This is a genomic window from Flavobacterium sp. JLP, from assembly GCF_015350755.1.
Taxonomy (GTDB): Bacteria; Bacteroidota; Bacteroidia; order Flavobacteriales; family Flavobacteriaceae; genus Flavobacterium.
Genome location: NZ_JADKPS010000001.1, coordinates 57,672 through 115,342 on the forward strand (window position 1 = coordinate 57,672; position 57,671 = coordinate 115,342).

A 57,671-nucleotide genomic window follows, 5' to 3' on the forward strand; every position below is an offset into this window, starting at 1 on the left:
TGAAAAATACTGTTTAAAGCGATTAATCCGGCGGCATATTCACGGTTTCCATAAGCAAGATCATTCCATACAACCACCATGGCAATACAACGAGCCAAACCAATTAGAATTAAGCCTGTCATGTATTCTGGATATCCCTTTAAAAATAAAAGAGCCAACAAAAACATTAAAATTGGGCCAATAATCCAATTAAGAAATAATGATGCACTTAATACTTTTGCATCTTTGAAAATATCTTTAACTTTATTATAATTAACTTTAGCCAATGGAGGATACATAATTAATATGAGTCCAATTGCAAGTGGAATACTAGTAGTTCCGCTAGAGAAAGAGTTAATATATTTTCCACTTGACGGAAAATAATATCCAATAGAAATGCCAATTATCATAGCTAGGAAAATCCAAAACGTTAGAAAACGATCCAGAAATCCTAATTTTTTTCTTTCCGGTGAAGCAGAAATACAATGATCTTTTGCCATATTATTTTTTTATTTGCGAGAAAACATAAAACATTTCAGTCGCAATTTGAAGACTTCTTTCTTTGTATTTCTGAGATTGATGTGGTGTGTTATCAAATGCTTTTGGATCGTCATAAGTTATCGGAATCCGTTTTTCTGCTCCAGCTATAAAAGGACAACCGTTATCGGCCTGAGAACAGGTCATAATAGCGGCAAACTCTTTTTGTGGATTAAAATAATTATCATACGTTTTAGAAAAACCTATAATTGGAGATTCATTTGGAGAAAATTTTATCGCATAAATTGGATTTTTTTTATCAGAAATTTTTTTTATCAGAAACCCAGATGATTCTAATGTTTCGGCAACTTTAGGAAATAACGCAGTTGTTTCAGTTCCTCCAGAATAACAAAAAACACTTTTTATTCCATAATAATGTGCTGCTGTCTGTGCCCAAACTTGCGACAAATGACTTCTTCTAGAATTGTGTGTGCAAATAAAGTTTAAGCGAATATTTTGTTGAATATCAGTATTATATTGAATGAAATCAATAAGAGGTTTTAATATTTTTTTTCGATCAAGAGTTATTTCGTCAAAATTAAATGCTAAAACGGTTTCTTGTATTTCCTTAAATAAAATTTCTTTATGCATCTCTTACTTAATTAACAACAACCTCCGCCAGGTGTGCAAGAATTTGAACTTTCTCCATTTAACTGTGTCAGCTTCATTTTTGGTTTTTCTGAAGGGATGCCACATTGATCCTTTGCTAAGCAAGCAGTTTGTTTATTCAACAGTTCAAAATCTTTTCCATTAAAACCTAAATCATATTTGCCAATGGTAGTATCTTGATATTCAACTTCAATTTCAAAATCTTCGATCCCTAATATCTTTTCCGAAAGTTCAATAATGTGATTTAATTTTTGAGGTTTTAAACGGTGTTCAAAATCGTTTGCATCCCAAAGCTGAAAGTTGACAACAGTTTCATTACGGACAACCCCGCCACAATCAATAAAGTTTTTTGTAATTAAACCTACTTCAGTTACATGAAAATGTTCTGGAACAAAATTTCCGTTTGGTAATTTAAAATTTACCGTTTCGAGAGTAGTTAGTATTTTTTTTATTTCTGAAAGTTTCATAATAATTTGATTTACTGATTAACAACATTCTTTGTTTCTTTTCTCTATATGATTTGCCACTAGGTTGAAAAAAATTTTAATTTTATCAAAGCCAGCTTCATTAATGCAATAGCAAATTGCATTTCCTTCAATGCTTCCTTTTATTAATCCGGCATTTTTAAGTTCTTTTAAATGCTGGGAAATAGTAGGCTGGGAGAGAGGAAGTTCGTTTACAATATCGCCACAAATACAAGTATTTACTTTTAATAAATATTCGATTATAGCAATACGTGCAGGATGCCCCAATGCCTTAGTTAGGTTACCCAGTTCGTTTTGATTATCTGTAAAGTAATCTGATTTTGTAGCTCCCATAGTAATATATTTATATTGCAATATTACGATATAAATAATTATAAAGAAAATATATTCGATTATTTTTCTTCTTTTTTATTTATATATGGTCTATTTTGGAAGCTTTCCTATTATTGCAAGCACTATGATGACTATGATAATAAAACAAATTAAAAATATTAGGTGACTTAGTATAGTTAAAAAGAATGCCTTGATTTTTGATATTTTATTAAAAAATTGAATATTCGTCCAAAACGTCAAGAAAATTCCAATTATGTAAGTCATAGTTGAAAACTTCTCAACATGATTTTTACTGCTCAAATATAATAATACAGGAAATGTCAAAATTTGCACAAAAAGTCGCTGTGAGGCTTTAAAAGTATTAAGAACAAAAAATTCAAAAAAATTATAGCCTTGTTTTCTAAATACTATAAAGGTTCCAACTGTATATATGGGTATGGTAGCTATGGTTATCCATGAAAAGTGTGTTGCCATCCATTCATTATAGTCAGTTAAATCAAAATCTGGATTGTCTGAATTTGCGAATAAATTGATCTTATAGTAATGGCATAAAAAACCATAAAAAGCCCCAAGAACAGCAACTAATGACAAAGGTTTGAAATGTTTAATTCTTTTTCCTTCAATAAATTCACGAATAGAGTGGCCGGGTCTGGTAAATAATTGTTTTAAAGAATATGGAATTCCTTGGTCAAAATGAAGCAATCCGTGCTGAATATCGTGCCATAAAAAATGACCGTTTATTTTATGAGTTTCAGCGGGCTGTCCGCAATTGTTACAATAATGTCCGGTATAAGCCTGATGGCAGTTTTTACAGATTATTTCCATAAATTATGTCTTTAAAATTTATAAAACTTTATTTTCTTTTTTGAAACCATCAGGATACATAATTGCCAATAAGACCACTATTAGCAAAAAATTATATTCAACACCATTTCTGCCACCGCCCACTACAAACCAACCTTCTTTAAAATGAACCAAAACAATACCCATCAATAAAACAAAAATGGTTACAAATCCAGCAAGCTTAATGTATTTATTTGAAATTAAAAGTATTGCGGCAACAACATGCGATAATTTTATTGACCAAGCCAGGAATACTCCAAAAGGAGCAAAACCAATTTGATTCAGAAATAGATTTCCGAAATCATTAATTCCGTTGTCGAACATTCCAAAAACAGAATGCGTAAGTAATATAATAGCAACAGCAATTCTTAAAAGTAAAGTTCTATTCATGATTAATTTTGGTTTTTGGCTGTGCTAAAAATAATAAAAAAACGCATATTAAAATTAATTAATACGCGTTTAGAATTTATGACAAATTTTCTTTTAAACTTTTCCTAAAGTATATAACTGTGTCATTGTTGGAGTTAAACTTCCACCAGCAGGTTCTAGTGTAATACCAAAAGCTTCTGCTTCGTTTGTACGGTCTACTGCGAATATTTTTTGAGGATTTCCTTCAAAATCGCTTAATAAACCAATACTTGTTGGCGTAAGTACTGGACTTAATTTTAAAGCCCAAACTTGATAAACCATTCCTTTTGGAGGCTTTGGCAAACCAGCGGCATCTATATAAGTCGTTTTTGTGTCTTTGTTCCAATATACTTTTGCAAAAGAGGTCGGCGAAACAGCTTGACCGCCAAGCGTTACACCAGTGTTTTTAATGTCTCTTACAATAGTTAAACTTTTCTCGATTTCTTTATTTTGCTGTCCTAAGTAGGCATAATCTCTCTCAATTTTAGTTTTCTCATTGCCAACTGTAGCAATAGCCTCCTTTGTTTTGGTCAATTCTAAAGTTTGGTACCCAAATCCTAAAAGCAATAATACAGCAGCAGCCCAACCGACATATTGAGACCAGTTTGATGCTGGTTTCATATCGACTACTTTGCCATGTTTCAGTTCTAGACGGGCTTTTATCTTTTCAAAATTAGCTACCGAGTGGAAAGGAGAGAAGCTTGATGATAAAGCCACAATAGCTTTTTCTATCGCAATTATTTCCTGATCAACTTCGGGATTTTTTTTCGCTAATTCTGCTATTTCTAGATTTTCAGTTTCGGTTAATAAACCGTAAACATATAGTTCTAGAATTCCTGATTCTATATACTCTTGTGCTTCCATTATATTTTTAAATAATTACGTAAATCGTTAATACAGTTTCTGTTTTGTGTCTTGATAGTTCCCAGTGGCAATGCCAATTCTTCTGAAGCTTCTTGTTGGGTATATCCTTTGAAAAATAATAAATCAATGATCTCAATACATTTTGGTTTTAATTTTTTTACAAATTCTTGTATTCCAATTGTATCAATTCTATTGATGAGTTTATTACTGTCATCTAACAGATTTACGAAATTATCTGAGGAAAGGTTTTTTTGGCTGTTATTAAAATTTTTAGATCTTAACTTATCAATCGACGTATTTCGAGCAATATTAAGGATCCAGGTGTAAAATCGTCCTTTGCTTTCATTATAAGAATCGATATTTTTCCATATTTTGACAAAAACTTCCTGCAAAACATCTTCTGCTTCTTCGCGATTTTTAACTAGTACATTAATTACGGAAAATAGACTTTTCGCATACATATCATACAAATGGGTAAAAGCTCTTTCGTCTTTTTTGTAAATTAAAACTAACAATTCTTCTTGACTCATAGATTTGGATTTTAAAGTTTAAACTAAAATTATTAAACATTATTTTATTACCTGAGATAAAGTTACTTTATTTTTTTGTAAAAATTTATTTTTTTTTAACAACCAAAAACCTAGTAAAATAAGGGATTCAAAAAAAAAATCACTTTTTTTTCAATTTTTTAAAACCAAAAGCAATCCAGTTACGTAAATGCTATTATAACATGAAATGAATATCTATTAAAATAGCAGAAAAACTTTAAAGGATATCGAGATGCAGTTATTTAAAGAATTGAAATGATAGAATTCTCTTTAAAATTTAACGTTTTTGAAGAACAGAAATGTAAATATAATCTCAGTAAATAAAATTAGCGTGATGGTCAGTATAAATAAATTAAAAATATTGATTGTTGGTTTGACCAGCATTTTAGCACTAACGAATTTTAACGGAAGCGAGTTGCAAAAAGAAATAATTAAAACAGCTTTTTGCAATAAATTTTAAAAAGAAAATAGTTTAATAGTTGGTGTCCTCGGACTTCCAAACCGAAATTTAATTTAAAAACAGGAATTCCCAGATTAAAAGACAGAGAAAATTTTCCATTATAAACGCCATTGAAATTAAAAAATAGGGAATTACGAATTAGGGTTTTAAAATTAATTTTCACCATAACCGAGAGGCACCAGCTATAAATTTAAAAATATAAAGCGATAATACGCATAAGATTAATTCATGGTTTGATTTGTTTGTATGGGGGGAAGCCTAAGGTCTGATTAACCTTAGGCTTCATTTTTTTTAACGTATGTTTAATGAAAAATAAAACATTCAAAACGTTTTCGTAAAATAGATTTTAACTAATTTTATAAAAAATTAAAAAATGAAAAATATAGTATTCTTAGTTTGCAGTGCATTATTTATGATGGCTTCGCAAGTTCAAGCTCAAAAAACAACAAATAAACCTAAAACAGAAGTCATGGCAAAAGAAACCATTTATCAATTTAAGGTTGAAGATTTATCAGGAAATACTTTTGATTTTGCTTCTTTAAAAGGAAAGAAAATTCTAATTGTAAACACAGCATCAAAATGTGGGTTAACACCACAATACAAAGATCTTGAAGCAGTTTACAAAGAATATAAAGACAAAGGTTTCGTAATTGTAGGGTTTCCTGCTAACAACTTTGCATCTCAAGAACCGGGAACAAACGCGGAAATTCAGACATTTTGTCAACAAAATTATGGGGTAACTTTTCCAATGATGGACAAGATTTCTGTCAAAGGTGATGACATGGCTGATGTTTATAAATTCTTAACTCAAAAATCTAAAAACGGTTTGCAAGATTCTGAAGTAGAGTGGAATTTTCAAAAATACTTAATCAACGAAAAAGGGGAATTGGTTAAAGTTATTAAGCCAAAAACGTTAGTTACAGAACCAGAAGTTATCAACTGGATAAAAAGTTAATTAGATTACTGTCTAAAACAAAAAATCCACAAACTTGAATTAATTTTCAAGTTTGTGGATTTTTTTGTAATTTATTAGTTGCAATACATAGGTCATTTCTCGTACCACGAAATGACAAAATGTAGAGAATGATCATTATCATTACGTGCGGTTAAACCAATATTAACTGCATAAAAACCAAATCAAGCCAATGATCGAATTTATAACCAACTTCTCGAATAGTTCCTGTAACAACAAATCCGTATTTTTCATGAAAAGCAATGCTTCCTGCATTATCAGCATCGATAGCACCAATCATACAATGATAACCTTGTTCTTTTGCTAAGCGAATTAATTCAGTCAATAATTTCGATCCTATTCCTTTTCCTATTACGTGATCGACCACATAAACAGAATGCTCCACAGTATATTGATAACCAATCTTTTCACGAAATTGCCCATAACTTCCAAATCCAACAACTTCGCCATCTAAATCCGCTACCACAATCGGAAGATTTTTAGCTGTTTTATCTTCAAACCATTTTTTTTGCACTTCAAGCGTTTGAATATCATAGTTGTAATTTGCAGTGGTATGCAAAATAGAATAATTTACAATATCAAGAATTTTTTGCAAATCATTTACAGTTGCGGGTCTAAGGTTTAGGTTCATGGTAATTATGTAAGTGTTATTTTGTATTTAATTCTGCCAGTAAAGTATCAACTTCTTTCGAATTCCAATTCATTTCGTTAGAAATAGTTTTAGCGTCTTTTGCATATTGCAAAGCCATTTTTTTATCTTTTATTTTATCGTAAAGTCGTGCGAGGAGCAAGTTTCCATCATAAGAATCATTTAATTCTAACGAATGTTTTACCCAAGAAATCGATTTTTTTAAACTTTCAGTATCTTTAATATGTTTTAAATACGTTTGACCTATATCTTTCAGGAAACTGGCGTCATTCCAAACTAGCTTTTGAGCGTTTTCTAGGGTTACTTTCTTATAAAACTGCCATTTTTCAGTTCTTTCTGCTAAAGTCAAATCAAACTTAAAAACTAGGGAATCTGTCTTTTGCAATCGAATCGATTTTGCAACTTCTCTTTGTTTATAATAGTTTACAGTATCTAAATTATCGACATACGGGCGAAGCAATTCGTTTACAATACTTTCTATTTTGCGGTCTACACGATTTTGAGAAGCTACAGCAGCAAACTCGTTTTGATGTTTTAAAACATATTGAAACTCCCTCGAATTTATATCCGTTACTCCATTTGCAATAATTCTCCAATTGGTTTCGCTTACTAATTGAACATCAGACTGTGTATTCAGGTAAATGTGAGTTGGCGGTGATAAATCGGTTCTGTCTTTTCCTTTTTTTAAAGTATTCAAATAAGAAAAGAATTTACTCGAATTGCTCGGATCTGCAAGAAACTCTTTTTCTAAATAGGGCAATTGCATTTTCAGATTTAAGGCATTATTGGCTTCAGTCATAAATTCAGGCGTTTTCATTTCGCCTTTTAAGCCATACAAAAGCGTTTCATTATTCGGATCAATAAATAAAAACGTAGGCAATGATTTAGTATTAAATTTATTCTTAAGCGCAATTCCTTCTTCTTTTTCAATGTTTTTCCAAGCGCAAATAAAGTTTTTTTTCAAAAAGGACATGACATTCGGATCGCTAAAAACCTCTTTTTTCATTTGGTTGCAGTGCGGACACCAATCAGCGTAAAGCATTACAAAAAGCGGTTTTCCTTGTAATTTAGCCGTTTCTAAAGCAGTTTTGTAGGGAGTGTCTTCTGGAACAAACTGATTTTGAGATTTTACGGTTTGGAATGAAATGAAAAGAAAGAATATATATAAGAAACGCATATTGAGTTTTTTTATCAAAATTTCGCTTATACAAATATATTCCCTTTTTCTAAAACCACTCTTAATATCTTCCTAATATATAAGTAAAATCAAGTGCGAAGTTTGTAACTTTGTAGTAACAAAAGAAATCTTTAATCTTAGATTTTCTTTCCAAAAGAAATACGCCATACGAATGATTTACCCCAAAATACCGCTTGCACAAAGCATTATCGAAATTTGTTCAGCAAAAGGAATCACCAATATTATAATCTCTCCAGGTTCAAGAAACGCACCTTTAACTATAGGATTTGCCCAAAATTCAAACTTTAAATGTTACAGTATTGCAGATGAGCGATGTGCTGCATTTTTTGCTTTGGGAATCGCGCAGCAAACTAAAAAACCAACGGCAATTGTTTGTACTTCAGGATCTGCGTTGTTGAATTATTATCCGGCTGTTGCCGAAGCTTTTTACAGTCAGATTCCGTTAATCGTGATTTCTGCAGATCGTCCTCAAAGCAAAATTGACATTGGTGACGGACAAACGATTCGTCAGGAAAATGTTTTTCAGAATCATGCTGTTTTCAACGCAAATTTAACGGAAGAGGCTTCTGCTGAAAATGATTTAAAAATCAATAAAGCCATAGAAACTGCGATTCTTTTAAAAGGTCCAGTTCATATAAATGCACCTTTTGAAGAGCCATTGTACGAAACAGTTGAAGCGCTTTCAGTAGAACCAAAGATTACACATTCTGACGAAATTCTCGGAACAAAAATTATTGAAAACGAAGAAGATTTTGTTGCAATCTGGAATGCAGCAAAGCGAAAACTGATTTTAGTTGGTGTGAACGAAGCAAATTCTATCGATGAAAAAACAGTAGAAAATTTTGCTTCTGATCCTTCAGTAGTAGTACTGACCGAAACAACTTCTAATTTGCATCATCCAAGCTTTATTAATAGCATCGATACTTTAATTACACCTTTTGAAGATGCTGATTTTAAAGATTTTCAGCCCGAAATATTAGTTACTTTTGGTGGAATGATTGTATCAAAAAGAATCAAAGCTTTTTTAAGAAAATACAAACCAAAACACCATTGGCATATTGATACTTTGCGTGCTTACGATACGTTTAGCGCATTGACACAACATTTTGTAATGCAGCCAAATGATTTCTTCAATTCTCTATTAAATAAAACTTCTTTTACACAAAGTGATTATTTTTCGAAAATCAATTCTATTTATGAACTTCGAAAAATAAAAAGAAAGGAATATTTAGAAAAAACTGCATTTTCTGACTTTAAAGTTTTTGAGAAAGTTATAGAATCTTTGCCTAAAAATAGTCAGCTGCAAATCAGCAACAGTTCGGCTATTCGATACGCACAGTTAATACATATAGATCCTTCAATCGAAGTATTCTGCAATAGAGGAACGAGTGGAATTGATGGAAGTACGTCAACAGCTATTGGTGCTGCTGTCGGAAGTCAAAAACCAAACGTTTTTATTACGGGCGATGTTAGTTTTTTATACGATAGCAATGCTCTCTGGAATTCATACATTCCAAAAAATTTCAAAATTATTTTGATTAATAATGGAGGAGGAGGAATTTTTAGAATTTTGCCTGGTCATGAAGAAAAACCTGTTTTTAATACTTATTTCGAAACGTCGCATAAGCTGACTGCGGAGCATTTGGCTAAAATGTACAAGATGAATTATTTAACAGCAACTGATGTAAATTCATTAGGAGAAAATATAACCACATTGTTTACTCACAATGATGCTCCAACTATTCTAGAGATTTTTACTCCTACTTCTGAAAACGATGTTATTTTGAAACAATACTTTAAAGAATTGGTTTAATTTGTAAGTTAAAGTTTGTTAAAATAAATTAAAAAGCAAAATTAAAATTTACTTTTGACTGCATAATTATGTAATCAATTTAAATTTATTATGAGCGCAAGAGAAGAATTAATTAAAAAGTATGCCGAGGATTTAAAAGAAAAATGTGGAGTAACTCCAAACATGGATTTGTTGACTAAAGTTACCATAGGTTGCGGGCCATCAATCTATAATGGAGATTCGTCTACAGTTGCGGGATCCCAGCAATCGGAGTTAGATACTGTAAAAAAGAATTTCTTAATTAAGAAATTAGGATTGAAGGATAGTCCTGATTTAGATACTGCAATTACTGCAGTTTTAGATAAATACGGCAAATCTAACAAGCATAAATACAGAGCAGTAGTTTATTATTTATTGACTTTGCACTTTAAGAAAGAAAGTGTTTACCAATAGAGTTCAAAAATAAAAGCGCCAATTAGGCGCTTTTTCTTTGATATTTAATTATTTAATTGGAACTGGAAAAATTGGTAAACTTGCGTGGCCTAAAGCATCTACGGTCTGCACAACGAAAAAGTAATTGTCTTTAGAATAAGGAATTTCAGCCTTAGTATCTTTTATAAAAAATGTCTTTTCCCAATGTGATGAAGAAGTTTCTCGCATCAAAATTTGATAACCATATTGTGCTTTTCCGTCTGGAGCACTCCATACTAAGGTCGAGGAATTAGATAGGTTTTTAACTTCGATGCCAACATTTGCAGGTGATTTTGGTGACCAGGCCAAGTTGGCCAGTGTAGCCAAATTAGAGCAAGTATTTTTTCTTAAATATTCGAAATCCATAAATTCAGGAAGATCACCATATTTAATATTATTTTCAGTTCTTAAGTCTTGATGCTGGTGATCAAAATTTTCATTCATCTCACAAAAACGAACTGCTGCAAATCCATTTTGACTAAATGGAGTATGATCTCCTCCACGTAAAAAACGATCATTTCTATAAACCAATTTTACTTTTAACTGATCCACATATTGTTCTGTAACTGTTTTTATATAGCGAGCCAGCAATCTTGACGGACTATCATTATCACGACTTATTGCCTTGCGCATTTTAGCTTCTTCTTCAGTTTCTAAATAGGGAGTAGTTTCACTAAAAACACGAATTTGAGTATTGTCTCTTAGGTTTGTACCGCTTGATAAACTATTACCAATCATATCGTTGTTCAACATGGCAATAATATTCCAGTTAGATGATTTTGCCAATTCAGCTAAATGACGAGCGCCAATAAGTCCTTGTTCTTCACCAACTACTGCTACAAAAATAATAGTGGCAGGAAAAGACCTTTTACTCATGACTTTCGCTAATTCTATCACTGCTGCAACGCCAGATCCGTCGTCATTAGCGCCTGGTGCATCAGATTTTACGTTCATAACGTCAGTAACTCTTGAGTCAAGATGTCCGCTTATGATAAGAACACGGTTGTCCGTTGGGTCAGTTCCTTTTAGAGTAGCCATTACATTTCCGAGCTGACTGTCAACAGCAACTCTCTTTCCATCTGCTTTGACAGTAAAGTAATCAATTGTAGACGTTAATCTGCCTCCAGATTCTAAAGCAGCTTTATCAAATTCAGATTTTACCCATTGTTGTGCTGCACCAACACCTTTTGTTTTGCTTTTAGTATCACTTAACGTATGTCTTGTTCCAAAAGAAACTAGTTTAAGGATTGTAGCTTCAAGATTTTCTGTCTTTATTTCGCTTATCATTTTTTTTATCTCTGGATCTTCAGCTACTTGAGAAATTGAAGCTTGAGTAAAAAACAAAAAGGCGAAAACAGAATAAAAAATGGTTTTTTTCATTGATTTGGTATTAATTATAGGTTCTCAAATTTAATTAAAAAAAGCGTAAATCATAAAAAGATATTTTTCATCTTTTTATCTAACATATTTTTCGTCGTACCATTTTCAAACTTCGTACATTTGCGGCTAAGAAACTTAGTTGCTTTTCAGCTTCGAAACTCAAGAATATGATTGAAATAGGAAAATACAATACACTTACCATACTACGTGATACTAAAGTTGGTTTATTTTTAGGAAATCCTGAAAAAGATCCGGAAGGAATTCACGATATTTTATTACCCAATAAATACGTTCCAAATGAATTTGAAATAGGCGAAGAATTAATCGTTTTTGTTTATTTGGATCACGAACAGCGCCCCGTTGCTACTACGCTAGAACCTTATATTTTATTGAATGAATTTTCGCTTTTACGAGTAAATTATATTAATCAGGTTGGTGCTTTTATGGATTGGGGAATGGAAAAAGATATTCTGGTTCCGTTTAAAGAGCAGGCACGCCCGATGGAAAAAGGAAAGCGTTACTTAGTTTACCTTTATATGGATGAAAAAACCAATCGTTTGGTAGCTTCAAGTAAATTAAACCAATTTCTAAGCAATGAAAATCTGACGGTTGAAAAGGGAGAAGAAGTTGATTTGATAGTTTCACATATTACAGAATTAGGAATAAATGTTATTATCAATGAACAGCACAAAGGATTATTGTACAAAGACGAAGTTTATGATGATGCCATTAGAACTGGCGATAGAATGCGCGGTTATATTAAAAATATTCGTCCTGATAATAAAATAGATGTAGCATTGCAAGTTCAAGGCTATCAAAGTATTGAGCCAAATGCAGAGAAAATTTTAGATGAATTAAGAGCCAATCGCGGTTTCTTGCGTTTAAATGATAACTCGCATCCAGAAGATATTAAAACAGTTTTAAAAATGAGTAAAAAGACTTTTAAAAAGGCCATTGGAGCCTTGTATAAAGATAAACTTATTGAAATTAAAGAAGATGGGATTTATTTGATAAAGGAAGAGTAAATTCTTTAAAAGATGAATTAATATAACAAGAAAGGCTGCTCATTACAAGCAGCCTTTCTCTTTTTATTCAGTTTTAAAAAAAATTGTAATTAAAAAAAAACAGAAATAAAATAATTCGAATCCATTAAAAAAATAATAGCTTTAATAATTTTAGAAATTACTTTTTTATATGGGTATGTCTTTAAACAATCAATTCATTTATCTTGATATCAAAAAATCGAGTTCACGGCTAATCCATTTGGTTTAATAAAATAACTTTTAGAAAGTTTTGGTTAGTATTTCCTCTTTTCGTAATCAATTTTATACTAATTACATAACAATTCTAGCGTTTAACCTTAGGTGTTACAGTCTCCTCTTTGAAGTTTTAACAAACGAATAAATCATTTGCTCATTATTTATAGGCTTACTAATTAAAACCGTAAAAAAATGAGCGACAAATTTTTTAAATTTTCTCAAAAAAATCATTTTTTAGGTTAATAAATCAGTGAAAGAAAATCAATCTTAAGTCAATGAAATAAAATGTATCTCATTGATTTCTAGAGTGTAAAATTACTCATTATTTTTTAAAACGAATGTTAAAAAATGTTATTTTTTGTAGGGAAATACTAATTGTTAACATTCGAAGATATTTTAGCACATACTTAAAGTAAATTGAGTAGGTAAAAATGTAAAAATGGTTTATTTTTACACTATAATTTTTAATAAAACAAATAGAAATGGATTGGATCACTGCCAGAGAATTTGAAGATATAACCTATAAAAAATGTAACGGAGTTGCTAGAATCGCTTTTAACAGACCAAATGTTAGAAATGCTTTTCGTCCTAAAACAACTTCAGAATTATACCAAGCTTTTTACGATGCTCAAGAAGATACTTCAATTGGAGTAGTTTTGCTTTCTGCAGAAGGTCCATCAACTAAAGATGGTATCTATTCTTTTTGCAGCGGCGGTGATCAAAATGCTCGCGGACATCAAGGTTATGTTGGAGAAGACGGACAGCACCGCTTAAATATTCTTGAAGTACAGCGATTAATTCGTTTTATGCCTAAAGTTGTTATTGCCGTTGTTCCAGGATGGGCAGTTGGCGGTGGGCACAGTTTGCACGTAGTTTGCGATATGACTTTAGCCAGTAAAGAACACGCTATTTTTAAACAGACAGATGCAGATGTAACAAGTTTTGACGGTGGTTATGGATCTGCGTATTTAGCTAAAATGGTTGGGCAGAAAAAAGCACGTGAAATTTTCTTTTTAGGAAGAAACTATTCTGCCCAAGAAGCGATGGATATGGGAATGGTAAATGCTGTAATTCCGCATGATGAGCTGGAAAATACTGCTTACGAATGGGCACAGGAAATTCTGCAAAAATCCCCAACTTCTATTAAAATGCTGAAATTCGCCATGAATTTAACAGATGACGGAATGGTTGGACAGCAAGTTTTTGCCGGAGAAGCCACTCGTTTAGCTTACATGACAGAAGAAGCAAAAGAAGGAAGAAATGCATTTTTAGAAAAAAGAAAACCAAATTTCGGAGAAAATAAATGGTTGCCATAAAAGTTAAAAATTGTTTCAAGTTTCAGGTTTCAAGTTGCTAAACCCAGAACTTGAAACCTGAAACCTTAAGATAAAAAAACAATACAAAACAAAATAGAAAGAATGAAACATTGGATTGAAGCCGCAAGATTGCGCACATTGCCTTTATCAGTTTCTGGAATTATAGTAGGAAGCATTTACGCTTTATCGAACCCAACAGAAACTATCAACACGCCAACAGAAGTTTTTAGCTGGAAAATTTTTGGTTTTGCACTTTTAACAACGCTTGGCTTACAGGTTTTATCCAATTTTGCAAATGATTATGGAGATGGCGTAAAAGGTACAGATAATGCCGATCGAGTAGGACCGCAACGCTCTATTCAGAGTGGAGCCATTACCCCTCAGGCTATGAAAAAAGCAATAATAATTACCGCTGCATTGACTCTTTTATCAGCAATGACATTAATTTATTTTGCTTTTGGCGAGACTAATTTTGTTTATTCTATCTTTTTTCTGTTACTGGGAATCGCGGCAATTGCTTCTGCAATTCGCTATACAGTTGGTAATTCCGCTTACGGCTATAAAGGCTTGGGAGATGTTTTTGTTTTCATTTTCTTTGGGTTGGTAAGTACTTTAGGTGTTAACTTTTTATACTCAAAAGAAGTTGATCCGCTTTTAATTTTGCCGGCGATTTCAATTGGTTTGTTAAGCGTTGGGGTTTTGAATCTGAACAATATGCGCGATGAAGAATCAGATAGAAAATCGGGTAAAAATACAATCGTAGTTCAAATGGGCGGAGCAAAAGCTAAGATTTATCATTTTTCATTGATTCTTACAGCAATGATTATGGTAGTTGTTTTTGCTATTCTAAGCGATTATCGTTTCGATCAATATTTATTTTTATTAGCTTATATACCTTTAACGAAACATTTAATTACAGTTTATAAAAACCAAAATCCTAAGCTTTTAGATCCAGAATTAAAAAAACTGGCATTGAGCACATTTTTGCTTTCAGTACTATTAACTGTTTGCATGATTTCTTTGATTTCAGACATATTTGTTAATCTATTTTTAGGCGGCAGATAAAACAAAAGTTCAATTTTAAATTTTACAAAATGAAAATTACATTTTACGGGCACGCCTCTTTAGGCATCGAAGTTGGAGGAAAACATATTATTGTTGATCCATTTATTACAGGAAATCCTCAAGCAGCTGGAATCGATATAAATACACTAAAAGCTGATTATATTTTATTGACGCATGCGCACGGCGATCACGTTTTAGATGTTGAAGCTATTGCAAACAGAACGAATGCTGTTATTGTTTCGAATGCAGAAATTACAAGTTATTACGCCAAATTAGGATTGAATGCACACCCGATGAATCACGGAGGAAGCTGGAAATTCGATTTTGGAAAAGTAAAATATGTAAACGCTATTCACTCAAGTTCTTTTCCTGACGGAAGTTATGGCGGAAATCCTGGGGGTTTTGTGATCGAAGGCGAGCATAAAAATATTTACATTGCCGGAGATACAGCACTTACTTATGACATGAAATTAATTCCGCTAAGAACAAAACTTGATTTGGCTATTCTTCCAATTGGAAATAATTTTACAATGGATGTTGAAGACGCTATTATTGCTTCTGATTTTGTTGAATGTGATAAAATATTAGGCTACCATTTTGATACTTTCGGTTATATCGAAATTAATCATGAAGATGCTATTCGTAAATTTTTTGATAAAGGAAAAGATTTAATGCTTTTAGGAATTGGGGAATCGATTGAATTGTAAGGAGTTAATTCTTAAAGTTTAAAAGAATAATTTTTTGGCATAATATATGTCATTTCTCTTATATAGAAATGACAATTTACAATAAACCATCAATTTATATGAATTTAAAAAGATTAGCCTTACTTTTTTTAATTACGATTTCATACAGCTCTTTTGCACAAAAAGATGGCTATTGGGATAAAGAGCGCGCTACTACAAAAGAAATAATAGTTTCAGCACGTGACCGAATTGTTTTGAAAACAGAAGATTTGCCTGTTGGAACTACTGAAATTGTGTACAGAATTACACTTTTAGACGAAAATCAGCAGATGGCAAATAGTTTGGTTTCGGTTTTGAAAGCAATTCCAGATCCAACTGGAATCAGCCAAGGTTCAGCGGGAGCGGTATTTTTGATGTCGAAAATCTCGGGTGACGATACTTGTACTTATGCACTTTTTACTTCTGATGAAAATTCTAAAAAATATATTGAAGACGGAAAAACGGATAAAGCCTGTTATGCTCAAGTAGATGCCGTAAGCAAAGATGCAAAAAGGCTTTCACTTGATAAATCATCTTGTTTAGGACAAAATGTGACTACTCTTTTCTTTGGCTTTCACAGTAAAAATTGGGTTTTAAATCAAAAAATAGTTTTAGAAGTTGTGCCGTGGGTCGATACAAAATTAAATAGAGGCTGGAACCAAGACAACAAAAACGAAATTATCAGTCTTTGTAAAACATCGACAATGGCACAAAAAATGGCCAATTCAGATGATTTTTGTGTTTGTATTTTGGAAAAAATAATGAAACAATATCGCTATACGGAGTTTCAAAAATTACTGCCAATTGAAAAGAACAAAGTGTACAAAGACCTTGGAAATACCTGTTATAAAGATGCTGACATTTCTAAAAATGTTTTTGATGACTTACGAACTCAAGCTTCGGCATTAATAAAACTGCAAAAATACAATGAAGCAATTCCTAAATTGAATACCATAATTAATGAAGGAAAAGCAACAGCATTAGATTACAGCTCAATTGGTTATTGCTATATTCTAACGAAACAATATGCAAAAGCTATAAAGTTTCTAAAAGAAGGCGAAAAACTAGATGATACTGAATTAATGGTAAAGTTAAACTTGGCACACGTTTACTTGATAAGTGATGATTACAGCGAAGCAAAAGCAATCTATAAAAAATATCAAACTCAAAATGTAACCGACAGTTTAAGCTGGAAAGAAAAAACCAAACTGGATTTTACTAATTTCCAAAAAGCAGGTTTACCGTCAAAAGACTTCGAAAAAGTTCTTAAGCTTTATAACTAAAGAGATTTCTTCACCATATAAGTGATATGAGTTCATTTAAAATTTAATGTTTCAACAATAAAAACTTAAATTAGCTTATATCACTTATATGTTTTAAATAATTTGCATATTGAAAGCTACTTATCATAAATACATGCTCGAGTTTAAACGCCCTTCTGGTACGTCTAGAGGCGTTATGACAGAAAAAGAAACTTGGTTTATCGTTCTTGAAGAAAACGGTAAAAAGGGAATAGGAGAGTGCGGTATCCTGCGTGGCTTAAGCGCAGACGACCGAAGTGATTATGAAGAAAAACTGAATTGGGCCTGTCAAAATATTCAGCTTGGAGAAAAAGCGCTTTGGGAAGCTTTAATAGAATTTCCTTCTATACAATTCGGAATCGAAATGGCTTTTTTATCCTTAAAAAGCGAAAATCCTTATTTGTTATTTCCGTCTAATTTTACGAATAATTCAAAATCAATAGACATAAATGGTTTGGTTTGGATGGGAGAAGCTTCTTTTATGAAAGAACAAATTGAGGAAAAACTGGCAACTGGATTTAATTGCATTAAACTTAAAATTGGTGCAATTGACTTTCAAAAAGAATTAGAATTACTAGCATTTATCAGAAGTCATTTTTCGGCAAAACAAATCGAAATAAGAGTGGATGCAAATGGGGCTTTTAGTTTAAATGAAGCTTTAGATAAATTAACTCAATTAAATAAATTTCAGCTTCATAGTATCGAACAGCCTATCAAAAAAGGCAATATTCAAGCAATGGCAGATTTATGTGAGACAACTCCTTTTCCTATTGCTTTAGACGAAGAATTAATTGGTGTTTTTTCATTTGAAGAAAAAAAAGAATTACTTCAGAAAATAAAACCTCAATATATCATTTTGAAGCCAAGTTTTATAGGCGGTTTTAGAGGAACCAAAGAATGGATAACTTTAGCAGAACAATATAATATTGGCTGGTGGATTACATCGGCATTAGAAAGTAATATTGGATTGAATGCTATTGCACAATGGACATTTCTTCAAAATTCTAAAATGCCCCAAGGTTTAGGAACCGGCGCTTTATATACCAATAATTTTGATTGTCCTCTAGAAGTTTCGCAAGGGCAATTATGGTATAATACATCAAAAAAATGGGATTCAAGTTTTTTATAAGGTTCAAAGGTTCAGAGTAGCAAAGGTACAGAGTAAAAACCTAAGAGCCTTTGCTGCTCTAAACCTTTGAACCCATTATTACTCTTTTCCTCCAAGCAGTCCTTCCTGCATGTCTTTCAATTCCTGCCACTTTCCCTGATACGCTAAAAGTGCCTGTTTTGCCCATGTACTAGGATTATGAATAGCATAATTTTCTCCGCCGGCATCTAAAATAGATTGTAATTTTTCTGTAGAAGTGTCTGATAATTGATGCCAGGTTATTATTCCGGCTTCGTTAAATAAAGCTTCAATTTTTGGACCGATTCCTTCGACGATTTTTAAATCATTTTCTTTTATTTTTTTTCCAAAAACAGTTGCAGCCAACGCACTGTCAAATAGTATTGTAGGTGTAACAGCCACATATGATTGTGGTGAAGGTGTAATTTTAGCTTTAGCAGCCAATTCAGTTTCTAAAGCAGCAATTTTTGCTGTTAGATTTTTAGTATTGGCTTTGCAGGCATCAAGATCTTCCTGTAAGGATGTCGCAAGCGAATCCTCTTTTTTTGAATTCATTTTTCCTAACAAGTAACCTAAAATTGCACAGATTAATCCCACTAGCACTGGTATTAAGATACAAGGTATATTCATAATAGTATATTTTGATTATTATTTAATTGTAATAACGGTTCTTCTGTTGTTTGCTTTGCCTTCAGCAGTTGTGTTATCTCCAATTGGTTCATCTGGTCCTTTAGATTCTGTTGTGATCAGTGAGGCATTATTTCCGTTTTCAGACAAATATTTTTTAGAAAATTCGGCTCGTTTTTGTCCAAGAATAATATTAGCATCACGATTTCCAACATTGTCTGAATGCCCGACAATTAAAACATTTGCTTCTTTTACATGATCCAAATATTTGACAATAGCTTCGATCTTTTCTTTTTCAACATTGCTCAATTTATCACTCGATCTATTAGTACTAAAATGAAGAATCAACGGATCTTTATTTATTTTTTCTTTAAGAATACTCCATTCGTCAGTAGCGACAGCAGTTGTAGCTGCGTTTTCAAATTTGTATTCAGCTGGTCCCAAAATCGTATCTAGATTGGTTTTCCAAGTATTAATAATTTCTCCTTTGATATCAAACTGAGATGCTGACAAACCTTTAGAAACGAAATAATTTTTCACATCATTAGCTCTTGCTAAACCAAGATTTTCAAATTTAGTTGTATTGATTTCATCAGATGTCGCGTAACCTGTAATAGTCAATTTTTGCGTAGGGTTTGCAGTTAGGAAGCTTTTCAGGTTTTCAATTCCAATTGTTACTGAATCAGCAACTGGCATAATTAAAGCAGAACTGTTTTTCAAGAACTTGAGATTATCATTTGTATGATATTCAATTCCGGAGCCATTAAGAACAAAAGGAACAAAATTGGTATCCTTAGATGTAACTGCTGGTATTTTTTGTATACCAACTGTTTGTGTTTCTATACTGCAATTGCAACAAAATTTGACATACAAAAAAGTACCCAAAATGATTGTGATAGCAATGCCTAAGAGATAAAGTGCTTTTTTAGACATAAGTATGAAGTTTAGATACTATCAAATTTAACAAAAAAATAAATACATAACGTGTTAATAATTAGTTATTTTGTAGTTATGTATCTAGTTTTCAAAACATTACAAAATTGTCTTAAAGCGCTCAAGATTGGATATTCTCAATTTAAGACTCAATTAAAATGAGTAACTTGCATTAAAAATTAATTTATAATCAACATGATTGAAATTGAAAGAAAGTTTCTTGTAAAATCAAGTGATTTTAAAGAGCAGGCTTTTACTCAAAATAAAATTGCCCAGGGATATTTAAGTTCATTGCCTGAAAGAACCGTTCGCGTTAGAATTAAAGGCGAAAGAGGCTTTTTGACCATTAAAGGAATTGGCCATCATGGCGGTATGTCACGTTTTGAATGGGAAAATGAGATTCCGCTAGACGAAGCACAAGAACTGCTTAAATTGTGTGAAAAAGGAAAAATTGAAAAGACGCGTTTCGAAATAAAATGTGGGAATCATGTTTTTGAAGTAGATGAATTTTATGGAGAAAATGAAGGTCTAGTAATGGCAGAAATTGAATTGAAGTCAGAAACAGATACTTTTGAAAAACCAAGTTGGCTAGGAGAAGAAGTAACAAATGATGAAAGATATTACAATGCTTATTTGAGTAAAAATCCTTTTAAAGACTGGGGAAAAGAATAAATTATGACAGAACAATATGATTTGATTATTGTCGGAGGCGGACCAATTGGATTAGCCTGCGCAATAGAAGCTCAAAAGAAAGACCTACGTTATTTAATTATAGAAAAAGGTGCGATTGTAAATAGTATTTTCAATTATCCGTTGTATATGACCTTTTTTTCAACTGCTGAAAGATTAGAAATTGGAGATATCCCGTTTAATTGTCTAGCTCCAAAACCAGGTCGTCAGGAAGCTCTGGAATATTACAGAAACATTCACCGTTATTTTAATTTTAAGATTCATTTGTTTGAAAAAGTGACTCAGATTCACAAATTAGAAAATAAATCATTTAATGTAACCACAGATAAAACTTCTTATCAAGCTAAATATGTAATCGTTGCAACCGGATTTTATGATATTCCGATTGAAATGAACGTAAAAGGCGAGGAGCGGCCTAAAGTTCGTCATTATTATAAAGAAGCTCACGAATATGCTTTTAGAAATATTTTAGTAGTTGGTGCTAATAATTCATCTGTCGATGCAGCTTTAGAATGCTGGAGAAAAGGAGCAAATGTTACGATGGTTATTCGTAAAAACGAAATCAATAACAGAGTGAAATATTGGGTAAAACCCGATATTGAAAACCGAATTGCAGAAGGGAGCATCAAAGCTTATTTTGAATCAAATATTACTGAAATACGAGAAGACGAAGTAGAAATTGAAACTCCAGAAGGAAAAGTAACAATTGAAAATGATTTTGTTTTAGCCTTAACGGGTTACAAACCTGATTTGACTTTTCTAGAAAAAATGGGAATTCAATTGTCTGATGACGAATTGAAAACACCAACATATAATGCAGAAACAATGGAAACCAATGTTGAAGGATTATTTTTGGCCGGCGTAGTTTGCGGTGGCATGCAGACGCACAAATGGTTTATTGAAAACTCTAGAATTCACGCCAATATGATTGTAGATTATATTATATGCAAATAAAATATTTTCCCCACAGATTAGAATTAAATGGATTAACATTAAAATCTTCTAATCTGTGGGGAAAATAAAAATTAAGAACTGCAAGAAAGCATTGAACATCCGACTTTTGATCGTGCCCAATCTGGTCGTTTAGCAAACCACTTTTCTGATTCTATTTGTTCGTCATAGGGTTTTTGCAAAAGAAGATATAATTCATTTATTAAAGAATAATCACCTTGATCTGCAGCATCAATAGCTAGTTGTGACATGTAATTTCGCAATACATATTTAGGATTAATAAGATTCATTTTTTCAACGCGATTTTCATCTGATACTTCCTCAGAATTTAATCTTTGGATATAAGCAGAAAACCATTTTTTCCAAGAATCTAAAACATCTCCTGAAATTTCTTTTGGAAAATAAAAAGCCTCTTGCATTTTTTCAATTGCATTTTCAGCAGAATCTGTTTTCTGGATTCTGTTTAAATTTCTAAAAAAGATGGTCATGTCAGTTTCAGATAATTGTAAAATAGTTTCTAAACCTTCAAGTAGACTATCGTCAGTTTCAGTTGAAGTAAATATTCCTAATTTACTTAAAAACATTGTTTTATAGTCTGAATCAAAATCAATCATAAACGATTCTAAAATTCTCTCTAAAGGTTCGGCCTCATAAATTAAAGGATAAAGCGCATTGGCCAATTGATATAAATTCCACTGTGCAATTTGAGGCTGATTTCCAAAACGATATCTTCTATTCTGACTGTCAGTTGTATTTGGCGTCCAATTTGGATCGTAATTTTCCAGCCATCCATAAGGTCCGTAATCTATAGTAATTCCGTGAATCGACATATTATCCGTATTCATTACGCCGTGTACAAAACCAACTCGTTGCCAATGCAAAATCATTTCACGTGTCTTTTCAGCAACAGTTTTAAAAAATTGCAAATATTGTTCTTTTGGTTCTCCTTGTATTTCAGGAAAATAATGTTTGATATTGTATTCGACAAATTCTTTTAAATTTTTAAGTTCGTTTCTGGCTGTAAGCATTTCAAAACTTCCAAAACGAATGAAAGAAGGAGCGACACGGCAAACAACTGCACCTTTTTCGTAAGCCGGATTTCCATTGTACAAAATGTCACGTAAAACTTCGTCACCAGAAAGCATCAGAGAAAGCGATCGGGTAGTAGGAACTCCTAAATAGTGCATTGCTTCAGCACATAAATATTCCCTAACAGAGGATCGCAAAACGGCTAAACCATCAGCAGTTCTCGAATATGGTGTTTTTCCAGCACCTTTTAATTGAAGTGTAAAAAACTGATTATCATTCTCAACCTCCGTTAAATTGATCGCGCGTCCGTCTCCTAATTGTCCAGCCCAATTCCCAAATTGATGCCCTGCATACGGCATTGCATAGGGGCGAGTATCTGCCAGAATTTCTTTTCCTGAGAAAACATTTAAAAATGATTCAGATTGAATTTCATCTTTGCTGATTCCCACTAATTCGGCTACTTCTTCAGAAGCATGAATTAGCTTTGGATTAGAGGGTTTGGTTGGATTTACATACGAAAAGAGCGTATTTCTTACCTGACGAATTTCATTTGTTTCATCTGGATCTGCTGGTAATTCAGCTGTAAATCGATTATTTATTTTTAAGTTTTTCATTGTTGTATTTTTTATTTTTTGCCCAATTATTAAGATTATTTCTTTGAAAAGAAAATATTAATCCGAGCTATAAAATTACTTATTCAACTAGTTTTTCTGCGTACATTTTTTTTAATTTTTGCACTTTTGGATCAATTACAATTTGACAGTAACGGGCATCTTGATTGTTATTATAATAATTTTGATGATCTTGTTCAGCTTCGTAAAATACTTCAAAGGCGTCTAATTCAGTTACAATATTGTCATCAAAAAAAGGTTGTGTTTCTTCTAAAACTTTTTCTGCAATTTCTTTTTGTTCTGCATTATGATACAAAATTATAGAACGATACTGCGTACCTACATCTGCTCCCTGTCGATTAAGTGTTGTTGGATCGTGACTTGTCATAAATATAAATATCAAGTCATGATATGAAATTATGTCAGGATTAAAACTAACCTGTATGACTTCGGCATGACCAGTTCTGCCAGTACATACTTCACGATAAGGCGGATTTTTAATAAAGCCACCGGAAAAACCTGATTTTAAGCATTCTATACCTTTTAACCGTTGTATCACAGCCTCAATACACCAAAAACACCCACCACCAAAAGTAGCCGTTGCTAAATTTTCCATATATAAATATTGTTCAAGTTTTAATGCCTATTAATCCTATAGAATATTATGATAAATTGTCAAAAAAAGGACTATTTAGTTAAATAAACTAATCGGTCTTCTAATATTTAAAGTTTATAATTGATAAATTCGCAATTTTATAAAAAAGCATTTATATTTGCATCAAACTCAGGCACACTAATGAATAGCAAAAATAGTACCATCACTTTAGAAACGTATTTTCAGGATTTCCGAAAAAATATTGTGGGAATAAATCAGGAATTTACTTCGCCATACGGTAAAAAAAAGATCATTTACACTGATTGGACAGCCAGTGGCCGTTTATACCGCCCAATTGAAGAGAAACTTCTGAATGAATTCGGGCCTTTCGTTGCTAATACACATACAGAAACTACTGTGTCAGGTACTGCCATGACAAAAGCCTATCATCATGCCAGAAACATAATAAAACGTCATACTAATGCTAATACTGATGATGTTTTGATTACAGATGGAACTGGAATGACAGGTGTTGTTAATAAATTTCAGCGTATTTTAGGTTTAAAAATTCCAGAAAACCTGAAAGACTGCACAATAGTTCCAGCTGAAAAAAAACCTGTTGTTTTTATTTCGCATATGGAACATCATTCTAATCAAACCTCTTGGTTAGAAACGATCGCAGATGTTGAAATTATTCCATCATGCGAAAAAGGACTTTTTAGTCTGGAAAATTTAGAAGAACTGCTAGAAAAATATACCGATAGAACGATTAAAATTGCTTCTATTACTTCATGTTCTAATGTTACGGGTTTAAAAACACCTTTTCATGAAGCTGCGAAATTGATGCATAAGCATAACGGAGTTTGTTTTGTAGATTTCGCCTGTTCTGGACCTTATGTAGAAATTGATATGCATCCTGCAGATCCAGAATCTTATCTTGATGCTATTTTCTTTTCTCCACATAAATTTTTAGGAGGACCTGGAACGTCTGGTGTATTAATTTTCAATAAAAAATTATACAATAATATGATTCCTGATTGTCCCGGCGGCGGAACTGTAAGCTGGACAAATCCTTGGGGAGAACACAAATATATTGACAATATTGAGGATCGTGAAGATGGCGGAACCCCTGGTTTTCTTCAGGTTATAAAAACAGCTTTGGCAATTGAGCTTAAGGAAGAAATGGGAATTGAAAACATTCTGCATCGTGAGCATGAAATTGTTGATTTTGTTTTTAATGAATTGGATGAAATTTCAAATATTAAAATTTTAGCGGGACAGCATAAAAATCGTTTGGGTGTAGTTTCATTTTTTATTGAAAATCTTCATTTTAATTTAGGAGTAAAATTATTGAATGATAAATTCGGAATTCAGACTAGAGGAGGATGCAGCTGTGCTGGAACTTACGGGCATTTTTTATTGCATGTAGATCAAGAAACTTCGAATCAATTGGTTAATGAAATTACGATTGGTGATTTGATCAAAAAACCAGGATGGATCAGAATGTCAATTCATCCAACTACAACCGACGAAGAAATTGCTTTTGTTTGTGAAAGCATCAAAGATTTGGCTAAAAATCATGAATCTTGGGCTTTAGATTATTCTTATAATAAAAACACAAATGAGTTTGTTCACAAAAATGCGACTTCATTTGAAGATGAGTTGGTTGAAAGCTGGTTTAAATCTTAAATACAAACAAACCCGACGAATTTAAAAATCTGTCGGGTTTGTTGTTTCTTAAAAATCGCTATACGTTCTTGTCTAGCCCCGATAGTACTGAAAAACCTTTTGTGCCGGTTTTCGGCGCAAAAGTTTGAAAGGGATAGCGGACTGATCGTCTTAAAAAATGAAACCACCTGCTCCTGAAAAAAAGCTACATAATTAAACGTACGCCTCCTAAATCTGAAACTCTATAAGAGAATTTGTTTCCTGGAGAAGCTATAAACATAAAGTTTTTAGGAATTTTCCATTTTTTGGATAAATCGTCTATAATTTCTGGCCCGAAAACACCTTCGATCTCAAGATATTCGATATCCAGACTATCGTAAGCGCGATCTAAAACTTCTAAGTCTTTTTTAAGTTCTTCGTTGTTTGTAATGCCGTTTTTGATGTGAACAATTTTGAGTTTTTTGGTAGTTTCATTACCTTCGACATATTGTAAAACTTTATTCAAAATAGCAATATCATCACCTTTGGTAAAAAAGACAAATTCCTGCGAATTAATTTGTAAACTTAAATTCTGCAAATAGCGATTGCTTACAATTACAAATCTTCTCAACGGCTGATAGAAATATTCTAAGGCTTCTATTAATAATTTGATAAGTACGACACGGTTAAGCATAACTCCGATAAAAATTAAGGAAGGAATCATGTATTTTAGAAATGTATAAAATGAATTAATATTCAATTTCATATTTCCTATAAATGCTGCAATAATAAACGAAACGGCTATTACAACTGCTATACCTCGTGCACGTTCAGGTCTAGGAAGTTTTCTTCGTTTGAATTTCAATAATAAATTTCCAATTCCGAAAAGCGCCATAACAGCCAGAAAAGAAAAAGTATAAACTCCGGCCAAAGATTCTAAATGGCCTTTTGTAGCAAAAAGAACTGATATACAGAGAACTAAAAAACTGATTACGATTCGGTAATGCGAGCCTCTTTTATTTTGTTTTAGGAAATAGTTTGGCAAAATTCGATCTAATGTCATTCGGTTTAATAAACCAGAAACACCTACAAATGAAGTAAGTACAGCACCACATAAAACTAAAACAGCATCAATAGAAATTAGCCATGCCAGCCATGATCCTCCAGTAGTTTGACCTAAATGTGCCAAAAGTGATTCTTTATTTGCTCCAACTTCGGTTAACGGAATTACACTTATTAATAATATGGCGATTACGGGATTAAAAAAGCTTACAATTGCCCACATGTTTCGAAGTGTTTTAGGGAAGATGCCATGTTCTTGTTCTTCGACAAAATTTGCTGAGCTTTCAAAACCTGAAATTCCGAGCATTGCGGCAGAAAATCCTAGGAAAAGTGCTGTTTTTATATTTCCAGTTGCAATGGGTGTTTGCCAATTGATATGAAAAATATTTAAACCGTGATTTAAAATAAAATACAAAGAGGCTAAAACCAATAAGCTAAGTGTCGCAATATGAGTTAGAAAGATAAAGACGGCAACAAATGCAGATTCTCCAATTCCTAAAATGGCAAGGCCAGTAAAAAGTACAAGAACGACAACGGTTGCAATTGTAACATTCAAGCCATCGAAAATTCCGTGCAAATAATGCATTCCTTCTGAGGCTGAAATTACGGCCGTCGCCATATAAGATAAAACTGTTAAAGTAGCGGCTAATGAGGCTAACCGTTTTGTAGAAGTATTTAGTAAAACATTGTAAGCGCCACCGTTTAAAGGAATTGCGCCAACAACTTCACCATAAATTTTTCTGAATAAGTATAAAACAACTGCAACGATCAATAACGAAATCCATGCATATTGGCCAGCATACAAAATGGTAAGTGCCGAAACATACAAACAGGAAGAACTAATATCGTTTCCGCAAATTGCTGTTGCTTGTAACTGATTTAATTTTTTGTGTACAATGTCTTTCATAGTTATTCAAGATTACAACACGATTAACTCAATAAGCAGTAACAAAATAATTAGAATCTTTGCAACGAGGAGATAAATAAAATTAAAAATTAAATTTTATTTTTAATCAATGTGAATTTTAAACTTGAATTTACGAATCTTATCTGGATTCTTGAAACTTTTTAAGAGATAATAAAGCCTGCTCCTGAATTTTTTTATGAAAAAATCCTGTCCATCCTAACAAATACCCTGTCAAGCCAAAAGCTTGTTTCGACCATTTCCAAACGTCAAAATTGTCTGTATGCTTGATAATCAATCCGTCTTGAAATACAAATTCAGCCGAAATTCTATTGATAACATTTCGATTAGTTTTAGTAAATATATAAGTCGCAACCCATTTTGCAGAACCAGTAAATTCATCTGCTTTTATATCTGAAAATTCTAGCTTAAGATTGCCTTTGCTTCTCAAAATCAACATTTCCCACATTTTAGAAACCTGATCTTCTTTTAATAATCCAAAAGCGGGATCAATAAAATGAATTTTCGGATGGTAACATTCGCTCATTGTTTTGGCATCACCATTTGCAAAAGCAGTGTAGAATTTTGCAATTAAATTTTCGTTTGCGTTCATTAAAATAAAATTAAGCTATAAATATAAGATTTATTATACTAAATCATTTCTTTATAAAAGACTTATTTCTTTTGCAGTATCAAAAGTTTTTTTGGATTTATCAAACGCTGTCGAAAAGTATGACATTCTATTAATTGCAGTAAAATAACCAGTTTGATTGCCGAAAGTTTTTGAATTTCCAGTTATAATAAACCTAATGGCTTGTATGTCTGTTTTTTTTAACTTAATCATTTCAGCCGGAGTAAAATAGTAATATGATGTTGTTTTGCCATCAGCAGTTTCATTGGTGTTTTTATCTACACAGGCAATAACATCACCGTTTACCAAATCGACATAAACACCGCCAGAAATTCGAGCTAGATCATTTGCTGTTGCAATAGTTAGTTTTAAAACGCCTCCTTTATCTGTTTTTGCAATCTGAACATTTGTCTCGCCGGTATAAGCATATTTTTCACAAATAAACGTGTAACTCTGCGTTGCCGGAAAAGGTTTAGAGCCCTTTATACTTATGGTTTCCTGAGCGTTTGAAAGATTGGAAATTAACAATAATAAAAGCAGTGGCAATTTTAAACTCATATATTTTAGTTTATTCAGTTATTTTAGAATCGAATTTTTCATCCCAATCCATTGATTTTATAGCAGAAACAAGATTATTTTCGTCTACAAAAACACGCAGTTCTTTATTGGCTACTTTTTTTGAATACAAAGCGTGATAACGGTAAATAACTTCTTGTTTAGTTTTGTAAACACCGTCTAATTTCAAATCAATAAAACTTCCATAATATTGTCTAAATCGCTGACAGGTTTTTGTCAAACGATCCTCAGTTGTATTTTCCATTACCGACTTGGTAACTTCAGTTTCGTTAAAGGGTTTAAATTTAGAAGTATTGCACGTTTCTAAAACTCTTTTTCCTAATTCATAAGCTTTACTTTGCTGATTTGAATTTATTTCAGCACTCGCAACTTTTTTAATTTTTAAATCTTCAGTGTCTCTGCTTACTGTTTTTGATTTACATCCAATTAACAACAGCAAACATATAATCAATCCTGCTTTCTTCATAACTATTTATGTTATTTTTAATAATAAGTTAGGGTCGGGGCAATTTTCGATATAAAAATTAAGGTCGTTTGTATTGCAGACTCCTGGATAATCTCCCCAATAATCTTCAATATTTTGTATAATCTGAAAATGTACATGAGGTGCATAATCACCGTTAACGGCAGCATTTCCTATAGTTGCAATTTGTTCTCCTTTTTTATAAAATTTCCCGACGGTTAAATCTTTTATACTTTCTAACGATAAATGACCGTATAAAGTATAAAATATTTCATTTTCAACTTCGTGTTCTAAAATAATGGTCGGCCCATAATCGCCCAGACCAAGATTATTTTTAAAACTATGTATTTTTCCGTCCAGTGGTGCTAGAACGGAAGTTTCAACTTTTGTCCATAAATCTAGACCAATATGAATGTTGCGTTCTGGAATCGAATCATTTTTAAAAATGGTACTTCTTTTATATAAAGTACGTCCTTCAATATAACCGCCAAATGCAACTTCGGCATTGTTCTTTTTTAAATAATCTGATATAAAAATTTCAAATTCTGTCGCGTTTTCTGGTTTTCTTTTGACCAATTCTTGATTAGTAATTGATAAGTCTAACGGAACATATTTAGAAAAATCAATACTCGAATCGATAACCTTAGTAGGTGGTAAGGTGTTTAAAATAGAGGCAAGGGTTTTCATAAAACTTAAATTTAGGCTACTTTTTCAATAATTATTAATTCATTATGAACTTCAATGCGGGGCAGCATTTTAGTCGTAAACAATTTAGGGTTTATTTCTGAAATATACTTTCTGTTTCTAATATTATGTGCTTCATCTAAAATCATGGTGTTAAAAAGCACAAAACCCTGATTTTTTAAAAGTGAACAAATTCGTTCGCTAAAAAAGCTTTCGAATAAGAAGTTGGGCATTTTGATATCTTCAAAAATATCAATAATAATTAAATCATATTTATGTTTGGTTTTCAATACAAATTCGAAAGCGTCATCAATAATAACTTCAAGCTGTTTGATTTGGTTGAGATTAAAATATTCATTTGCTATTTGTATCATTTCAGCATCAATTTCGACTCCGGTAATTTTGCCTTTGTATTCAATTTCGTCGACTAATGTTTTTATAACACTTCCGCCAGCAACTCCTAATAATAAAATATGATCCATTCTTAAAATATTCTCATAGCCAATATTTCGAAGTCCGTACCTTAATATACGCTGCAGGCTACCATAAGAGTAATTTGTGTTTTCAGAATCTAATACCAACTCACCATTCGCCCAAGTTACCTCAATCATTTTGCTCCTTGCTGATTTTTTCTTGAATATTTTAATTGGAATAAGATAACTGAATAATTTTTGAATCATTTTATAATGCTTTTACTCAAAATTACCATTTTAAATCTTTTATTTTGCAGAAATAATAAACTTTAATGAAGAAACAATTGTACAAATTCATCTTTTTTAAGCTAATGGGCTGGAAAATAGTAGGAATTGAAAATGCAGAAGTAAAAAAATGTGTTATGATGGTAATGCCTCATACAAGTAATCATGATTTTTATTTGGGAATTTTTACCAGAGGAATCTCCGGACTGCAAATGAATTGGGTTGGAAAAAAGGAATTGTTCAAATTTCCTTTCGGATATTATTTTAGAAGCGCAGGAGGAGAACCCTTAGATCGCTCGGGAGGATTAAATAAAGTCGACTCGATAGCGGCTATTTTTGATCGTAAAGAAGTTTTTCGTTTGGCTGTTGCTCCAGAAGGAACACGTAAAAATGTAAAAGAAATAAAGAGCGGATTTTATTATATCGCACTTAAAGCAAATGTGCCAATTGTTCCAGTAGCTTTTGATTGGGGCAAAAAAGAAGTTAATTTAGGCAAGCCATTTTTCCCGACTGGAAATTATGAAGCGGATTTACAAGTTTTGAAAAAACATTATGAAGGAGTTTTAGGTAAAATTCCACAAGACGGATTTCAATTGTAAATTTTCGATATTTTTTCGATTGCGTGAGAATCGCTTAAATAAAAAATATTTTTAAAAATTTTCAAATACACGAAAAATTAAATTACGGGACATACACCTTAAATGTTCCGTTTTTATAAAAAAAGACAATTTTCTCAATTTCCCTTTCACCAGAATCTAAATTGGAATTTTTATTTTCTGAAAAATTTTTACTTTCTGTTTTTTCTTCTTCTTGATAATTGATTTCAGAAAATAAATCTGTCGAACCAAAATTTTCATTTAATGAAATAGGAGAGGTTGATTTTGTGATTTCTGAAGCTGAATCTGTTTTTGAATTTAAACTTTCATCATTACTTTTTGGGAAAGTTCCTTTTCCGTTTAATATCCAATACAAATCTACATCCGGAAAAACGTCTAAGATTTTCATCACAAAATCTAAGCTTGGTTTATTTCTGCCTGACAATAGGTGAGACATGCTAGAACGCTGCACGCCAATTTTATCAGCAAATGAAGAAGCATTTAAAGCGTAATAATCGAGTATAATTTCAAGCCTTTTTACAAAATCATCTATGTTTACCATTGTAATTGTTTTAATTAAAAACACTGTTTACAAATGTAACTAAAAGAATCCAATAAATCAATATTACAGTTGTAAATTATCATTTTAATCTAATAATGAGATAATAATAACTTTAAATAGCAGTACTTAAATCATTGAAATTAAATCATTTAATAAATAGCGCTTAAAGTAATAACAATTGTTAACTCGCATTGATTCTATTAACTATAATTAATTTATAAATCTGTTTACAATTCTAAATTTTAGACTTTTTTGATTGTTTACAATTGTAAAAATAAAGATGTTTACTTTTGTAAACTAATCAAAAGACAATGAATTTAGAAGAATTATTTGAGCAATACAAAGAACAATCTATAAGAGGCCGTTACTTAACTTTAAACCATATTCAGCCTTTATTAGATAAATTAAATACTGATAATCAAGTAGCAATTATTGGAAAGTCAGTTTTAGACCAACCTATATATAGTTATCAAATTGGTAACGGAGAAACTAGAATTTATCTTTGGTCGCAAATGCACGGAAACGAAAGCACAACAACAAAAGCATTGTTTGACTTTATTAATGTATTAAACAGTGGATCTGAGTTTGCATCTAAAATGCTTAAAACATTTACTTTCTACTGCATTCCGATATTAAATCCTGACGGAGCAAAGCTTTATACACGTGAAAATGCCAATAAGATAGACCTGAACCGTGACTCGCAAAACCTGACACAGCCAGAAAGCAATGTGCTAAGAGCTGCATTCGAAAGCTTTAAACCCCATTATTGCTTTAATCTTCACGATCAGCGTACTATTTTTGGTGCTGGAGATACAGGAAAACCTGCAACTGTTTCATTTTTAGCTCCTTCTTACAATGAAGAGAGAGAAGTTAATGATAATAGATTAAAAGCTATTAATTTGATTGCCGGAATTAATGATGAGTTGCAAAAATACATTCCCGGCCAGGTGGGGCGTTTTGATGATTCGTTTAATATCAACTGTATAGGAGATACATTTCAATTTTTAGGGGTGCCGACAATTTTATTTGAAGCAGGGCACTACAACGGCGATTATGACAGAGAAATCACGAGAAAGTTCATATTTTTCTCACTAATTTCAAGCTTTAAACTCATATCCGAAAACGATTTAGTTGATAACAGAATTTCTGATTATTTGAATATTTCACAAAATAAAGTCGTTTTTTATGATTTTATGTATAAAAATATCAAAATAAATTATGATGGTATCGAAATTATTACGAATTTTGTCGCACAATACAAAGAGGAATTGATTGAAAATACAATTCATTTTAACGCTTACATTGTTGAAGTAGGCGAATTGGAAAATTATTTTGGACATTACGAATATGATGCTAAAGGAGCTTTTTATTCTGATGATTACAGTAATTTTCCGAAAACGAATCAAAAAGCAGATTTTTATTTAAATAAAAATGTTAAATTTGTTAACGGATTGATAAAAAGTTAAATTTTTTGTGAATTTGTTGTTTTTTATATATATTTTTATACTTTGTAATAGCAATTAGTAATATTAATTAAAGAATTATGAGTAAATTTCGTTTAGATGAAGTAGATCACCAGATTTTAGATATGTTAATAGACAATACGAGAGTTCCGTTTACTGACATTGCAAAAAAACTATTGATATCTGCTGGAACAGTACATGTTAGAGTAAAAAAAATGGAAGACGCAGGTATAATAATGGGATCTTCATTAGCCTTAGATTACGATAAATTAGGGTATTCATTTATTGCTTATGTAGGTGTATTCCTTAATAATACATCTCAAACTAAATTTGTATTAGAGCGAATCAATCAAATTCCATTCGTAACGGTAGCTTCTGTAACGACAGGAAAATTCAATATCTTTTGCAAAATTAGAGCGAAAGATACTAAGCATGCGAAAGAAGTTATCTTCATGATTGATGATATCGAAGGCGTTTACAGAACAGAAACAATGATTTCACTAGAAGAAAGTATAAACGATAAGAAGCGTTTGATGCATACTATTTTTAAAAATATGTAATATTTTCTTGAATGCTATATTAAAATATAACCTCAAGTTTATTCTTGGGGTTTTTTTATGACCTATTAACCAACCAACTATAACACGATTATGTACACGTTACCAAAAATTGAGCGTTTTAATAAAGACGTTCTCTCTAAATACCACATTTATAATAGTGTTTTTATAACATTGCCATTTGATTCTATAGATAATACAGGGGTTTTACTGCCTTTATTTACAGAAACTTGCGAAACGGGATTTAAAAAACAAGAAACTCCAAAAGAAATTTTTGATTTCTTTTCTCAAAAATACTTAAACAACGCATCAGAGACTGAAAAAATCGACTTAATGTTTCGATTTATTCAGTATATAGAACGTCAGATTGTATTGTTTGATGCTATTGAAGATGCAGCTTTTCCTGAAGTAAATAACATGGAAGGGCGTGGCTCTTTGCGTGATATTAAAGAAAAATCAGATGCGAAAGAGAAAGACGACGAATTGATAGAATTTCTTGAAAACTTTAACGTCAGAACTGTTTTAACAGCGCACCCTACCCAATTTTATCCTGGGCCTGTTTTAGGAATTATAAATGATTTAACTGAAGCAATTCGTTTGAATGATTTGTTACAGATTAAGCAGTTATTGGCGCAGCTGGGTAAAACTCCTTTTATTCAAAACGAAAAACCAAATCCTTATGATGAAGCGGTTTCATTAATATGGTATTTAGAAAATGTATTTTATGCAACTTCTGGTGAAATTGTTCACTATTTGCAGAAAAATATTCTTCAAGGAAATGCTATTCAAAATCAATTGATCAAGCTTGGATTTTGGCCAGGAGGAGACCGTGATGGAAATCCTTTTGTTACAACAGAAATTACTTTAAAAGTTGCAGATCGTTTGCGTACTTCAATTTTGAAGTGTTATTATGTTGAAATGAGAAATTTAAAACGAAAGTTAACATTCTCAGGTGTAGACACTTTGGTGTCTGAACTTGAACATAAACTTTACCGTTCTGTATTTTATTCAAAAGGTGAAATTTATATTACTTTAGAGGAAATGCTTTCGCAATTAAATAAAATTAGAACCATTATTATAGAAAAACACCAATCACTTTATCTAGATGAATTAGAAGCGTTTTTGGTTAAAATTAATTTATTTGGATTTCATTTTGCGACTTTAGATATTCGTCAAAACAGCAAAATTCACGATTTAGTATTTAAAGATGTTGTAAATCATTATTTAAATTCAGTTTCTGCAATTTTCCCTGCAAATTATTTCGAATTATCTGAAGCAGATAAATTAGTGGTTTTATCAAAAGTAAAGGGCGATTTAAATCCAAATGATTTTGATGATGAAATAACTAAATCTACTTTAGAGTCGGTTCAGGCTATTAAAACGATTCAAAAAGCCAATGGCGAATTTGGAGCTAACCGTTACATTATCAGTAATAATGAAAGTGCATTAAACGTAATGGAGACATTCGCAATGATTCGTTTGAATAATTGGGAAAATCCAACAGTTGATATTATTCCGCTTTTTGAATCTGTTGACGATTTGCAAAATGCACATCAAATTATGGAGCAGTTATATACGAATCCGGAGTATGCTAAGCATTTAAAGGAACGTGGAAACAAACAAACTATCATGTTAGGTTTCTCTGACGGAACAAAAGACGGAGGTTACTTGATGGCCAACTGGAGTATTTATCAGGCAAAAATTTCTTTAACTGAAATTTCTAGAAAATATGGTATAAAAGCTATTTTCTTTGATGGTCGAGGTGGGCCTCCAGCGCGTGGCGGTGGAAAAACACATAAATTCTACGCTTCTCTGGGTCCAAAAATTGAAAATAACGAAATTCAAATAACGGTTCAAGGACAAACGATCAGTTCAAATTTTGGAACTTTAGATTCATGCCGTTATAATATTGAAAACTTATTGAGCGCCGGAGTGACTAATCAGGTTTTCAGCAAAGGTAAAAATGAGCTGACTGCTGATGAAACTCAGATTTTGACACAATTGGCTGGTTTAGGATATGAAAAATATTTAAGCTTTAAAAATCATCCAAAGTTCATTCCGTATCTAGAGAAGATGAGTACCCTGAAATATTACTCTAAAACAAATATTGGAAGCCGTCCTTCTAAAAGAAGCAAATCAGAATCGTTGGATTTCGCTGATTTGAGAGCAATTCCTTTTGTTGGTTCTTGGAGTCAATTAAAACAAAATGTACCTGGATTCTTTGGAGTAGGAACAGCTTTAAAATACTTCGAAGAAAGCGGTCAATGGGATAAAGTTCAAGATTTATATCACAACTCTTTGTTCTTTAAAACGCTTTTAGAAAACAGTATGATGTCATTGGCAAAATCATTTTTGCCCCTAACAGCTTACATGAGAAAAGATCCTGAATTTGGTGAATTTTGGCAGATTATTTACGACGAGTTTTCTGAAACGAAACGTCTTTTGTTGAAAATTGCTGGTCATAAAACCTTAATGGAAAATTATCCTGATGGTATAGCATCAATTCAAGTAAGAGAACGTATTGTATTGCCACTGTTGACAATACAGCAATATGCATTATTGAAAATTAATGAATTGAATAAAGAAAATAACGTTAATGAAGATTTGATTAAAGTATACGAAAAAATCGTTACCAGATCACTTTTTGGAAATACCAATGCTAGTAGAAATTCAGCTTAAAAAGTTAATTTATTTATATAACAAATTAAAAATTGTCTAAAATGAATTCAGACCAATTATCAGAAAATGAATATTCAGGCGGATTTACAACTTATATCCAAGAAGCTGGAGATGTAAATTTAATTGAAGAGTTAGAGATTTCTTTACATGGTTTTATTCGATTTGTTCAAGATATTCCAATGGACAAATTTGATTATCGTTATGCAGAAGGAAAGTGGACAATCAAAGATATTATTCAACATCTTATAGATTCTGAACGTATTTTTTCTTACCGCGCTTTACGATTTTCAAGAAATGATAAAACACCTTTGGCTAGTTTTGAAGAAGATGATTATGCAAATAATACAAATTCAAATAACAGAAGTATTCAAGATTTGCTTACGGAACTGTCGGCCTTAAGACATTCTACTTTATTGTTTTATAAAAGTTTATCTGAAGAACAGCTTAAACGAATTGGAACAGCTTCAAACAATCCAATTTCTGTAAGAGCTTTAGGTTTTGTTATTATTGGTCACCAAAAACATCATCAAAAAGTTTTCAAGGAAAGGTATTTATAAGAAGTCCTAAAAATAAAAAAATAAAAAATCCTGTGAAGTTTATTCACAGGATTTTTTTTGTTTTTTGTAATGTATAGAATGACATAATTACTTATTTCTTTCAACAATAGCAAGACCAAATCTAATTTTATCGTAAGATAGTTTTTCTTCAAAATGATCATAATATGGCTTTAAAGCTGTAGGATATTCAAGTTCAACTTGCGCTTTATGCAGCATTAATACTTCTTCATCAGAAATAAATTGACTTAAGTCAAAATCATGTCCGTCAACATATAATTTTGCCAAGTGAGAAACTATGGTAGTCTGCCCTAGATTTCTTTTTTCTGCAATTTCTGCAATTGTATTACCGTTTTCAAAAAGCTCTAAGGTTGTTTTATATGTGTTGCCTTCTTTTTTAGTCTTCGCCTTTGCTTTCTTTTTTGCATTTTCAAAGTAAACAATTGCATCTATAAATTCCTGACCATATTTTTCTAATTTTGCTTTACCAACACCATCTATTGCAAGAAATTCTTCATCGCTCATTGGACGTGTATTTTCCATTTGCCTTAAAGCAGCATCGCTAAAAATTACATAGGCAGGAACTTCTTCATCTTTAGAAATTTCATAACGTAATTTTCTAAGTATCTCAAAAAGAGTAATTTTATTTGTTTTTGCTTTTGCTTCCTTAATTTCGTTTTTATCAATTGCTTTTTTAACAACAGTTGTTAATTTTACTTTCTCTCCTTCAAATAAAACTTTTCTGGCAAAGGGCGTTAGAAGAATTTTATTATGCTGATGAAAAGCAATTTCGCAATAACCTAAATTTATAAGCTGAATTAGATATTGATTCCAGTCGTACCAAGAAATATCAGCGCCTATTCCGTACGTTTTTAAGCTTTGATAATTTTTTTCGTAGATATACGCGTTTCTCGAGCCTCTCAAAAAATCTACAATTACCGCCAAAGGTTCAGATTCTTGCAGACGGCTAATCGCTGAGAGTGCTTTCTGTGCTAAAATTGTTCCATCAAAAAAAACTGGAGGATTTTTACAGATGTCACAATTACCGCAATTCTCAGTTACTAATTCTCCAAAATACGAAAGAAGAATTTTTCGTCTGCAGCTTAATGCATCTGCGTATTGCTTCATTCTGTCTAATTTGGCAAGCTGCACGTCAGAATTTAATCCGTCCGAAGCAAATTTCTGAAGCTGAATAACATCCGCATAACTTTCAAATAGAACTGTTTCTGCTGGCAATCCATCGCGGCCAGCACGACCAATTTCCTGATAATAACCTTCAATATTTTTAGGCAAATTATAATGTATCACCCAGCGCACATTTGATTTATCAATTCCCATCCCAAAGGCAATTGTAGCACAAACTACCTGACAATCGTCATTAATAAATTCATCTTGCGTTTTAGCACGAAGACTATTTTCTAAACCGGCATGATAAGCTTTGGCAGAAATTCCATTTTTCTTTAATTTATCAGCTAATTCTTCAGTCGTTTTTCTGCTGAGGCAATAAATAATTCCAGATTCATTCGGTTTATTTTCTACAAACTCTATGATTTGCTTTACCCTGTCTAAAGCTGGACGAACTTCCAAACTCAAGTTTTTTCTATCAAAGGAAGCAATAAAAATTTTTGGATTTTTTAATTTTAATTGTTTCGTAATATCTGTACGAGTTGCTTTATCGGCAGTTGCAGTCAATGCTAAAACTGGAGTAGAAGGGAAGCGGCTTTTTAAATAACCCAAATTAGTATAAGCTGGCCTAAAATCATGCCCCCAAGATGAAATACAATGCGCTTCATCAATTGCAATTAAGCTGATTGTCAATTCATTAAAAACAGCATCTAAATATGATAAACTTTCTGGTGCAATATAAACAAGCTTAAAAGTATTCGATTTTAAATTATCAATATAATATTGCTGTTCTTCACTAGATTGGCTGCTGTTTATGTAACAAGCTGTAATTCCGTTAGTTTTCAAGCTATCGACCTGATCTTTCATTAAAGCTATTAAAGGCGAAATAACAATTGTAATACCTGGCAGTACTAAAGCTGGTAATTGAAAACAAATCGATTTACCTCCGCCCGTTGGCATAATTGCAAGAGTATCTTGTCCGGAAAGAATGGTGTTTATAATAGTTTCCTGATTTGGTCTAAACTTTTCAAAACCAAAATTTTCTTTTAATTTGGCGTGTAATAATTCTGTATTCATTTGGGCAGTTATTTTAAATATTAAATTTAAAGAAATTTCTTATAAATTATAAAAATACTTAATTTATTATTTAAAGAAGTGCAAATTTGTATTAGTGTTCAATAAAAAAAGGAACCCGAATTGAGTTCCTTTAAATTATTTTGAAAGAGATAAATTAATCTTCATCGTCTTCATCATCATCTTCGTCAGCAATATCATCTGGATCTTTGTCGTCATCGTCATCATCATCTCCACCATCAGTATCTGGTTTATCTATTGCATCATCATCATCGTCGTCGTCAATATCATCATCAAGATCAAGACCTTTTACTGGTTCGATTGTATCAACATCAACATCGATATCATCGTCTTCGTCGTAATTTTCGATTCTGTCAGCAAGTTTAGTACTAATTTTTACTAAATAAATAGTGTCTTCAGTACGAACTTCAACAGCTTCGATCAATTCGTTTTTAGCATTTCTAAAACGGATAACATCCGAATCATCATAACCATCAGGAAATTTTTCTACCAATAGGTTCAAAATTTCGTTGGTAAGTTTAGCGTAGTCTACTATAACTCTTTTCATAAAATTATCCTATAAATCTAATAAATATGCAAAAATTAACGGTGCAACAATCGTAGCATCCGATTCAATAATAAATTTAGGGGTTTTGATATCTAATTTACCCCAAGTGATTTTCTCGTTTGGCACAGCTCCAGAATATGAACCGTAACTTGTTGTTGAATCTGAAATTTGGCAGAAATAACTCCAAAATGGAATATCGTGCATTTCCATATCTTGATACAGCATTGGCACCACACAGATTGGAAAATCTCCAGCAATACCACCACCAATTTGGAAAAATCCAATACCGTTTGTGCTGTTTTTTGGATACCAATCAGCAAGGAATGTCATGTATTCAATTCCTGATTTCATGGTAGAAGCTTTCAAATCTCCTTTTATTACGTATGAAGCAAAGATATTTCCCATTGTACTGTCTTCCCAACCTGGAACAATAATAGGCAAGTTTTTCTCAGCAGCTGCATACATCCAGCTATCTTTTAAGTCTATTTCGTAATACTCTTCTAAAACGCCAGATAATAACATTTTGTACATGAATTCATGTGGAAAATAACGTTCTCCTTTATCATCTGCATCTTTCCAGATCTTATAAATGTGTTTTTGTAAACGACGAAATGCTTCATGTTCCGGAATACAAGTATCTGTAACACGGTTTAATCCTCTTTCAAGCAAGGCCCATTCATCCTCTGGGGTTAAATCACGGTAGTTTGGCACTCTTTCGTAATGAGAGTGGGCTACTAAGTTCATGATATCTTCTTCTAGATTGGCTCCAGTACAAGAAATAATCTGTACTTTATCTTGTCTAATTATTTCGGCAAAAATTTTACCAATTTCTGCTGTACTCATAGCGCCAGCCATACTTACCATCATTTTAGCACCGTTTGCTAATTGCTGTTCATACGCTTTTGCAGCATCAACTAAAGAAGCAGAATTAAAGTGTAAATAATGTTTTTCAATAAACTGACTGATTGGTCCTTTCATTTTGTTTTGTTTTTTGTTTTTTTTGAATTAAAAGTTTAACCTTTTAGATGATACTGCAAATTAATAATTTTATAGATATTAACATTTAATTTGCAAGTTTTTTTTTATACTTTTTTTGTGTAACCTAAAATTTTCAATACATCATCAGAAGTTTGCTGTTCTGAGAAAACCTCAGTAGCTAAAATCCCGTTTTCATCGCGATCTATTAAAATATGTTTAGGCTGTGGAATTAAACAGTGGTGCAAACCGCCGTAACCTCCAATAGTTTCTTGATACGCACCAGTATTAAAGAAACCAATATACAATGGCTTTTCTTTGTTGTATTTAGGCAGATAAATCGCGTTCATATTTTGTTCTGAGTTGTAATAATCGTCACTATCACAAGTCAAACCTCCTAATAAAACCCGCTCGTAAGTATCATTCCAGCGATTTACAGCCAGCATGATAAAACGTTTATTTATCGCCCAAGTATCAGGCAAAGTGGTAATGAATGACGAATCAATCATGTTCCATTTTTCTCTATCATTTTGTTGCTTTTGATACAAAATCTGATAGATAGCGCCACCGCTTTCGCCTACAGTAAATGATCCAAATTCTGTAAAAATATTAGGGACATCAACTTCGGCTTCATCGCATGCAATTTTAATCTGATTGATAATTTCATCAATCATATATTGATAGTCATATTCGAAAGCAAGAGAGTTTTTAATCGGGAAACCGCCTCCTATGTTCAAGCCATCAAGAGTAGGGCATTCCTTTTTAAGCGCAATATATACTTTTATACATTTTACTAACTCATTCCAATAATATGCTGTATCATTTATTCCAGTATTAATGAAAAAGTGAAGCATTTTCAGCTCTAATTTATCATTTTCCTGAATTTGTTTTTTATAAAAAGAAACGATGTTTTTATATCCAATTCCTAATCTTGAAGTATAAAACTCAAATTTAGGTTCCTCTTCAGCTGCAATCCGAATTCCGATTTTGAATTTTCCTTTAATCTCAGCCTGAAGAAGATCTAATTCTTCATAATTATCAATAATCGGAATCGTATTTTTATGTCCGTTATTGATTAATCTACCAATATTACTGATGTATTCATCTCTTTTAAAACCATTACAAATTACATACGTACTTTTATTGATCTTACCATTTTCTAACAAATTTTCAACAATGTTAACATCAAATGCTGATGATGTTTCAATATGAATGTTATTTTTAAAAGCTTCATTCATAATGTATTCAAAATGAGAGCTTTTTGTACAATAACAATAATAATATTTTGCTTCGTATTTGTTTTTTTCCATAGATTTTCTGAACCAAGCTTTTGCCTTGTTGATATTTTCAGAAATCTGCGGTAAGTAGGTGAATTTTAGTGGGGTACCATATTGTTCAACCAATTTCATCAAATCGATGTTGTGAAACTGAAGGTTGTCTTTGTTTAGTTTAAATTCCTCCTGAGGAAAGTAATATGTTTGATTAATTAGATCAGAATATTTTGTATTCATTTATTTGTCAATATTTTAAAGTTGCAGTTTATTAAATTTAGTGATTTTTTAGGCTAAATCTAAAATTCAAACTCTAATATTGGCAAATACAATTTCCAGTTTTTCGTGTTCTGCTTTCGAATAAAGAAAAACTTCAAAACAAAACGGACTTTTACTATTATAAAAACGGTTCAACATTCTTAGTAAAGAACTATTGAGACGGTTTCTATAAGAACTAAAGTGTCTTTGTTTTTTGTTTGTTTTCATTGTGGCAAATGTAAAAAATAATATATACCTAAAGCAATGCTTTTGATTAAAAAAAGTTTAAGATTTATAATCTTGAAACGCAGCTAGAATCAATTTATTTTCAACGGATTGATTAATTTTTATTTTTCCGATACCTTCAATTAATGCAAATTGAATTAATCCGTATTCATTTTTTTTGTCGTGAATAAGCAATTCTAAAATAGGTTCAATATCATTTTCTTCTACAATTACATCTTCATAGATACTTTTAATGGCCGTTTTTATTTCATCATATTCAGCTGGAGTAATTAAATTCTTATGCAATGAAATATAACTTTCTAAAATCATCCCAATCGCAATTGCTTCACCGTGTAATAATGTTTTTTTAGATTCGCTTTCTAAAAAGTAACTTTCTATCGCGTGGCCTAAAGTATGTCCAAAATTCAGCGCCTTGCGAATGTTTTTCTCTGTTGGATCCTGAATGACAATATCGTTTTTAATTTCAACAGAACGATAAATTAACTGGTCAAGTGAATCATAATCAATTGCTTTTAGGTCTAAAAACCGTTTCCAATATACGGCATCATATATAAGACCATGTTTTAGCATTTCTGCCAAACCAGAGCGCATTTCACTTTGTGACAAAGTTTCAAGGTAATTTGTGTCTATTAAAACCATCTGAGGAACGTTTATAACACCGATCTGGTTTTTAAGGTTTCCTAAATCAACGCCTGTTTTTCCTCCAACAGAAGCATCGACCATAGATAATAGAGTAGTAGGGATATTGATAAAATCAACGCCACGTTTGAAAGTTGATGCTACGAAACCGCCTAAATCTGTTACTACACCGCCGCCAAGATTGATTACAAGCGATTTTCTGTCGGCTCCAAGTTCTGTAAGTACATTCCAAATTTGAATACAGGTTTCTATGTTTTTATTGGCCTCTCCAGCTTCAAATTCGATTATTTCGATGTTTAAATCCGTTTCTAGTAAAGGCAAAAACTTTGGCAAGCAATACTCATTTGTCTCATTATCAACTATAATAAACAAATTAGAATATTTGTTTTCTTTTAAATGTTTATTTAAAGCTTCGTAGGCATCCTGGTTAAAATGTACTAGATAATTATTGGCTTGAATAGATTGCATAATTCGTCGGTTATTTAAAACCACAAAATAAGGCATTTTTAGCTAAATAATATTCAAACTTTTACTCTAATTTGTTTTAAAACGAATGAATCTAATTAAGGATTTGAATCAAAAATAGTTAAAATTTAATTTTTTAAGTCGTACTGTAATAAAGCAGTAAAATTTTACTTCATAATATAATATTAAAAGCAATCATATTAACGATATTAAAAAATATGATGGTATTTAGTAAATAATATTCAAAACACTCTATATCTTTGCACAAAAACTAAACTTAATGGAAAAAATATTCGATAACACTCAAGTAGCATTTTCACTTAAAAGTGATACCGAACTTGACAGGGCTTATTTTCTTTTTAAAATGATTGACAGCGAACCTTTAGTACGAATTGGAACTGCTGTAACTAATTTTGCTATTAAAGCACATCTTCCGGTTGAAGGATTAATTCGTGCGACTGTTTTTGATCATTTTTGTGGAGGAGTAAACGAAGATGACTGTATAAATGTGGTTGATAAAATGTTTACTAAAGGCGTTTCATCTGTCTTAGATTATTCAGTTGAAGGAAAAGAAGAGGAAGAGCAGTTTGATGCGGCGTTAGAAATGACCTTAAAAACTATTGAATTTGCTAAAGAGCGTTTGGCGATTCCATTTGCGGTTTTTAAGCCAACAGGCTTAGGTCGCTTTGAACTATATGAGAAATTAGGAGAAAAACAGACGTTAACTCCGGCAGAACAGGCAGAATGGGATAGAGTAGTAGCCCGGTTTGATAAGGTGTGCAGTGAAGCACACAGAAAAGATGTGGCACTATTAATTGATGGTGAAGAAAGCTGGATGCAGGATGCCGCAGATGATTTGGTAACCGATATGATGCGCAAATACAATAAAGAAAAAGCTATTGTGTTTAATACGTTGCAAATGTACCGTTGGGATCGTTTGGATTATTTGAAAAAATTACATGAAATCGCTAAAAAAGAAGGCTTTTTTATTGGAATGAAATTAGTTCGCGGTGCTTACATGGAAAAAGAAAATAAGAGAGCAGAAGAGAAAAACTATGTTTCGCCAATTTGTGTTTCTAAAGAAGCGACAGATGTTAATTACGACGCTGCCGTACATTATATGTTAGATCATTTAGAAACAATGTCAATTTTCGCAGGAACTCATAACGAATTGAGTTCATATAAGTTGATGGAAATGATGGAGCAAAAAGGAATTGCCAAAAATGATAACAGAATCTGGTTTGGACAATTATACGGAATGAGCGACAATATTAGCTACAACTTAGCTGAAAATGGTTATAACGTTGCTAAATATTTGCCATTTGGACCTGTAAAAGATGTTATGCCTTACTTGATTCGCCGTGCTGAAGAAAATACTTCTGTAGCCGGACAAACAAGCCGTGAATTATCTATGATAAAAGCAGAACGTAAACGTAGAAAAGGGAAATAATTTTCAGTTTTTAGTCTCAGTTACAAAAAAAAAGCTCCAATTAATTGGAGCTTTTTTTATTGGAATTTCGTTTTTAAGAATTACTAAACTGAAGATTGCTCAAGTTTTTGTAAATACCATTTTCAAGATTTATTAATTCCTGGTGTGTTCCTTCTTCAGTTATTTTTCCGTTATCTAGCACTAGAATTTTATCAGCATTTCTAATAGTTGAAAGACGATGTGCAATAATAATGCTTGTTCTTCCTTCCATTAAAACTTCTAAAGCTTCTTGAACTAGTTTCTCACTTTCACTATCTAAAGATGATGTTGCTTCATCTAAAATTAAAATACTTGGGTTTTTAAGCAAAGCTCTTGCAATAGCAATACGCTGACGCTGTCCGCCAGATAGTTTTACACCACGTTCACCAACAAGAGTTTCGAATTTTTCTGGAAAACCTTCTATAAAATTCAAGGCGTTTGCTTGTTTTGCTGCTAACATAATCTCTTCGTCAGTTGCATCCGGTTTTCCATATGCTATATTTTCTTTTATTGTTCCTCCAAATAAAATTACATCCTGGGGTACAATACTCATGCTTCCACGAAGATTTTCTAAATCGTAATCGTAAATGTTTTTTCCGTCAACCAGAATTTCTCCTGAAGTGATATCATAAAAACGCAATAATAAAGAAGAAATAGTAGATTTTCCGGCTCCGCTTGGGCCTACGATTGCTATTTTTTGACCAAAATCGGCTTTAAAATTTACATCTTTTAAAACCTGAACTTCCTTACGAGAAGGATAACTGAAGGCTACATTATTAAAAGAAACGATTCCTTTGATTTTTTCTACTGCAGAAGTTTTTTGGTTTGCTTTAATATCCTCCGGAGTTTCTTCTAGCAATTCAAAAACACGTTCTGTAGCTCCAACTGCCTTTTGAATTTGGGCATACATTTCTGCAATACCTCCAAACGAAGCTCCAATAAAAGTAGTATAAAGCACGAAAGAAATTAAATCTCCAACGCCTTCAACTTCTCCTTTTATAGTAAGTGTAATACCGTACCAAACTACAGCAACAACACATCCGAAAAGACACAGAATAATAAATGACGCGAAATAACCTCTGTATTGACCGCCTTTAATGGCAATTTTTACGATTTCTTTAATTTTATTTTTATAACGCTGAATTTCGTACCATTCATTAGCAAAAGCTTTTACATTGCTTATTCCTTGCAGTGTCTCTTCAACAATTACTTGGCTTTCTGCAACTTTATCTTGTGTTTTTTTACCATATTTACGAATAAATCTTCCAAAAATCACTGCAGCAACGGCTACTATTGGAACAATCGCTAACATCATCAATGTTAATTTTGGACTGATATTTCCTAAAATCACAAATCCTCCTATTATCAAAATAAACTGACGTAAAAACTCAGCAATTGTTGTGGTAAAAGTATCTTGCAGCTGCGAAATATCAGCACTGATTCTACTATTCAGCTCACCAACACGTTTTTGAGAATAAAAGGACATTGGAAGTTTTACCAGATTTTCATACAACGCAAAACGAATGTTTGATAATGAGTTTTCAGTAAAATTTACAAAAAGCGAAATTCTGAAAAAAGAAAATACCGCCTGTAATGTCAATATTCCCAAAAGAGCAAGAGCTATTTCATTTGCTCTGCTAAGATCTTTATTCGTTACACAATCTACCAGCATTCCCATTAACTTAGGGAAGGCGAGGGCAGTAGCGCTTGTTAGCAATAAAAAGAGTAAGCCCAGAAAAAACTTCCATTTATGATTTTTTCCATATTTAAAAATTCTGAGTGCTTTTTGAAGTGAGTTAGAGTCTAATTTAGCTTTAGGTAAATCGTTTTCTTGATATCTAGCCATTTGAGTATACAATTAAGGTATGCAAATGTATGATTATAGCGAATGAATACAAAAGAATATTATCAATTACGCTTTCAGATTTTGATTTTTAACTTAAAATTAGAAAATACCAACTTTTATTTATTTTTTAAAAAGCTGAAAAATAGATTAGTAAATAAAAACAGTAAAAAATAATTCAATTTATTTCAAAAAACACTTGCAAATACAAATTCTAGCTGTATATTTGCACTCGCAATCAGATAATGATAGCAACCTATTAAAATAGGGCGATTAGCTCAGCTGGTTCAGAGCACCTCGTTTACACCGAGGGGGTCGGGGGTTCGAACCCCTCATCGCCCACAAAAAAACTCCTTAAGAAATTAAGGAGTTTTTTTGTTTTGTATCTATCTATTCGATAAACTCATATTAACTTATTCATTCCTTTTTCCATAATAAAAATTCTTTATTATCTGTGCACGACATTGAAGAAATAAAATTATCGAAATTGAAATTTTCATATTTTGATATGATGTCATAAACCGCTTCAAATCCTTTAGTACCATGTGGAATTAAGCATCCTGAATTTTCGCCAAGCAATGCTAACCAAACATCCGGTAAAAAAGGCCCATCCTCTGTATTTATTAATTTTATTTCTTTAATATCATTCCATAAAATTTCTTCGGTTTTTCGCTCCGTATGTTCAACTCTAATAAACTCTTTAGTAATTGTCACTAAAAAATTATCTTCAGGATTTTTCGGTTTTGATTTTCCAAATATTTTTTGAAGTATTCCCATTTTTAAAGATTAGTTTTAATTATATTGATCCCATATCACGTATAACTCATTTACAAGATTTCATAAAGATCGTCTATAGCTGAGTTTCGTTATTTAAAAAATTCATCAAAACTTTCTTTTTTTGATTTTTGATACTTTTCAATATAGACATCTAAAAAGCCACTTTGTTTTAAAAACTGCATCGTGTCTTTTATATTTAATATTTCTTCAATTGCTTTTTGTTTGTCTTTTTGTTTATTGAAATAAGATTCTGTTATTTTATATCCTATCCAATATCCCAAATCATTTGGTCTGTCATCTTTTTTAGATGTTCCGTATAGCCAATCCTGATAATCCGCATTTTTTAATCTCGAAACAAATTCCTGACATAATTTATCTTGGTTTTGTTCTCCATATTTATATTCAAACTTGTTTATTAATTCTCCAGAAATAAGCTCACCAATAAAGTCTGCGCCACCTTCAAGCAAACACCATTTCAAAAGCATATCTTTTCCTGTTATTTTTTGCTGATAGTGAATAAGTTCGTGCGCTATTAAACCTGAAACGCCATCCAAATTTTTAAGCATTTCTGTCCCAATAATAATTCCATCAGGAGAAGAAGTTCCACCTGAATTAAACCTTCCATAAACAAAATAAATTGGAGGAAATTTGGCATTTGGATACCAATATTTTAGAGAACTATAAATAGCCCGTACTCTCTTTTCCTTGGAAGAAATATCATCTAAAACATTCCTTGAAAGTTCATAATCTGCTTTTCTTTTCTTTACAACAGCAAAAAGTGAGTCTGCATTTATTATTCTGTTTTCAGTAAATCCTTTAACACCTGGAGAACCTTTTTGCATGTAGTCAATAAATGTGTTTTGTTTTGATTTCTCTATCTTGTCAAATGCTTCCCAAAAATTTTTTGAATCTTTTGTCTCAAATACTGCATCTAAAGGATTGTCTGAGAAATTACTTTGCCCAAAAAGAAAATTAGAAAAAATAATTAAAAGTGTTGTGAAAATAAGGTTTAACTTCATATCTGAATTTAAAACATTTTTTTAATAGAGTTTGGTGGCTTATGTTTATTTATGTAACGTTAAATTTTTTAAATTAATACTTCCGCAATGAATTTCCTTATCCCTAATTTTATAAAAAAGATTTTGCCCTTTTAGGCTGAGCTCTGTTCGCAAAATGCCATATTGTGTTCCTCCAGTCAAGCGGAGTACTACGACATAAAAACCGCTGGATTCTTTTGGCTTAATAATTCTTTTCAACGAAGGTGATTTGTGAATATTATTGTCTAAAAATGATTCTAAATTGGTTAAGCCATAATTAAATAAAGGTGCTTTTTCAATTGTCATCGTGTCTGACGGAATCAATGTTTTATAATATTTACCTGGCAAAGCTGGAATCTCATAAGAATCTATGGGAAAGTCAATCTTTAATTCAAGAGAATTATCTGTTTCATTGGTTATTCGAGTCCAAAATACAGCATAAACATATTGCACTCTATTTGGATCTGTATATTTGTTTCCACCTTTTGGAAAGCTATTTTGTATTATAAGGCTTGCACCGTTAGAATCTATATACTTATATTTAGTGTAAATATCCTTATCGTTATGATTAGTCAATCGTTTTTTTCTTTGGATATTTTTTACAGAATATAAAGTTTCTTTATCGACAGTATTTGGTATTGCGTTATTATCTTGCTTACAGGATAAAAGCCAAGTTGTTATCAAAATCAATATTAAAATATTTTTTTTCATTTTTTCAGCTTACACACAACAGGGTTGTTCTTGTATAAATGACATTAATACAAGTTTTTTAGTCGGTTTTAAGTTATCAGATGACTTTTTATAAGCGAATATAAGAAATATTTATACTACAGTTTATTAGCATCTTCAGATAGATAGAAATGATTTTTCATCATTCTCTTAAACAGATTTTTGACTAGTACAATTCATAATTTAAAATTTAAAAAGAAATCTTTAAAATATTTTGTATATTGTTGTCATGTATATTATATTTGCGACAACAATTTAATTTTATTAAAAATGAGAGAATTAACCTTTGCATCGTTACAAGTAAAAAATTTAGAAGCATCAAAAGACTTTTATGAAAAAAAAATAGGATTTGAGATTGGTAATACCAATCCGCAAGCTTGTATTTTTAAATACAATGAAGGGCAAGCAAGTTTTGCTATTCGTACACCTCTTGAACCAATTGAAGATAAAGAATTAGGAATTGGTGTTGCTCTTTGGTTTGCAGTTAACGAAAATGTAGACGAATTAAAAGAGAAATTTATAGCGAATGGATTAACCACAGTGGGACCAATTATAGAAACACCTTTTGGAAGAGCATTTCACGTAAAAGACCTTGACGGTTATAAACTTACTTTTTTGGAGACAAAATAAAAGTAAACTATTACTTTTGAAACTAGTTTTTTCGTAATTTAAGCCTAACATCTTTGAATAAACGAGATTTTGATTTAATATTGACAAAATGTTTCAATATCATTATGACTAAAGAAATTAATTTTCATTTTAAAAGTCCAAAAGATAGTCCAGGCTATTTGCTTGGCCAACTGACAATGTTATGGCAGCGTAAACTTAAAAAAGTTTTAGATCCATTAGATTTAACACAGACGCAATTTGTATTGCTTGCAGCGTTGGGCTGGCTTTCAAAAAAAAGCAATTCTGTAACACAGGTTGACATTGCGAATCAAAGTAATGCTGATAGAATGATGGTTTCAAAAGTATTGCGAACGTTGGAAGAAAAAGGTTTTGTAACACGTCAAGAGCACGAAACCGACACAAGAGCAAAAACGATTCGACTAACAACTGTTGGAGAAAACGTTTTGCAAAAAGCAATCGTTGAAGTAGAAAATGCTGATCTTGATTTCTTCGCTGCATTAGACGAAAATCTTTCTTCATTCAATTCTAATATGGTAAAACTTATTGATGAAAATAAAAATGAATAAATATTGCTTCTAAAATACACTCATTAATATTTATTTTTTGTTTTGAAAAATTTATAAAAATAGGTGAGACTATTGAATACCATAAATACAATAAAGATACTTCTTAAGAAATTAAGGGGTTTTTTTATGGATTTTGTTTCAGAATCGGATAATTGGGAATAGAATCATTTTTCAAATCTTTTCTTTACTTTATTCCCTATTTTAAAACTCAAATCTGTCATTTAACACGTTATAACTTCTAAATCGCTATAATATTTTTTAACTATATTTGACATAGATATTGTTTTTTCGGCAACTATAGTATTGAAAAAGAAAATCAAATTATCAACCCCCAAATCTTAAAAATGAAAAAAATAATAATTACTCTTTTATTTGTATTTACTGTTATAAATATGTTTGGGCAAGCGCCTGCCGCTTCAAAACCAAGCAAAGCTAATTCTAATAATAAAGCTTTGCCACCTACTGAAATGGTCTCTAATAAAGTCATAAATCCGCTTAAAAAAGCACCATTAGACGAAGCATCAATCCTGATATATGATTATGACGGTTCTCTGTTTTCATTTGATTTAGAATCCGAACAAATTGGCTGGACTGTAAAAGCTTCGGACGCCTATACTGAAATGTGTGCAAATGCAATAACGCTAAAAGATGGTGTAGTATACGTACCGTTTATTAATGGTGAAATTTTCGCAGTAGATAACCAGACTGGTGATATTTTTTGGAAAGCAAGGTTAGGTAATATTACTGATCAAATTGTGCTAAAAGATCAAATTCCAGTCATAAATGGCGGAAAGTTGTATATAACTTCTCAAAATGGCAACATTTATGCGCTTGATACAAAAGACGGCAGTTTAATATGGAACTACAAGTTAGATTCGTCAAATAATGATATTCCGGTTCTCGTTTTTGACAACAAGGTTTATACTCAAAGCGGGTCTAATTTCTATTGTTTTGAAGCAAATACGGGAGAACTTATTTATCATAAAGACTTTGAAGAATCGTTGCATGGAAAACCTGTTACAGACGGCGAAAATGTATTTATAGCAAATGAAAAAAATGTGATTTTTGCCTTAAGTCCTAATAAACCAGATATTTTATGGCAATTTAAATTAGATGAAAATCAGAGTAATGTCAAAGAACGTATACTTTGCAAAGACAAAAAAATATATTTTGCAGCACAAGGACCAGAAGTCTCTTCTATTTACGGTCTGGATTCGAAAACAGGAACACAGATTTGGAAAACTGATTTTAAGGGAGATAATGTAGAATACATCCTTGAGGAAAGTGATAATATTTGGGGATACACTCATAAGGCAAAACTTTTTCAATTAGACATAACCAATGGTGAAATAGCTTCTGAAGTAAAATTAACAACCAAACCTATTTCAAATCTTGAATTTGCTGATGATGATTCTTTATTTTATTATTCTGATGCTGCCTTAATTCAATTTGAATTTAAAACAAAAGACGAAAACGAAGTTTATCTTCGAACCTCTATTAAAGACAATGTTTACAGTGCATACATAAAAAAAATTCGATAACAAAAAAGCAAGCTGTCTCAATACTGAGATGGCTTTTTTTAATATTTCATTTTTGAATAATGTGGTATGTGAATATTAATTAACGCTTTTATCAAAAAAAATATAAACTGATAGAATTAATCTAAAATCAACGTTTATGAATGATATTAAAACAACTATAAAGCCTTTTTTGACAGTACAGGATGGCATAAAAGCAATAGAATTTTATAAATCAGCCTTTGGAGCCATAGAGACAAAAAGGTTTGAATTAGAAAATCAAAAAATATCTTCAGTTATTGAGATTGAGAGTGCCGTATTTTATTTGAGTGATGAAGAACGTTGCAATGGAAATTTGAAACCTGATATAAAATCAAATAGCCCGATAAGAATCATTTTGGAAACTAAAAATGCAGACGAGATATTTGAAAAAGCACTAAAATTTGGTGCAAAAGAAATTTGCCCCATCAAAACCGAAGAGGATTGGAGAATTGGTAAATTAAAAGATCCGTTTGGACACGTTTGGGAAATTGGTTATATCTTATAAGGTGGAGTTCTCTTCGTTTTGGCAAATCTTATTTTCTAAAAAAAATACGGGACCCTTTTTATTTTTCAGAGCGATTTCTGTAGTTTCTAACTAGAACGAAAACGGAGATTAAAAAAGCAATTATGTAAACAATAGCTAAACCTGTTTTCTCAAATTTTAAATTTTTAAAATCGAATTGCTTGAACAATGTTACGCCCAAAATAATTGCTACAATCCAAAAAGTAAACGATAGTAATTTTTTATTTTCCATAATTTTTCAATTTTAATAAGTCGATTTCCTTTTCATGAAACGAATATAAGAAATATTCTAACTAAAATTTAACGAGTGATTAAATGTTGAAATTGAGAGAATTAAAGATAAAACCTCCAAAATCAATGACTTTGAAGGTTTTTAAATTAATTTTTTTATGTCTTATAAAATTATTTCATTAGGCTAATATTAGTTAAACCCCCATCAGAAAGTATTTCTGTACCCACTATAAAAGCTGAATCATCTGATGCTAAAAATACGGCAGCTTTTCCAATATCAGACGGAAGTCCTTGTCTGCCAACAGGAGTAATATCGATCCAAAGTTGTTTTACCTGCTCTAATTGTTCTTCGGGCACTAATTTTCCGAAAACAGGCGTATCGATTGAGCCAGGCGATAGCGCATTAACCCTTATGTTTCTTGACAATAAATCTAATGATAAACCTTTTGCCAATGATATAATAGCTGCTTTTGCAGCAGCATAAATTGCCATTCCCGGCGCTGCACGATGCGCCGCACTAGATCCAATTAATATAATCGAAGCGCCATCATTTAGATACGGAAGTGATTTTTGTACCGTGAAATAAGCACTTTTCAGGTTTAAATCCATATAACTATCATAGCTTTCTTCTGTAGTATCATTTATGCTTCCCATTGGAACACCGTCTACAACACCTCCTGCATTTACGACCAAGGCATCAATTTTTCCAAATTTTTCAAATGTTTTCTTGAAGATATTTTCTAAATCACTTCCATTGGTGACATCACCTGAAACAGCTATAAAATCTGTCCCCAACGCTTCAATAGCAGTGTTTAATGTTGTTTTATTTCTTCCTGCAACTGTTCCGACAGCGCCTTCATTTCTAAATGCTTCTGCAATACCAAAACCGATACCGCTATTGCCTCCTGTAACTACAGTTACCTTATTTTTTAATTTGCTCATTTTGTTGTTTTTAAATAATTGTATAAAATTATAGACCGAATATTCCGCCTGATACTGAAATTTTCTCTCCCGTAATCCATGCAGCATCGTCAGAAGCAAGAAATACGGCTACTTTTGCAATATCTTCCGGCTGGCCTGTACGTCCAAGAGGGGTAGTCGCAACAAATTTTGCTTCATTGTCGCTGCCAATAAAACCTGCTGAACGAGAACCTTCTGTCTCTACAATTCCTGGGAGAATAGAATTAATTCGGATATTTCTTCCGCTGAATTCCTTAGATAAAGAAATTGTTATCGCATCTAAAGCGGCTTTAGTTGCTGAGTATACTGATCCTGTTGGAAGGGGCGTATTACTTGCTCCCGAGCTTATATTGATAATATTACCGCCTTTTTCGCCAAACAACTTTAAAGACTGTTGAATAGCAAGTAATGAACCCAAAACATTAATATTGAATTGTTCATGAAAAGAAACTGCTGAAAATTCTTCGATTGGTGCATATTGATAAACTCCGGCATTGTTTACCAAAATATCTAATGCGCCAAAAGTATTTTTCGTTTCTTCAAATAATCTGATTACATCTGATTCTTTCGAAACATTGCCTTGCACAGAAATTGCTGTTCCGCCATTATCTATAATTTGTTTTACTACCTTTTCAGCATCTTCTTTGCTTGATGCATAATTCACAACTACTTTTGCACCTTCTGCGGCAAAATATTTAGCAATAGAAGCACCAATTCCTTTTGATGCCCCTGTAACTACTGCTACTTTGTTTTTTAATTTGTTCATTTTTATATTTTTTAGAATATCTTAATGATGCAAATTTAAAACAGATTAATTTATTTTAGTAACTTTGTAACTAAAAGTAACAGTAACCTCGAAGTAACAAAGTAACATCATGGAATGTAAACCGATTGAAAAAGAACTACATAAAAAAGAGATGATGGCAGTCCAAGATTCAATGGACGTGTTGAGCGGCAAATGGAAAATAGCGATTATTTCATCTATCTGTTATTACAACAAAAGAAGATTTTCAGATATTCTAAATGATGTAGTGGGTATTTCAAACAAAATGCTGAGCAAAGAATTGAAAGAACTGGAAATAAACAAACTTATTAAAAGATCTGTTTTGGAGACGCAGCCCATAACTGTTGAATATACTTTGACAGATCACGGAAAAACACTGCAAACTATAATTAACAATCTAACAGATTGGGGAATAGAACACAGGAAAAAAATTATTGAAAAATAGTTTCTTAAAAATAACAATACAAGCCTTCAAAGTCATTTGATATTGGAGGCTTGTATTGTTATAGGTCAATAATCAGTTGCAAATCAGTTAATTTATAACTTCTTGTTTCGATATAAAATAATTATATCAAAAAAATCTTATGGAAATTATTTTATTTATCTATAGCCATTTATTAAAGCGTACATTTGAAGTGAAATGATAAATAACTAATGGATAACAAAGAGAATATAAGGATCTTACTTACTGATGATGATGCTGATGACAGAGAATTTTTTGCTGATGCAATTGCCGATATTCATCTTAATTTTCCGGTTGAATTTTGTAAAAATGGTTTAGAACTCGTAAACCGTCTTTATGATAAAAATCTTGGTATCCCAGATATCATATTTTTAGATCTCAATATGCCAATAATGTCTGGTATTGAGAGCTTAAAACAAATTCGTGATGATTCTAAATTTAAGAATATTCCCATAATTGCGATTTATTCGACATCGGCAACAGAAGATGGGATTAGAGATACTTTTGGATTGGGTGCCAACGCGTATATAGTAAAACCAACTGATTTTAATGATTTGAAAAAATTACTTAAAAAAGTTATCGAAATGGATTGGAAAGAAAAACTAAAAAAATTAGAATACGAATCTTTTATCATTACAATATAGATTTTAAGAATTTTACTACATTACATACTTAGCATCGATTTACATTCCTAATACTTGTCTAAGAAATTAATAATTGAAATCATGCAAGATCAAAAAAACAGTTTACCAAAGGCGACACGCCAAGATTTCCCCATTGTTGGCATTGGTGCTTCTGCGGGTGGGCTAGAGGCTTTTAGTCAGTTTATTGATGCTATTCCTGCTAACTCAGAAATGGCTTTTGTTGTTGTACAGCATTTGCATCCGCTGCATGACAGCATTCTTACAAAGCTTCTTTCGAGAGTTGCAAAAATTCCGATTAATGAAATTACAGATGACATTCATTTAGCTCCAAATAACATTTACGTTATTCCGGAAAATAAAATGCTTACCTCTTTTGACGGAGTCTTAAAATTAAGTCCACGTGAAAAAGAAACAAAAAATCAAGCTATAGACATCTTTTTTTCTTCATTGGCAGAAGTACATCTCGATTTAGCATATGGTATATTGCTTTCAGGAAATGGTTCTGACGGAACTATTGGCTTAAAAGCGATTAAAAACCACGGAGGTGTTACTTTTGCTCAGGATTCTGATGCGGCTTATAATGAAATGCCGCAAAATGCCATAAATGCAGGAGTTGTTGATTATGTAATGCCACCAAGAAAAATGGCAGAAAAAATAATGAGTATTTCACAATCAAAAGAAAGTCTTATCAAAGAAACTGATCCAAATGATGAGGCAGTATTTGAGGAGATTATTAAAATTTTGCGTCATAACAGCGGAGTGGATTTCACTTATTACAAACAAACTACCATACGCCGCCGTATTGCCAGAAGAATGGCTTTAAGCAAAATCATAAATCTTAAAGAATATCTTAAATTTTTGCAAGGAGATAAATCAGCATCAGAGGATTTATTTAATGATATGCTTATACCGGTCACTGAATTTTTTAGGGATACTAAAATTTTTCAGATATTAAAAGAAAAAGTTTTCCCAATATTAACAGACAGAGTAACAGAAGGAAATACTATACGAATCTGGATAGCAGGATGTTCTACCGGCGAAGAAGCGTATTCACTGGCCATTGCTCTTCATGAATTTTTGGGAGTGAATCTGCAAGGAAAGGAAATTCAGATTTTTGCTTCGGATATTTCAGAAGTGACAATTAAAAAAGCTAGAATTGGATTTTACAGGAAGTCTCAAATGCGGAATGTTTCTGAAAATATTCTATCAAAATATTTTACAGCAAATACAAATGGTTACACTATAAAACGACAAATTAGAGATTTGTGTGTTTTTGCAGTTCATAATTTTTTAAACGATCCTCCTTTTGCAAAAATGGATTTAATTACCTGTAGAAATGTATTTATATATATGGATTCGTTTTTGCAGAAAAAGTCGTTGTCAACATTTCATTATGCTTTAAAAGAAAATGGCTTTTTACTTTTAGGAAAATCAGAAACTGCAGTTCCGGCAGCTGAACTTTTTCAGTCGTTTGACAAAGCGGGTAAAATTTATATCCGCAAACAGGTTTCAGGAAGATTTGTGCATTCGGGTTTAGGAGTTAATGAGCGATTAAAAAGCTTTAAATCAGATGTCAAAAGAAAAGAGATTATCAAAGAGGATTTTAGAAAAAGTGCTGAATTAACGCTGCTTGCCAATTATACTCCTGCAAGCGTAATTGTAAATGAGCAAATGGATATTGTTCATATTAACGGAAGTATCGCAGATTTTATTGAGCTTTCGACAGGAAAACCTACCTTTAATCTGGTCAAAATGGCTCGGGAAGGTCTTGCTTTTGAGCTTCGTAATGCGTGGCATAAAGTCAAAGAAACGGGTTTGCTGATTAAAAAAGATGGCATACAAATTACAAATAAAGGAATTATAAGTGAAATTACTATCGAAATACAGCCATTAAAGGATACTGCAGAGCCCTATTTTCTAATATTATTTTATAAAAGTCTTATTACTAGTCAAGATCCTGCTATAAGCAAATCAGGTAGTGAGCAAATACTTGAAAATGCAAA

Annotated in this window: 59 protein-coding genes and 1 tRNA gene (2 of these 60 cut by a window edge); 26 read left to right on the top strand and 34 right to left on the bottom strand. The window is 31.8% G+C overall.

The window, feature by feature from the left end; genetic code table 11:
* From arsB to IRZ83_RS00280, 8 genes are all read right to left on the bottom strand, one after another.
* Window positions 1-479 carry the 5' portion of an ACR3 family arsenite efflux transporter gene (arsB, locus tag IRZ83_RS00245; RefSeq protein WP_194565996.1) on the bottom strand. 583 nt of this gene lie to the left of the window's left edge, so the window shows 479 of its 1,062 coding nt (coding positions 1-479); its start codon is at window positions 477-479; its stop codon lies off the left edge, out of view.
* A gap of 1 nt (window position 480) precedes the next feature.
* Entirely contained in the window at window positions 481-1,107 is a 627-nt protein-coding gene (locus tag IRZ83_RS00250; protein WP_194565998.1) for a protein-tyrosine-phosphatase, read from the bottom strand.
* An 11-nt stretch (window positions 1,108-1,118) separates the two neighbouring features.
* On the bottom strand, window positions 1,119-1,592 hold the full coding sequence (locus tag IRZ83_RS00255) for a DUF6428 family protein (RefSeq protein ID WP_194566000.1): 474 nt from the start codon (window positions 1,590-1,592) through the stop codon (window positions 1,119-1,121).
* 18 nt (window positions 1,593-1,610) lie between these two features.
* Window positions 1,611-1,943: an ArsR/SmtB family transcription factor gene (locus IRZ83_RS00260; protein ID WP_194566002.1), complete on the bottom strand. Its 333-nt coding sequence runs from the start codon at window positions 1,941-1,943 to the stop codon at window positions 1,611-1,613.
* 90 nt (window positions 1,944-2,033) lie between these two features.
* Entirely contained in the window at window positions 2,034-2,768 is a 735-nt protein-coding gene (locus IRZ83_RS00265; protein WP_051662687.1) for a DUF3667 domain-containing protein, read from the bottom strand.
* Between the two features lie 18 nt (window positions 2,769-2,786).
* A complete protein-coding gene (locus tag IRZ83_RS00270; protein ID WP_194566005.1) occupies window positions 2,787-3,176 on the bottom strand; it encodes a DoxX family protein in 390 nt (129 codons plus the stop codon).
* 93 nt (window positions 3,177-3,269) lie between these two features.
* Window positions 3,270-4,058: an anti-sigma factor domain-containing protein gene (locus IRZ83_RS00275; RefSeq protein ID WP_194566007.1), complete on the bottom strand. Its 789-nt coding sequence runs from the start codon at window positions 4,056-4,058 to the stop codon at window positions 3,270-3,272.
* On the bottom strand, window positions 4,058-4,588 hold the full coding sequence (locus IRZ83_RS00280; protein ID WP_029270423.1) for an RNA polymerase sigma factor: 531 nt from the start codon (window positions 4,586-4,588) through the stop codon (window positions 4,058-4,060). The genes IRZ83_RS00275 and IRZ83_RS00280 overlap by 1 nt, the downstream gene beginning before the upstream one ends.
* 851 nt (window positions 4,589-5,439) lie before the next feature.
* On the opposite strand from IRZ83_RS00280, the gene IRZ83_RS00285 reads away from it, so the two are divergent.
* Window positions 5,440-6,021, top strand: coding sequence for a glutathione peroxidase (locus IRZ83_RS00285; RefSeq protein WP_029270421.1), 582 nt, complete (start codon window positions 5,440-5,442; stop codon window positions 6,019-6,021).
* Window positions 6,022-6,172: 151 nt separating this feature from the next.
* Here the strand turns inward: IRZ83_RS00285 and IRZ83_RS00290 are convergent, their stop codons facing one another.
* A complete protein-coding gene (locus IRZ83_RS00290; RefSeq protein WP_194566009.1) occupies window positions 6,173-6,670 on the bottom strand; it encodes a GNAT family N-acetyltransferase in 498 nt (165 codons plus the stop codon).
* Window positions 6,671-6,686: 16 nt separating this feature from the next.
* On the bottom strand, window positions 6,687-7,865 hold the full coding sequence (locus tag IRZ83_RS00295) for a thioredoxin family protein (protein WP_194566011.1): 1,179 nt from the start codon (window positions 7,863-7,865) through the stop codon (window positions 6,687-6,689).
* A 172-nt stretch (window positions 7,866-8,037) separates the two neighbouring features.
* Here IRZ83_RS00295 and menD point away from each other — a divergent pair, with 172 nt between their 5' ends.
* On the top strand, window positions 8,038-9,699 hold the full coding sequence (gene menD / locus IRZ83_RS00300) for a 2-succinyl-5-enolpyruvyl-6-hydroxy-3-cyclohexene-1-carboxylic-acid synthase (protein WP_194566013.1): 1,662 nt from the start codon (window positions 8,038-8,040) through the stop codon (window positions 9,697-9,699).
* 90 nt (window positions 9,700-9,789) lie between these two features.
* Complete coding sequence (locus IRZ83_RS00305) at window positions 9,790-10,131, top strand: DUF2853 family protein (protein ID WP_194566015.1); 342 nt, start codon at window positions 9,790-9,792, stop codon at window positions 10,129-10,131.
* 48 nt (window positions 10,132-10,179) lie between these two features.
* On the opposite strand, the gene IRZ83_RS00310 is transcribed toward IRZ83_RS00305, so the two are convergent.
* Entirely contained in the window at window positions 10,180-11,529 is a 1,350-nt protein-coding gene (locus tag IRZ83_RS00310) for a M28 family metallopeptidase (RefSeq protein WP_194566017.1), read from the bottom strand.
* Between the two features lie 167 nt (window positions 11,530-11,696).
* Here IRZ83_RS00310 and IRZ83_RS00315 point away from each other — a divergent pair, with 167 nt between their 5' ends.
* The 6 genes from IRZ83_RS00315 (at window position 11,697) to IRZ83_RS00340 (ending at window position 18,324) form a co-directional block, all read left to right on the top strand.
* Window positions 11,697-12,554 carry a S1 RNA-binding domain-containing protein gene (locus tag IRZ83_RS00315; protein WP_194566019.1) on the top strand — a complete coding sequence of 286 codons (858 nt, stop codon included), beginning with the start codon at window positions 11,697-11,699 and terminating at the stop codon, window positions 12,552-12,554.
* Window positions 12,555-13,270: 716 nt separating this feature from the next.
* A complete protein-coding gene (locus IRZ83_RS00320) occupies window positions 13,271-14,104 on the top strand; it encodes a 1,4-dihydroxy-2-naphthoyl-CoA synthase (RefSeq protein WP_194566020.1) in 834 nt (277 codons plus the stop codon).
* 102 nt (window positions 14,105-14,206) lie between these two features.
* A complete protein-coding gene (gene menA, locus IRZ83_RS00325) occupies window positions 14,207-15,169 on the top strand; it encodes a 1,4-dihydroxy-2-naphthoate octaprenyltransferase (protein WP_194566021.1) in 963 nt (320 codons plus the stop codon).
* 29 nt (window positions 15,170-15,198) lie between these two features.
* Window positions 15,199-15,876, top strand: coding sequence for a metal-dependent hydrolase (locus tag IRZ83_RS00330; RefSeq protein WP_194566022.1), 678 nt, complete (start codon window positions 15,199-15,201; stop codon window positions 15,874-15,876).
* Window positions 15,877-15,974: 98 nt separating this feature from the next.
* On the top strand, window positions 15,975-17,177 hold the full coding sequence (locus IRZ83_RS00335; protein WP_194566023.1) for a tetratricopeptide repeat protein: 1,203 nt from the start codon (window positions 15,975-15,977) through the stop codon (window positions 17,175-17,177).
* A 109-nt stretch (window positions 17,178-17,286) separates the two neighbouring features.
* Window positions 17,287-18,324 carry an o-succinylbenzoate synthase gene (locus tag IRZ83_RS00340; RefSeq protein ID WP_194566024.1) on the top strand — a complete coding sequence of 346 codons (1,038 nt, stop codon included), beginning with the start codon at window positions 17,287-17,289 and terminating at the stop codon, window positions 18,322-18,324.
* A 78-nt stretch (window positions 18,325-18,402) separates the two neighbouring features.
* On the opposite strand, the gene IRZ83_RS00345 is transcribed toward IRZ83_RS00340, so the two are convergent.
* Complete coding sequence (locus IRZ83_RS00345) at window positions 18,403-18,951, bottom strand: hypothetical protein (protein WP_194566025.1); 549 nt, start codon at window positions 18,949-18,951, stop codon at window positions 18,403-18,405.
* Window positions 18,952-18,969: 18 nt separating this feature from the next.
* On the bottom strand, window positions 18,970-19,881 hold the full coding sequence (locus IRZ83_RS00350; protein ID WP_194566026.1) for an OmpA family protein: 912 nt from the start codon (window positions 19,879-19,881) through the stop codon (window positions 18,970-18,972).
* 195 nt (window positions 19,882-20,076) lie between these two features.
* Here IRZ83_RS00350 and IRZ83_RS00355 point away from each other — a divergent pair, with 195 nt between their 5' ends.
* Window positions 20,077-20,553: a CYTH domain-containing protein gene (locus IRZ83_RS00355; RefSeq protein ID WP_029270393.1), complete on the top strand. Its 477-nt coding sequence runs from the start codon at window positions 20,077-20,079 to the stop codon at window positions 20,551-20,553.
* A 3-nt stretch (window positions 20,554-20,556) separates the two neighbouring features.
* Entirely contained in the window at window positions 20,557-21,525 is a 969-nt protein-coding gene (locus tag IRZ83_RS00360; RefSeq protein WP_194566028.1) for a YpdA family putative bacillithiol disulfide reductase, read from the top strand.
* A gap of 71 nt (window positions 21,526-21,596) precedes the next feature.
* Here IRZ83_RS00360 and IRZ83_RS00365 read toward each other — a convergent pair whose 3' ends face one another.
* Window positions 21,597-23,165 carry a protein adenylyltransferase SelO gene (locus IRZ83_RS00365; RefSeq protein ID WP_194566030.1) on the bottom strand — a complete coding sequence of 523 codons (1,569 nt, stop codon included), beginning with the start codon at window positions 23,163-23,165 and terminating at the stop codon, window positions 21,597-21,599.
* A gap of 79 nt (window positions 23,166-23,244) precedes the next feature.
* A complete protein-coding gene (msrA, locus tag IRZ83_RS00370) occupies window positions 23,245-23,778 on the bottom strand; it encodes a peptide-methionine (S)-S-oxide reductase MsrA (protein WP_194566032.1) in 534 nt (177 codons plus the stop codon).
* 180 nt (window positions 23,779-23,958) lie between these two features.
* On the opposite strand from msrA, the gene IRZ83_RS00375 reads away from it, so the two are divergent.
* Window positions 23,959-25,446: an aminotransferase class V-fold PLP-dependent enzyme gene (locus tag IRZ83_RS00375; RefSeq protein WP_194566034.1), complete on the top strand. Its 1,488-nt coding sequence runs from the start codon at window positions 23,959-23,961 to the stop codon at window positions 25,444-25,446.
* A gap of 184 nt (window positions 25,447-25,630) precedes the next feature.
* Here the strand turns inward: IRZ83_RS00375 and IRZ83_RS00380 are convergent, their stop codons facing one another.
* The 6 genes from IRZ83_RS00380 to IRZ83_RS00405 all read right to left on the bottom strand — a co-directional run bounded on the left by IRZ83_RS00380 (window position 25,631) and on the right by IRZ83_RS00405 (window position 30,404).
* The gene (locus IRZ83_RS00380; protein WP_194566036.1) at window positions 25,631-27,373 is read right to left on the bottom strand and encodes an APC family permease; all 1,743 of its coding nucleotides are present in this window, start codon (window positions 27,371-27,373) and stop codon (window positions 25,631-25,633) included.
* Between the two features lie 139 nt (window positions 27,374-27,512).
* Window positions 27,513-27,983, bottom strand: a complete 471-nt coding sequence (locus IRZ83_RS00385; RefSeq protein WP_194566037.1) for a nuclear transport factor 2 family protein — start codon at window positions 27,981-27,983, stop codon at window positions 27,513-27,515.
* 51 nt (window positions 27,984-28,034) lie between these two features.
* Window positions 28,035-28,559: a hypothetical protein gene (locus IRZ83_RS00390; RefSeq protein ID WP_194566039.1), complete on the bottom strand. Its 525-nt coding sequence runs from the start codon at window positions 28,557-28,559 to the stop codon at window positions 28,035-28,037.
* A gap of 10 nt (window positions 28,560-28,569) precedes the next feature.
* Window positions 28,570-29,043 (bottom strand): hypothetical protein, encoded by a 474-nt coding sequence (locus tag IRZ83_RS00395; RefSeq protein ID WP_194566041.1) that lies wholly within the window; start codon window positions 29,041-29,043, stop codon window positions 28,570-28,572.
* Window positions 29,044-29,049: 6 nt separating this feature from the next.
* Entirely contained in the window at window positions 29,050-29,727 is a 678-nt protein-coding gene (locus tag IRZ83_RS00400; RefSeq protein WP_194566043.1) for a peptidoglycan DD-metalloendopeptidase family protein, read from the bottom strand.
* An 11-nt stretch (window positions 29,728-29,738) separates the two neighbouring features.
* On the bottom strand, window positions 29,739-30,404 hold the full coding sequence (locus IRZ83_RS00405) for a spermidine synthase (RefSeq protein ID WP_029270358.1): 666 nt from the start codon (window positions 30,402-30,404) through the stop codon (window positions 29,739-29,741).
* A 65-nt stretch (window positions 30,405-30,469) separates the two neighbouring features.
* On the opposite strand from IRZ83_RS00405, the gene IRZ83_RS00410 reads away from it, so the two are divergent.
* On the top strand, window positions 30,470-31,021 hold the full coding sequence (locus IRZ83_RS00410; protein ID WP_194566045.1) for a 1-acyl-sn-glycerol-3-phosphate acyltransferase: 552 nt from the start codon (window positions 30,470-30,472) through the stop codon (window positions 31,019-31,021).
* Between the two features lie 82 nt (window positions 31,022-31,103).
* On the opposite strand, the gene IRZ83_RS00415 is transcribed toward IRZ83_RS00410, so the two are convergent.
* Window positions 31,104-31,580: a helix-turn-helix transcriptional regulator gene (locus IRZ83_RS00415; protein WP_194566046.1), complete on the bottom strand. Its 477-nt coding sequence runs from the start codon at window positions 31,578-31,580 to the stop codon at window positions 31,104-31,106.
* 311 nt (window positions 31,581-31,891) lie between these two features.
* Between IRZ83_RS00415 and IRZ83_RS00420 the strand changes: the two genes are divergently transcribed.
* From IRZ83_RS00420 to IRZ83_RS00435, 4 genes are all read left to right on the top strand, one after another.
* The gene (locus IRZ83_RS00420) at window positions 31,892-33,046 is read left to right on the top strand and encodes a M14 metallopeptidase family protein (RefSeq protein ID WP_194566047.1); all 1,155 of its coding nucleotides are present in this window, start codon (window positions 31,892-31,894) and stop codon (window positions 33,044-33,046) included.
* Between the two features lie 77 nt (window positions 33,047-33,123).
* Window positions 33,124-33,603 (top strand): Lrp/AsnC family transcriptional regulator, encoded by a 480-nt coding sequence (locus IRZ83_RS00425; RefSeq protein ID WP_007805990.1) that lies wholly within the window; start codon window positions 33,124-33,126, stop codon window positions 33,601-33,603.
* A gap of 90 nt (window positions 33,604-33,693) precedes the next feature.
* A complete protein-coding gene (locus IRZ83_RS00430; RefSeq protein ID WP_194566048.1) occupies window positions 33,694-36,279 on the top strand; it encodes a phosphoenolpyruvate carboxylase in 2,586 nt (861 codons plus the stop codon).
* A 41-nt stretch (window positions 36,280-36,320) separates the two neighbouring features.
* Window positions 36,321-36,836 (top strand): DinB family protein, encoded by a 516-nt coding sequence (locus IRZ83_RS00435; RefSeq protein ID WP_194566049.1) that lies wholly within the window; start codon window positions 36,321-36,323, stop codon window positions 36,834-36,836.
* An 87-nt stretch (window positions 36,837-36,923) separates the two neighbouring features.
* Here the strand turns inward: IRZ83_RS00435 and recQ are convergent, their stop codons facing one another.
* From recQ to aroB, 5 genes are all read right to left on the bottom strand, one after another.
* Window positions 36,924-39,035, bottom strand: a complete 2,112-nt coding sequence (gene recQ, locus IRZ83_RS00440) for a DNA helicase RecQ (protein WP_194566050.1) — start codon at window positions 39,033-39,035, stop codon at window positions 36,924-36,926.
* Window positions 39,036-39,189: 154 nt separating this feature from the next.
* On the bottom strand, window positions 39,190-39,600 hold the full coding sequence (locus IRZ83_RS00445; protein WP_029270347.1) for a hypothetical protein: 411 nt from the start codon (window positions 39,598-39,600) through the stop codon (window positions 39,190-39,192).
* A gap of 9 nt (window positions 39,601-39,609) precedes the next feature.
* Window positions 39,610-40,578 carry a deoxyhypusine synthase family protein gene (locus IRZ83_RS00450; RefSeq protein WP_007811609.1) on the bottom strand — a complete coding sequence of 323 codons (969 nt, stop codon included), beginning with the start codon at window positions 40,576-40,578 and terminating at the stop codon, window positions 39,610-39,612.
* 104 nt (window positions 40,579-40,682) lie between these two features.
* Window positions 40,683-42,086 carry a decarboxylase gene (locus IRZ83_RS00455; RefSeq protein ID WP_029270343.1) on the bottom strand — a complete coding sequence of 468 codons (1,404 nt, stop codon included), beginning with the start codon at window positions 42,084-42,086 and terminating at the stop codon, window positions 40,683-40,685.
* 303 nt (window positions 42,087-42,389) lie between these two features.
* Window positions 42,390-43,457: a 3-dehydroquinate synthase gene (gene aroB / locus IRZ83_RS00460; protein ID WP_194566051.1), complete on the bottom strand. Its 1,068-nt coding sequence runs from the start codon at window positions 43,455-43,457 to the stop codon at window positions 42,390-42,392.
* 277 nt (window positions 43,458-43,734) lie between these two features.
* On the opposite strand from aroB, the gene IRZ83_RS00465 reads away from it, so the two are divergent.
* On the top strand, window positions 43,735-44,904 hold the full coding sequence (locus IRZ83_RS00465; RefSeq protein ID WP_029270336.1) for a proline dehydrogenase family protein: 1,170 nt from the start codon (window positions 43,735-43,737) through the stop codon (window positions 44,902-44,904).
* A gap of 73 nt (window positions 44,905-44,977) precedes the next feature.
* Here IRZ83_RS00465 and IRZ83_RS00470 read toward each other — a convergent pair whose 3' ends face one another.
* The gene (locus tag IRZ83_RS00470) at window positions 44,978-46,768 is read right to left on the bottom strand and encodes an ABC transporter ATP-binding protein (protein ID WP_194566053.1); all 1,791 of its coding nucleotides are present in this window, start codon (window positions 46,766-46,768) and stop codon (window positions 44,978-44,980) included.
* Window positions 46,769-47,032: 264 nt separating this feature from the next.
* Here IRZ83_RS00470 and IRZ83_RS00475 point away from each other — a divergent pair.
* Window positions 47,033-47,107, top strand: a tRNA-Val gene (locus IRZ83_RS00475).
* A 75-nt stretch (window positions 47,108-47,182) separates the two neighbouring features.
* On the opposite strand, the gene IRZ83_RS00480 is transcribed toward IRZ83_RS00475, so the two are convergent.
* From IRZ83_RS00480 to IRZ83_RS00490, 3 genes are all read right to left on the bottom strand, one after another.
* Window positions 47,183-47,542 carry a hypothetical protein gene (locus IRZ83_RS00480; RefSeq protein WP_194566055.1) on the bottom strand — a complete coding sequence of 120 codons (360 nt, stop codon included), beginning with the start codon at window positions 47,540-47,542 and terminating at the stop codon, window positions 47,183-47,185.
* An 89-nt stretch (window positions 47,543-47,631) separates the two neighbouring features.
* Window positions 47,632-48,561, bottom strand: coding sequence for a DUF2268 domain-containing putative Zn-dependent protease (locus tag IRZ83_RS00485; protein WP_194566057.1), 930 nt, complete (start codon window positions 48,559-48,561; stop codon window positions 47,632-47,634).
* A 45-nt stretch (window positions 48,562-48,606) separates the two neighbouring features.
* A complete protein-coding gene (locus IRZ83_RS00490; RefSeq protein ID WP_194566059.1) occupies window positions 48,607-49,290 on the bottom strand; it encodes a hypothetical protein in 684 nt (227 codons plus the stop codon).
* Window positions 49,291-49,578: 288 nt separating this feature from the next.
* On the opposite strand from IRZ83_RS00490, the gene IRZ83_RS00495 reads away from it, so the two are divergent.
* The 4 genes from IRZ83_RS00495 to IRZ83_RS00510 all read left to right on the top strand — a co-directional run bounded on the left by IRZ83_RS00495 (window position 49,579) and on the right by IRZ83_RS00510 (window position 52,568).
* A complete protein-coding gene (locus tag IRZ83_RS00495; protein ID WP_194566061.1) occupies window positions 49,579-49,938 on the top strand; it encodes a VOC family protein in 360 nt (119 codons plus the stop codon).
* 104 nt (window positions 49,939-50,042) lie between these two features.
* Window positions 50,043-50,504 (top strand): MarR family winged helix-turn-helix transcriptional regulator, encoded by a 462-nt coding sequence (locus IRZ83_RS00500; protein ID WP_194566063.1) that lies wholly within the window; start codon window positions 50,043-50,045, stop codon window positions 50,502-50,504.
* 344 nt (window positions 50,505-50,848) lie between these two features.
* A complete protein-coding gene (locus tag IRZ83_RS00505) occupies window positions 50,849-52,045 on the top strand; it encodes a PQQ-binding-like beta-propeller repeat protein (RefSeq protein WP_194566066.1) in 1,197 nt (398 codons plus the stop codon).
* Window positions 52,046-52,181: 136 nt separating this feature from the next.
* Window positions 52,182-52,568 carry a VOC family protein gene (locus tag IRZ83_RS00510; protein ID WP_194566068.1) on the top strand — a complete coding sequence of 129 codons (387 nt, stop codon included), beginning with the start codon at window positions 52,182-52,184 and terminating at the stop codon, window positions 52,566-52,568.
* 58 nt (window positions 52,569-52,626) lie between these two features.
* On the opposite strand, the gene IRZ83_RS00515 is transcribed toward IRZ83_RS00510, so the two are convergent.
* The 3 genes from IRZ83_RS00515 to IRZ83_RS00525 all read right to left on the bottom strand — a co-directional run bounded on the left by IRZ83_RS00515 (window position 52,627) and on the right by IRZ83_RS00525 (window position 54,543).
* Window positions 52,627-52,818, bottom strand: coding sequence for a hypothetical protein (locus tag IRZ83_RS00515; RefSeq protein WP_029270327.1), 192 nt, complete (start codon window positions 52,816-52,818; stop codon window positions 52,627-52,629).
* Window positions 52,819-52,988: 170 nt separating this feature from the next.
* The gene (locus tag IRZ83_RS00520; RefSeq protein ID WP_194566070.1) at window positions 52,989-53,759 is read right to left on the bottom strand and encodes an SDR family oxidoreductase; all 771 of its coding nucleotides are present in this window, start codon (window positions 53,757-53,759) and stop codon (window positions 52,989-52,991) included.
* A 28-nt stretch (window positions 53,760-53,787) separates the two neighbouring features.
* A complete protein-coding gene (locus IRZ83_RS00525; RefSeq protein WP_194566072.1) occupies window positions 53,788-54,543 on the bottom strand; it encodes an SDR family NAD(P)-dependent oxidoreductase in 756 nt (251 codons plus the stop codon).
* Window positions 54,544-54,652: 109 nt separating this feature from the next.
* Here IRZ83_RS00525 and IRZ83_RS00530 point away from each other — a divergent pair, with 109 nt between their 5' ends.
* The 3 genes from IRZ83_RS00530 to IRZ83_RS00540 form a co-directional block, all read left to right on the top strand.
* Window positions 54,653-55,006 (top strand): winged helix-turn-helix transcriptional regulator, encoded by a 354-nt coding sequence (locus IRZ83_RS00530; RefSeq protein ID WP_029270321.1) that lies wholly within the window; start codon window positions 54,653-54,655, stop codon window positions 55,004-55,006.
* A gap of 209 nt (window positions 55,007-55,215) precedes the next feature.
* Window positions 55,216-55,668, top strand: a complete 453-nt coding sequence (locus tag IRZ83_RS00535; RefSeq protein ID WP_029270314.1) for a response regulator — start codon at window positions 55,216-55,218, stop codon at window positions 55,666-55,668.
* Window positions 55,669-55,749: 81 nt separating this feature from the next.
* Window positions 55,750-57,671: the 5' portion of a CheR family methyltransferase gene (locus IRZ83_RS00540; RefSeq protein WP_194566074.1), read on the top strand. The gene runs 1,444 nt beyond the window's last position; the window shows 1,922 of its 3,366 coding nt (coding positions 1-1,922); its start codon is at window positions 55,750-55,752; its stop codon lies beyond the right edge, outside the window.

Excerpts from the sequence above, each read along its gene's own strand:
- IRZ83_RS00405 (WP_029270358.1), bottom strand. The coding sequence starts at position 30,404 with ATGATTCAAAAATTATTCAGTTATCTTATTCCAATTAAAATATTCAAG.
- IRZ83_RS00395 (WP_194566041.1), bottom strand. The coding sequence starts at position 29,043 with ATGAAGAAAGCAGGATTGATTATATGTTTGCTGTTGTTAATTGGATGT.
- IRZ83_RS00465 (WP_029270336.1), top strand. The coding sequence starts at position 43,735 with ATGGAAAAAATATTCGATAACACTCAAGTAGCATTTTCACTTAAAAGT.
- IRZ83_RS00290 (WP_194566009.1), bottom strand. The coding sequence starts at position 6,670 with ATGAACCTAAACCTTAGACCCGCAACTGTAAATGATTTGCAAAAAATT.
- IRZ83_RS00430 (WP_194566048.1), top strand. The coding sequence starts at position 33,694 with ATGTACACGTTACCAAAAATTGAGCGTTTTAATAAAGACGTTCTCTCT.
- IRZ83_RS00500 (WP_194566063.1), top strand. The coding sequence starts at position 50,043 with ATGACTAAAGAAATTAATTTTCATTTTAAAAGTCCAAAAGATAGTCCA.
- IRZ83_RS00530 (WP_029270321.1), top strand. The coding sequence starts at position 54,653 with ATGGAATGTAAACCGATTGAAAAAGAACTACATAAAAAAGAGATGATG.
- IRZ83_RS00255 (WP_194566000.1), bottom strand. The coding sequence starts at position 1,592 with ATGAAACTTTCAGAAATAAAAAAAATACTAACTACTCTCGAAACGGTA.
- IRZ83_RS00270 (WP_194566005.1), bottom strand. The coding sequence starts at position 3,176 with ATGAATAGAACTTTACTTTTAAGAATTGCTGTTGCTATTATATTACTT.
- menD (WP_194566013.1), top strand. The coding sequence starts at position 8,038 with ATGATTTACCCCAAAATACCGCTTGCACAAAGCATTATCGAAATTTGT.
- IRZ83_RS00380 (WP_194566036.1), bottom strand. The coding sequence starts at position 27,373 with ATGAAAGACATTGTACACAAAAAATTAAATCAGTTACAAGCAACAGCA.
- aroB (WP_194566051.1), bottom strand. The coding sequence starts at position 43,457 with ATGCAATCTATTCAAGCCAATAATTATCTAGTACATTTTAACCAGGAT.
- IRZ83_RS00305 (WP_194566015.1), top strand. The coding sequence starts at position 9,790 with ATGAGCGCAAGAGAAGAATTAATTAAAAAGTATGCCGAGGATTTAAAA.
- IRZ83_RS00250 (WP_194565998.1), bottom strand. The coding sequence starts at position 1,107 with ATGCATAAAGAAATTTTATTTAAGGAAATACAAGAAACCGTTTTAGCA.
- IRZ83_RS00360 (WP_194566028.1), top strand. The coding sequence starts at position 20,557 with ATGACAGAACAATATGATTTGATTATTGTCGGAGGCGGACCAATTGGA.
- IRZ83_RS00400 (WP_194566043.1), bottom strand. The coding sequence starts at position 29,727 with ATGAAAACCCTTGCCTCTATTTTAAACACCTTACCACCTACTAAGGTT.
- IRZ83_RS00335 (WP_194566023.1), top strand. The coding sequence starts at position 15,975 with ATGAATTTAAAAAGATTAGCCTTACTTTTTTTAATTACGATTTCATAC.
- IRZ83_RS00485 (WP_194566057.1), bottom strand. The coding sequence starts at position 48,561 with ATGAAGTTAAACCTTATTTTCACAACACTTTTAATTATTTTTTCTAAT.
- menA (WP_194566021.1), top strand. The coding sequence starts at position 14,207 with ATGAAACATTGGATTGAAGCCGCAAGATTGCGCACATTGCCTTTATCA.
- IRZ83_RS00480 (WP_194566055.1), bottom strand. The coding sequence starts at position 47,542 with ATGGGAATACTTCAAAAAATATTTGGAAAATCAAAACCGAAAAATCCT.
- IRZ83_RS00315 (WP_194566019.1), top strand. The coding sequence starts at position 11,697 with ATGATTGAAATAGGAAAATACAATACACTTACCATACTACGTGATACT.
- IRZ83_RS00365 (WP_194566030.1), bottom strand. The coding sequence starts at position 23,165 with ATGAAAAACTTAAAAATAAATAATCGATTTACAGCTGAATTACCAGCA.
- IRZ83_RS00265 (WP_051662687.1), bottom strand. The coding sequence starts at position 2,768 with ATGGAAATAATCTGTAAAAACTGCCATCAGGCTTATACCGGACATTAT.
- IRZ83_RS00510 (WP_194566068.1), top strand. The coding sequence starts at position 52,182 with ATGAATGATATTAAAACAACTATAAAGCCTTTTTTGACAGTACAGGAT.
- IRZ83_RS00310 (WP_194566017.1), bottom strand. The coding sequence starts at position 11,529 with ATGAAAAAAACCATTTTTTATTCTGTTTTCGCCTTTTTGTTTTTTACT.
- recQ (WP_194566050.1), bottom strand. The coding sequence starts at position 39,035 with ATGAATACAGAATTATTACACGCCAAATTAAAAGAAAATTTTGGTTTT.
- IRZ83_RS00410 (WP_194566045.1), top strand. The coding sequence starts at position 30,470 with ATGAAGAAACAATTGTACAAATTCATCTTTTTTAAGCTAATGGGCTGG.
- IRZ83_RS00450 (WP_007811609.1), bottom strand. The coding sequence starts at position 40,578 with ATGAAAGGACCAATCAGTCAGTTTATTGAAAAACATTATTTACACTTT.
- IRZ83_RS00345 (WP_194566025.1), bottom strand. The coding sequence starts at position 18,951 with ATGAATATACCTTGTATCTTAATACCAGTGCTAGTGGGATTAATCTGT.
- IRZ83_RS00425 (WP_007805990.1), top strand. The coding sequence starts at position 33,124 with ATGAGTAAATTTCGTTTAGATGAAGTAGATCACCAGATTTTAGATATG.
- IRZ83_RS00520 (WP_194566070.1), bottom strand. The coding sequence starts at position 53,759 with ATGAGCAAATTAAAAAATAAGGTAACTGTAGTTACAGGAGGCAATAGC.
- IRZ83_RS00495 (WP_194566061.1), top strand. The coding sequence starts at position 49,579 with ATGAGAGAATTAACCTTTGCATCGTTACAAGTAAAAAATTTAGAAGCA.
- IRZ83_RS00385 (WP_194566037.1), bottom strand. The coding sequence starts at position 27,983 with ATGAACGCAAACGAAAATTTAATTGCAAAATTCTACACTGCTTTTGCA.
- IRZ83_RS00350 (WP_194566026.1), bottom strand. The coding sequence starts at position 19,881 with ATGTCTAAAAAAGCACTTTATCTCTTAGGCATTGCTATCACAATCATT.
- IRZ83_RS00295 (WP_194566011.1), bottom strand. The coding sequence starts at position 7,865 with ATGCGTTTCTTATATATATTCTTTCTTTTCATTTCATTCCAAACCGTA.
- IRZ83_RS00525 (WP_194566072.1), bottom strand. The coding sequence starts at position 54,543 with ATGAACAAATTAAAAAACAAAGTAGCAGTAGTTACAGGGGCATCAAAA.
- IRZ83_RS00445 (WP_029270347.1), bottom strand. The coding sequence starts at position 39,600 with ATGAAAAGAGTTATAGTAGACTACGCTAAACTTACCAACGAAATTTTG.
- IRZ83_RS00535 (WP_029270314.1), top strand. The coding sequence starts at position 55,216 with ATGGATAACAAAGAGAATATAAGGATCTTACTTACTGATGATGATGCT.
- IRZ83_RS00320 (WP_194566020.1), top strand. The coding sequence starts at position 13,271 with ATGGATTGGATCACTGCCAGAGAATTTGAAGATATAACCTATAAAAAA.
- IRZ83_RS00280 (WP_029270423.1), bottom strand. The coding sequence starts at position 4,588 with ATGAGTCAAGAAGAATTGTTAGTTTTAATTTACAAAAAAGACGAAAGA.
- IRZ83_RS00435 (WP_194566049.1), top strand. The coding sequence starts at position 36,321 with ATGAATTCAGACCAATTATCAGAAAATGAATATTCAGGCGGATTTACA.
- IRZ83_RS00470 (WP_194566053.1), bottom strand. The coding sequence starts at position 46,768 with ATGGCTAGATATCAAGAAAACGATTTACCTAAAGCTAAATTAGACTCT.
- IRZ83_RS00355 (WP_029270393.1), top strand. The coding sequence starts at position 20,077 with ATGATTGAAATTGAAAGAAAGTTTCTTGTAAAATCAAGTGATTTTAAA.
- IRZ83_RS00330 (WP_194566022.1), top strand. The coding sequence starts at position 15,199 with ATGAAAATTACATTTTACGGGCACGCCTCTTTAGGCATCGAAGTTGGA.
- IRZ83_RS00275 (WP_194566007.1), bottom strand. The coding sequence starts at position 4,058 with ATGGAAGCACAAGAGTATATAGAATCAGGAATTCTAGAACTATATGTT.
- IRZ83_RS00455 (WP_029270343.1), bottom strand. The coding sequence starts at position 42,086 with ATGAATACAAAATATTCTGATCTAATTAATCAAACATATTACTTTCCT.
- IRZ83_RS00285 (WP_029270421.1), top strand. The coding sequence starts at position 5,440 with ATGAAAAATATAGTATTCTTAGTTTGCAGTGCATTATTTATGATGGCT.
- IRZ83_RS00515 (WP_029270327.1), bottom strand. The coding sequence starts at position 52,818 with ATGGAAAATAAAAAATTACTATCGTTTACTTTTTGGATTGTAGCAATT.
- IRZ83_RS00260 (WP_194566002.1), bottom strand. The coding sequence starts at position 1,943 with ATGGGAGCTACAAAATCAGATTACTTTACAGATAATCAAAACGAACTG.
- msrA (WP_194566032.1), bottom strand. The coding sequence starts at position 23,778 with ATGGAAAATTTAGCAACGGCTACTTTTGGTGGTGGGTGTTTTTGGTGT.
- IRZ83_RS00505 (WP_194566066.1), top strand. The coding sequence starts at position 50,849 with ATGAAAAAAATAATAATTACTCTTTTATTTGTATTTACTGTTATAAAT.
- IRZ83_RS00490 (WP_194566059.1), bottom strand. The coding sequence starts at position 49,290 with ATGAAAAAAAATATTTTAATATTGATTTTGATAACAACTTGGCTTTTA.
- IRZ83_RS00390 (WP_194566039.1), bottom strand. The coding sequence starts at position 28,559 with ATGAGTTTAAAATTGCCACTGCTTTTATTATTGTTAATTTCCAATCTT.
- IRZ83_RS00415 (WP_194566046.1), bottom strand. The coding sequence starts at position 31,580 with ATGGTAAACATAGATGATTTTGTAAAAAGGCTTGAAATTATACTCGAT.
- IRZ83_RS00420 (WP_194566047.1), top strand. The coding sequence starts at position 31,892 with ATGAATTTAGAAGAATTATTTGAGCAATACAAAGAACAATCTATAAGA.
- IRZ83_RS00375 (WP_194566034.1), top strand. The coding sequence starts at position 23,959 with ATGAATAGCAAAAATAGTACCATCACTTTAGAAACGTATTTTCAGGAT.